This is a genomic window from Nocardia sp. NPDC058705, assembly GCF_042749305.1.
GTDB lineage: Bacteria > Actinomycetota > Actinomycetes > Mycobacteriales > Mycobacteriaceae > Nocardia.
Genome location: NZ_JBHYRN010000002.1, coordinates 425,433 through 466,408, shown reverse-complemented (window position 1 = coordinate 466,408; position 40,976 = coordinate 425,433). Strand labels below are relative to the sequence as shown.

53 protein-coding genes and 1 other RNA gene (1 of these 54 only partly in view) are annotated in these 40,976 nt (G+C 66.4%); 37 read left to right on the top strand and 17 right to left on the bottom strand.

Going from position 1 to position 40,976, the window contains the following annotated elements:
• Window positions 1–469 precede the first annotated feature (469 nt).
• Both ACFW6D_RS05445 and ACFW6D_RS05440 read right to left on the bottom strand, forming a co-directional pair.
• The gene (locus ACFW6D_RS05445; RefSeq protein WP_379325011.1) at window positions 470–1,138 is read right to left on the bottom strand and encodes a YdcF family protein; all 669 of its coding nucleotides are present in this window, start codon (window positions 1,136–1,138) and stop codon (window positions 470–472) included.
• Window positions 1,139–1,148: 10 nt separating this feature from the next.
• Complete coding sequence (locus tag ACFW6D_RS05440; RefSeq protein ID WP_379325009.1) at window positions 1,149–1,919, bottom strand: GntR family transcriptional regulator; 771 nt, start codon at window positions 1,917–1,919, stop codon at window positions 1,149–1,151.
• Window positions 1,920–2,128: 209 nt separating this feature from the next.
• On the opposite strand from ACFW6D_RS05440, the gene ACFW6D_RS05435 reads away from it, so the two are divergent.
• The 12 genes from ACFW6D_RS05435 to ACFW6D_RS05380 all read left to right on the top strand — a co-directional run bounded on the left by ACFW6D_RS05435 (window position 2,129) and on the right by ACFW6D_RS05380 (window position 9,902).
• Window positions 2,129–2,569: a hypothetical protein gene (locus ACFW6D_RS05435; RefSeq protein WP_379325007.1), complete on the top strand. Its 441-nt coding sequence runs from the start codon at window positions 2,129–2,131 to the stop codon at window positions 2,567–2,569.
• A complete protein-coding gene (locus ACFW6D_RS05430; protein WP_379325005.1) occupies window positions 2,566–2,853 on the top strand; it encodes a hypothetical protein in 288 nt (95 codons plus the stop codon). The genes ACFW6D_RS05435 and ACFW6D_RS05430 overlap by 4 nt, the downstream gene beginning before the upstream one ends.
• A 2-nt stretch (window positions 2,854–2,855) precedes the next feature.
• Window positions 2,856–3,443, top strand: a complete 588-nt coding sequence (locus tag ACFW6D_RS05425) for a DUF2637 domain-containing protein (RefSeq protein WP_379325003.1) — start codon at window positions 2,856–2,858, stop codon at window positions 3,441–3,443.
• A gap of 1 nt (window position 3,444) precedes the next feature.
• Window positions 3,445–3,756 (top strand): hypothetical protein, encoded by a 312-nt coding sequence (locus ACFW6D_RS05420; RefSeq protein WP_379325001.1) that lies wholly within the window; start codon window positions 3,445–3,447, stop codon window positions 3,754–3,756.
• Entirely contained in the window at window positions 3,756–4,028 is a 273-nt protein-coding gene (locus ACFW6D_RS05415; protein WP_379324999.1) for a hypothetical protein, read from the top strand. The genes ACFW6D_RS05420 and ACFW6D_RS05415 overlap by 1 nt, the downstream gene beginning before the upstream one ends.
• Window positions 4,028–5,344: an FtsK/SpoIIIE domain-containing protein gene (locus tag ACFW6D_RS05410; protein WP_379324997.1), complete on the top strand. Its 1,317-nt coding sequence runs from the start codon at window positions 4,028–4,030 to the stop codon at window positions 5,342–5,344. The genes ACFW6D_RS05415 and ACFW6D_RS05410 overlap by 1 nt, the downstream gene beginning before the upstream one ends.
• Window positions 5,341–5,664, top strand: coding sequence for a hypothetical protein (locus tag ACFW6D_RS05405; protein WP_379324995.1), 324 nt, complete (start codon window positions 5,341–5,343; stop codon window positions 5,662–5,664). Before ACFW6D_RS05410 ends, ACFW6D_RS05405 begins: the two co-directional genes overlap by 4 nt.
• Before the next feature lie 2 nt (window positions 5,665–5,666).
• Window positions 5,667–5,852, top strand: coding sequence for a hypothetical protein (locus ACFW6D_RS05400; protein ID WP_379324993.1), 186 nt, complete (start codon window positions 5,667–5,669; stop codon window positions 5,850–5,852).
• Between the two features lie 148 nt (window positions 5,853–6,000).
• Entirely contained in the window at window positions 6,001–6,651 is a 651-nt protein-coding gene (locus ACFW6D_RS05395) for a hypothetical protein (protein WP_379324991.1), read from the top strand.
• Between the two features lie 39 nt (window positions 6,652–6,690).
• A complete protein-coding gene (locus ACFW6D_RS05390; protein WP_379324989.1) occupies window positions 6,691–8,433 on the top strand; it encodes a replication initiator in 1,743 nt (580 codons plus the stop codon).
• 12 nt (window positions 8,434–8,445) lie between these two features.
• A complete protein-coding gene (locus ACFW6D_RS05385; protein ID WP_379324987.1) occupies window positions 8,446–8,637 on the top strand; it encodes a helix-turn-helix domain-containing protein in 192 nt (63 codons plus the stop codon).
• Window positions 8,637–9,902 (top strand): tyrosine-type recombinase/integrase, encoded by a 1,266-nt coding sequence (locus ACFW6D_RS05380; protein WP_379324985.1) that lies wholly within the window; start codon window positions 8,637–8,639, stop codon window positions 9,900–9,902. The genes ACFW6D_RS05385 and ACFW6D_RS05380 overlap by 1 nt, the downstream gene beginning before the upstream one ends.
• 93 nt (window positions 9,903–9,995) lie before the next feature.
• On the opposite strand, the gene ACFW6D_RS05375 is transcribed toward ACFW6D_RS05380, so the two are convergent.
• Both ACFW6D_RS05375 and ACFW6D_RS05370 read right to left on the bottom strand, forming a co-directional pair.
• On the bottom strand, window positions 9,996–11,210 hold the full coding sequence (locus ACFW6D_RS05375; protein WP_379324983.1) for an acyl-CoA dehydrogenase family protein: 1,215 nt from the start codon (window positions 11,208–11,210) through the stop codon (window positions 9,996–9,998).
• A gap of 30 nt (window positions 11,211–11,240) precedes the next feature.
• A complete protein-coding gene (locus tag ACFW6D_RS05370) occupies window positions 11,241–12,638 on the bottom strand; it encodes an acyl-CoA dehydrogenase family protein (protein WP_379324981.1) in 1,398 nt (465 codons plus the stop codon).
• A 126-nt stretch (window positions 12,639–12,764) separates the two neighbouring features.
• Between ACFW6D_RS05370 and ACFW6D_RS05365 the strand changes: the two genes are divergently transcribed.
• Window positions 12,765–14,171: a glycosyltransferase family 39 protein gene (locus ACFW6D_RS05365; protein WP_379324979.1), complete on the top strand. Its 1,407-nt coding sequence runs from the start codon at window positions 12,765–12,767 to the stop codon at window positions 14,169–14,171.
• Here the strand turns inward: ACFW6D_RS05365 and ACFW6D_RS05360 are convergent.
• Window positions 14,168–14,929: an alpha/beta fold hydrolase gene (locus ACFW6D_RS05360; protein WP_379324977.1), complete on the bottom strand. Its 762-nt coding sequence runs from the start codon at window positions 14,927–14,929 to the stop codon at window positions 14,168–14,170. The two genes, ACFW6D_RS05365 and ACFW6D_RS05360, sit on opposite strands and share 4 nt — an antisense overlap.
• A 60-nt stretch (window positions 14,930–14,989) precedes the next feature.
• Here ACFW6D_RS05360 and ACFW6D_RS05355 point away from each other — a divergent pair, with 60 nt between their 5' ends.
• Window positions 14,990–15,355 (top strand): MerR family transcriptional regulator, encoded by a 366-nt coding sequence (locus tag ACFW6D_RS05355; RefSeq protein ID WP_379324975.1) that lies wholly within the window; start codon window positions 14,990–14,992, stop codon window positions 15,353–15,355.
• A gap of 57 nt (window positions 15,356–15,412) precedes the next feature.
• Here ACFW6D_RS05355 and ftsX read toward each other — a convergent pair whose 3' ends face one another.
• The 6 genes from ftsX to ACFW6D_RS05325 form a co-directional block, all read right to left on the bottom strand.
• Window positions 15,413–16,315, bottom strand: coding sequence for a permease-like cell division protein FtsX (gene ftsX, locus ACFW6D_RS05350; protein WP_379324973.1), 903 nt, complete (start codon window positions 16,313–16,315; stop codon window positions 15,413–15,415).
• On the bottom strand, window positions 16,315–17,004 hold the full coding sequence (gene ftsE, locus ACFW6D_RS05345; protein ID WP_379324971.1) for a cell division ATP-binding protein FtsE: 690 nt from the start codon (window positions 17,002–17,004) through the stop codon (window positions 16,315–16,317). The genes ftsX and ftsE overlap by 1 nt, the downstream gene beginning before the upstream one ends.
• A 54-nt stretch (window positions 17,005–17,058) precedes the next feature.
• Complete coding sequence (locus ACFW6D_RS05340) at window positions 17,059–17,214, bottom strand: hypothetical protein (RefSeq protein ID WP_379236789.1); 156 nt, start codon at window positions 17,212–17,214, stop codon at window positions 17,059–17,061.
• Window positions 17,201–18,058 (bottom strand): mechanosensitive ion channel family protein, encoded by an 858-nt coding sequence (locus tag ACFW6D_RS05335; RefSeq protein ID WP_379236787.1) that lies wholly within the window; start codon window positions 18,056–18,058, stop codon window positions 17,201–17,203. The genes ACFW6D_RS05340 and ACFW6D_RS05335 overlap by 14 nt, the downstream gene beginning before the upstream one ends.
• Before the next feature lie 128 nt (window positions 18,059–18,186).
• The gene (gene prfB / locus ACFW6D_RS05330) at window positions 18,187–19,305 is read right to left on the bottom strand and encodes a peptide chain release factor 2 (protein WP_379236785.1); all 1,119 of its coding nucleotides are present in this window, start codon (window positions 19,303–19,305) and stop codon (window positions 18,187–18,189) included.
• A 44-nt stretch (window positions 19,306–19,349) separates the two neighbouring features.
• Window positions 19,350–20,207 carry a helix-turn-helix transcriptional regulator gene (locus ACFW6D_RS05325; protein ID WP_379324969.1) on the bottom strand — a complete coding sequence of 286 codons (858 nt, stop codon included), beginning with the start codon at window positions 20,205–20,207 and terminating at the stop codon, window positions 19,350–19,352.
• A gap of 141 nt (window positions 20,208–20,348) precedes the next feature.
• On the opposite strand from ACFW6D_RS05325, the gene ACFW6D_RS05320 reads away from it, so the two are divergent.
• The 8 genes from ACFW6D_RS05320 to ACFW6D_RS05285 all read left to right on the top strand — a co-directional run bounded on the left by ACFW6D_RS05320 (window position 20,349) and on the right by ACFW6D_RS05285 (window position 27,659).
• Window positions 20,349–20,927, top strand: a complete 579-nt coding sequence (locus ACFW6D_RS05320; RefSeq protein WP_379324967.1) for an NADPH-dependent FMN reductase — start codon at window positions 20,349–20,351, stop codon at window positions 20,925–20,927.
• Window positions 20,928–21,048: 121 nt separating this feature from the next.
• Entirely contained in the window at window positions 21,049–21,834 is a 786-nt protein-coding gene (gene hisN, locus ACFW6D_RS05315) for a histidinol-phosphatase (protein WP_379324965.1), read from the top strand.
• Window positions 21,835–21,929: 95 nt separating this feature from the next.
• Entirely contained in the window at window positions 21,930–23,921 is a 1,992-nt protein-coding gene (gene recQ / locus ACFW6D_RS05310; RefSeq protein WP_379324963.1) for a DNA helicase RecQ, read from the top strand.
• A gap of 84 nt (window positions 23,922–24,005) precedes the next feature.
• Window positions 24,006–24,239, top strand: a complete 234-nt coding sequence (locus ACFW6D_RS05305; RefSeq protein WP_379324961.1) for a hypothetical protein — start codon at window positions 24,006–24,008, stop codon at window positions 24,237–24,239.
• A gap of 310 nt (window positions 24,240–24,549) precedes the next feature.
• Complete coding sequence (locus tag ACFW6D_RS05300) at window positions 24,550–25,158, top strand: YdcF family protein (protein WP_379324959.1); 609 nt, start codon at window positions 24,550–24,552, stop codon at window positions 25,156–25,158.
• Window positions 25,159–25,334: 176 nt separating this feature from the next.
• Window positions 25,335–26,273, top strand: coding sequence for an acyl-ACP desaturase (locus tag ACFW6D_RS05295; RefSeq protein ID WP_379324957.1), 939 nt, complete (start codon window positions 25,335–25,337; stop codon window positions 26,271–26,273).
• 49 nt (window positions 26,274–26,322) lie between these two features.
• Window positions 26,323–26,796 (top strand): SsrA-binding protein SmpB, encoded by a 474-nt coding sequence (gene smpB, locus ACFW6D_RS05290; protein WP_379233763.1) that lies wholly within the window; start codon window positions 26,323–26,325, stop codon window positions 26,794–26,796.
• Window positions 26,796–27,659 carry an EamA family transporter gene (locus ACFW6D_RS05285; protein WP_379324955.1) on the top strand — a complete coding sequence of 288 codons (864 nt, stop codon included), beginning with the start codon at window positions 26,796–26,798 and terminating at the stop codon, window positions 27,657–27,659. The genes smpB and ACFW6D_RS05285 overlap by 1 nt, the downstream gene beginning before the upstream one ends.
• Here ACFW6D_RS05285 and ACFW6D_RS05280 read toward each other — a convergent pair.
• Window positions 27,656–28,954, bottom strand: coding sequence for an ABC transporter substrate-binding protein (locus tag ACFW6D_RS05280; protein ID WP_379324953.1), 1,299 nt, complete (start codon window positions 28,952–28,954; stop codon window positions 27,656–27,658). The two genes, ACFW6D_RS05285 and ACFW6D_RS05280, sit on opposite strands and share 4 nt — an antisense overlap.
• Before the next feature lie 224 nt (window positions 28,955–29,178).
• Here ACFW6D_RS05280 and ssrA point away from each other — a divergent pair.
• Window positions 29,179–29,551, top strand: a transfer-messenger RNA (tmRNA) gene (gene ssrA, locus ACFW6D_RS05275).
• Window positions 29,552–29,587: 36 nt separating this feature from the next.
• On the opposite strand, the gene ACFW6D_RS05270 is transcribed toward ssrA, so the two are convergent.
• Together ACFW6D_RS05270 and ACFW6D_RS05265 are read right to left on the bottom strand one after the other, a co-directional pair.
• The gene (locus ACFW6D_RS05270; RefSeq protein WP_379324951.1) at window positions 29,588–30,793 is read right to left on the bottom strand and encodes a tyrosine-type recombinase/integrase; all 1,206 of its coding nucleotides are present in this window, start codon (window positions 30,791–30,793) and stop codon (window positions 29,588–29,590) included.
• The gene (locus ACFW6D_RS05265) at window positions 30,780–31,250 is read right to left on the bottom strand and encodes a helix-turn-helix domain-containing protein (RefSeq protein ID WP_379324949.1); all 471 of its coding nucleotides are present in this window, start codon (window positions 31,248–31,250) and stop codon (window positions 30,780–30,782) included. Before ACFW6D_RS05265 ends, ACFW6D_RS05270 begins: the two co-directional genes overlap by 14 nt.
• A 124-nt stretch (window positions 31,251–31,374) precedes the next feature.
• Here ACFW6D_RS05265 and ACFW6D_RS05260 point away from each other — a divergent pair, with 124 nt between their 5' ends.
• From ACFW6D_RS05260 to ACFW6D_RS05215, 10 genes are all read left to right on the top strand, one after another.
• Window positions 31,375–31,572, top strand: coding sequence for a helix-turn-helix transcriptional regulator (locus ACFW6D_RS05260; protein WP_379324947.1), 198 nt, complete (start codon window positions 31,375–31,377; stop codon window positions 31,570–31,572).
• 98 nt (window positions 31,573–31,670) lie between these two features.
• Window positions 31,671–32,480 carry a hypothetical protein gene (locus tag ACFW6D_RS05255; RefSeq protein WP_379324945.1) on the top strand — a complete coding sequence of 270 codons (810 nt, stop codon included), beginning with the start codon at window positions 31,671–31,673 and terminating at the stop codon, window positions 32,478–32,480.
• A 99-nt stretch (window positions 32,481–32,579) separates the two neighbouring features.
• Window positions 32,580–32,969, top strand: a complete 390-nt coding sequence (locus tag ACFW6D_RS05250; RefSeq protein ID WP_379324943.1) for a hypothetical protein — start codon at window positions 32,580–32,582, stop codon at window positions 32,967–32,969.
• Window positions 32,970–32,971: 2 nt separating this feature from the next.
• Window positions 32,972–34,315 (top strand): AAA family ATPase, encoded by a 1,344-nt coding sequence (locus ACFW6D_RS05245; RefSeq protein WP_379324942.1) that lies wholly within the window; start codon window positions 32,972–32,974, stop codon window positions 34,313–34,315.
• Window positions 34,312–34,614, top strand: coding sequence for a WhiB family transcriptional regulator (locus ACFW6D_RS05240; protein WP_379324940.1), 303 nt, complete (start codon window positions 34,312–34,314; stop codon window positions 34,612–34,614). Before ACFW6D_RS05245 ends, ACFW6D_RS05240 begins: the two co-directional genes overlap by 4 nt.
• Window positions 34,611–34,766: a hypothetical protein gene (locus ACFW6D_RS05235; protein ID WP_379324938.1), complete on the top strand. Its 156-nt coding sequence runs from the start codon at window positions 34,611–34,613 to the stop codon at window positions 34,764–34,766. The genes ACFW6D_RS05240 and ACFW6D_RS05235 overlap by 4 nt, the downstream gene beginning before the upstream one ends.
• Window positions 34,763–35,086: a hypothetical protein gene (locus ACFW6D_RS05230; RefSeq protein ID WP_379324937.1), complete on the top strand. Its 324-nt coding sequence runs from the start codon at window positions 34,763–34,765 to the stop codon at window positions 35,084–35,086. Before ACFW6D_RS05235 ends, ACFW6D_RS05230 begins: the two co-directional genes overlap by 4 nt.
• Before the next feature lie 5 nt (window positions 35,087–35,091).
• Complete coding sequence (locus ACFW6D_RS05225) at window positions 35,092–35,268, top strand: hypothetical protein (RefSeq protein ID WP_379324935.1); 177 nt, start codon at window positions 35,092–35,094, stop codon at window positions 35,266–35,268.
• 3 nt (window positions 35,269–35,271) lie between these two features.
• On the top strand, window positions 35,272–35,490 hold the full coding sequence (locus ACFW6D_RS05220; protein WP_379324933.1) for a hypothetical protein: 219 nt from the start codon (window positions 35,272–35,274) through the stop codon (window positions 35,488–35,490).
• Between the two features lie 11 nt (window positions 35,491–35,501).
• Window positions 35,502–36,290: a hypothetical protein gene (locus tag ACFW6D_RS05215; protein ID WP_379324931.1), complete on the top strand. Its 789-nt coding sequence runs from the start codon at window positions 35,502–35,504 to the stop codon at window positions 36,288–36,290.
• A gap of 125 nt (window positions 36,291–36,415) precedes the next feature.
• Here ACFW6D_RS05215 and ACFW6D_RS05210 read toward each other — a convergent pair whose 3' ends face one another.
• Window positions 36,416–36,853 (bottom strand): hypothetical protein, encoded by a 438-nt coding sequence (locus ACFW6D_RS05210; RefSeq protein ID WP_379324930.1) that lies wholly within the window; start codon window positions 36,851–36,853, stop codon window positions 36,416–36,418.
• 192 nt (window positions 36,854–37,045) lie between these two features.
• Entirely contained in the window at window positions 37,046–37,312 is a 267-nt protein-coding gene (locus ACFW6D_RS05205; protein WP_379324928.1) for a hypothetical protein, read from the bottom strand.
• 179 nt (window positions 37,313–37,491) lie between these two features.
• On the opposite strand from ACFW6D_RS05205, the gene ACFW6D_RS05200 reads away from it, so the two are divergent.
• From ACFW6D_RS05200 to ACFW6D_RS05190, 3 genes are all read left to right on the top strand, one after another.
• Window positions 37,492–38,232 (top strand): multiprotein-bridging factor 1 family protein, encoded by a 741-nt coding sequence (locus ACFW6D_RS05200; RefSeq protein WP_379324927.1) that lies wholly within the window; start codon window positions 37,492–37,494, stop codon window positions 38,230–38,232.
• A gap of 301 nt (window positions 38,233–38,533) precedes the next feature.
• Window positions 38,534–39,085: a TetR/AcrR family transcriptional regulator gene (locus ACFW6D_RS05195; RefSeq protein WP_379324925.1), complete on the top strand. Its 552-nt coding sequence runs from the start codon at window positions 38,534–38,536 to the stop codon at window positions 39,083–39,085.
• A 72-nt stretch (window positions 39,086–39,157) separates the two neighbouring features.
• On the top strand, window positions 39,158–39,934 hold the full coding sequence (locus ACFW6D_RS05190) for an SDR family oxidoreductase (protein WP_379324924.1): 777 nt from the start codon (window positions 39,158–39,160) through the stop codon (window positions 39,932–39,934).
• A gap of 104 nt (window positions 39,935–40,038) precedes the next feature.
• On the opposite strand, the gene ACFW6D_RS05185 is transcribed toward ACFW6D_RS05190, so the two are convergent.
• Complete coding sequence (locus ACFW6D_RS05185; protein ID WP_379324922.1) at window positions 40,039–40,206, bottom strand: hypothetical protein; 168 nt, start codon at window positions 40,204–40,206, stop codon at window positions 40,039–40,041.
• A 52-nt stretch (window positions 40,207–40,258) separates the two neighbouring features.
• Here ACFW6D_RS05185 and ACFW6D_RS05180 point away from each other — a divergent pair, with 52 nt between their 5' ends.
• A protein-coding gene (locus ACFW6D_RS05180; protein ID WP_379324920.1) for a hypothetical protein crosses the window boundary here: on the top strand, window positions 40,259–40,976 show its 5' portion. It continues 335 nt past the right edge of the window; only the first 718 of its 1,053 coding nucleotides appear in the window; it begins with the start codon at window positions 40,259–40,261; its stop codon lies beyond the right edge, outside the window.

Here is a 40,976-nt window from a genome sequence, read left to right as displayed (position 1 = left end):
GTCGTTGGCGTTGTCGGTCGGGACCACAGCCAGTCGACCGGGCAGAGTGGCGGCAGATTCGTCATCGACTGCGGGAGGTCGATCGGGTACGGCACCCGTCGCGCCCTGCTCTGCTCGGTTGTTGCAAGAGGTAGCCAGATAGGCGGAATGGGCGTGCTGCCACTCGCCAAAGCGGTGCCGACGCGCCCAACGCTCCCGCCTGCCGGAGCGAAGCGGAGGCCGGCGGGTTGTGCGGTGCCGCGCGGCGGCGCCGCTGGGCGGCGCCAGCCGCCCCTTGACTCTATATAGCGAAATTCAGCAACCACTCCGTCGAAGTGACGGGCGCTCACCAACTCGGGGGACGCTCACCGATGTGCCTGGTCCGTGATCGCGGTTCGATCGGCTGGAACTGGTCGGCTCGGTGGTGATTGTGCTGGGTGGTGATTGTGCGGGAGCTGCGGACACCGGCCACCTGCTCGGTCGCGGTAGCTCAAGTGGGGAGTAGGCGAGATGTGTACCCGGCGTTGACAAGTCGGTCGAATGCGTCCATGACGTCATCGGGGATGTCCTGCTCGACGGCCCATCCCTCCTCGGGGTATTTCCAGATGCGCTGAGTGTCGCCGACCAGCATGTCGATCACCCGCTGTGCATCGCCGATGCTGGCTATGTAGTCGTCCAGGTCGAGGGGCAACGACGAACAGATGACGTCGACGTCCGGCCACTTCTTGCGCGCTATCGCGTAGCTGCGACGCTGCTGATATGGGCGAGAGATCAGAGTGATGGATCGAATTGAGTCCGCTAAACCGTTGTCCGCCAATAGCGTTCGTGTGAATTCGAGGTTTTCGCTCGTGTTGGTGGCTTGCGGTTCTAGGAGGATCGCTTCGGCGGGTACTCCGCGCTCGATGGCGTGTTCCCTGTAGTGCACTGCTTCACCGCGGGGAAATCGTTCGACGGTCGTCGGTGCATTGGCCCCGGTGAAGACGATGCGGGGGAACATGCCTGCGTGATAGAGGTCTGCTGCATGTGTGGCAACGCCGAGGTCGTGGCTGCCGAGTCCGATGCCGACATCGGTCGGTTTGATTTCGTGGCCGAGCTGGTTGTACTGCCACAGTGCTTCGACGTCGGGGCGAAGTGCCTGCGGGTAGCTCGCTGTCGGCATCGGGGACCTCTCAGTCGGGCAGCTTGAAGTCGTACGTCCACGAGAACCGCGAGGCCGCGTGGACACCGCGTGCGAACTCGATCAGAACATCATCGACGGTATAAGTCTGCCGGACGAGAATCATCACGGGCTCGCCAGAAGGAAGCTCCAGCTGTTGGGTCTCCTCAGGAGTCGGCATCCGCGCTGAGATCTCCTCGGTCATGTGATCGGGCTCGTAGCCCTGCAGGGTGAGAACGGCGAACCCGCCGCCTCGACCGGCTGGTCCGGCAGTTGGATCAATAAGTGGCGTTCCCTCGACATGTTCGGGGAGGTAGTAGCTGGTGAGGGTGTGTGTTGGCCGACCGGCGTCCCTGACCGTTCGGGCACGCTCGTAGACGTTGGTACCTACCGGGATTCCGTAGGCCGCAGCGATCTCGGCATCGGCCTCGATCAGCTGCACGGTGTTCGTCTGATCCGTCAGCTTCCATGGTCGGCCCGATGCTTCGCGATCTGCGACGAACGCGACCGTGTCGCCGAACTTCCACTTCCGCTTGGCGTAACGCTCGGTGCCGAGTCGTCGCATAGGGGGACGCTCGCGGACCACGGTGCCCCGACGACGGATCGGCGTAACCAAGCCTTCGCTCTCGAGTAGCCCGATCGCCTGGCGGACCGTCTTGACGTTCACGCCGTACTGCTCTGCCAGGTCGCCCTGCTTCGGCAGGTTGGTTCCCGGCTGGTACTCGCCTGCGTTGATCGCGTCCCGCAGCGTCGCTGCGAGCTCCCGATATCCGGTCGCGCCCATGGGCCCGTCCCTTCTCTTCGACTGTGAAGTCGGCTCGTCAATTAAGAGTAGCCATAAGTGTGCAGTGAGGGTCTGACACGCAATAGAAGTGGTTCTATTGACAGATATCGCCCGTTGGTGTCCAATAGAGGTGGTTCTAATGAGCAATACGACCACCTACCGAGGGCGCACCGATCGCCCCGACCACCAACACACAGGAGCTGATTTCCATGGCACTCAAGGGTTACCGATTCCCCATCGCCCACACCGAAGCCTTCCCTGAGGGCCTGGTCCTCGTCGGCCGGATCGAGCCGCTGATCAAGTACAACTCCGACCGCAACGCGGTACCGGAGCAGCGCTACGACTTCGACCCGAAGACCGGTGCCGGTACGAGCCTGCCGATGTGGAAGGCCACCGTCACCGATCCGACCGAGAGCAACGCCAAGCGTGCGAGTTTCCAGCTGATCTTCCTGGCCGAGAACGTCCCGGTGCCGTCCACGCCGGAGGTGCTGCCGGGGATGCGTCAGATCGAGCTGGAGGGGCTGATGGTCGAGCCTCGCGTGATGGGGCAGGGCGAGTTCAAGTACCAGGGCTTCAACTTCTACGCCGGTGGCATCAAGGGCGATACCTCCGGTGCCCGTAACGCCGCTGCTGAGCGCAAGGCCGCGTGATCGCCATGTCGCACATCCACATGTCAGGCAATCTCTGCGATTCGATGACGGTCGAGTACCACGCTTCTCGCGCTGACGCCGACTTCGGGTTCACGCACCCGGCGATGGTGTGGGTGAAGTTGGAAAGCGTGGCGGGGCATTCGACGGTGTTCCTCAGCATGGATCATGTTCGTCAGCTCGCCGAGGTGCTGCCGCGCTTGCTGATGGCCCACGATGCCGCCGAGCATGACAAGGCCGTAGTCAAGGCGGCTGCTGAGATCGACTCCGCGCGTCAGGCGGCGTAGCGATGGATACGGCGGATCAGAAGTCCAAAGGCGGTATGCGGTGGGCGATCTGGTCCGCCGTCCTCGTTATCGCCGGTATCGGTGCTGCGGCGTTTGTGTTGTCGTTCGCCGCACTGCAAGACCTCGCGATCATCGCGGGCACTCACCCCAAGTTGGCGTGGCTGTTCCCGGTGATCGTCGACGGCACGATCGTTCAGGCCACGATGGCGGTGATCGTACTCGGGCCGAACGCACCGGAACGGGCTTGGTTCTCGCGGGTGTTGCTGGTCGGGGCTGCGGTCTCGGTCGGTAGCAACGCCATCCACGCCTACATCACCGGCCACGGTATCGGTGGGGCGTTCATGGCCGCGATCCCACCGTTGGCGCTGCTCATCGACACCCACGGTCTAGCGCTGCTTCTCCGTGCGGCACAACGCAATTCGGTTCCCGCTGCGGTCGAACCGGACCCTTTCACTGCCGATGAGGTGCCTGCTGTCGCGGTGCCTGCCCTCTCGGTCAAACCGCTGGCACCTGTCGTGCCGGTGCAACCCATTCGCACTTCGCGACCGATGCCACCTCGGCCGGTCCCGGTTCCTTCCGGAGGCAATTGACATGTCCGACTACGTCTTCATGACCGCTGAACCACCGCTTCCCAGGGAAGTCGATGAGCTGGTGGTCCGGTACAGCTCCACCTATGACCGGGTGTGGCTCGATATCGATGGTCGCGCCCGGTTGTCGATGGTGCCGATCGAGGCCGCCGCGCTGCTCGACAAGCTCACCGCCGCGTTGAACGCCTACATCGCGACCCTGACGGCGGTGGACGCGCGACGGTATTTGACGACCCCGGACGCGGTCAGCTTGGCGAACTCGATTTTCGAGGCCATGCACGACGACTGGTCTGACCTGATGGGTTTGGGGTCGTAATGAGTGCCCGTTTCGTTCTCGGGCTCGCGCTGGTCGTGCTGCTGGGCCTGTTGCTGACCCCGGTCCTGATCCCGATGGTCCTCACTGCGGGCAACGACCACGACGACAACCTCGGTGGCGTGCCGATCAATTCGGCTGTGCCGGGGTGCTCGATGTACTGCACCGAAGCCCCTGTCTCGGTGCCCATGCCCGCCCCTGACGCGCCGGTGTGCCCGATGTTCTGCGACGAAGGCTCGGTCTCGCTGCCGATGCCCGCCCCGGAGGTGAAGTGATGGGCACGACGATTGTTTCGCTCTCGACCGTCCTGGCTGCTGGGCTGATGTTGTGGTGGCGTCACCTCGACAATCCCGCCCGCGTCCGTGTCCCTGATGCCGATCCCTTCGCCGGTGTGCCAGCGGATCTGCGTCCCGCGGCCGTGATCCTGACCAGTGGCAAGCATCTCGAAATGATGTGGGGTGCACTGGGTTTGGGCTCGACGGGCAACTGGCCGACCATCGTCGGTGGGGTCGACCTGATCCCGGCCGGTGCGGTCTTCGATGTCCAGGTCGTCGGCGGGCAGAAGCTCTCCGACTGGACAAACGACGACATCGCTGACGCGTTCGCTCAGTACCTCGGCGTCACGAAAGTCCGTGTGCGCCAATCGGGTCCGGGATTCGTGCGGATCGAGCTGCGAACGTTCGACACTCTCGCCGAGCCGGTGGTGTCGGTGCAGGAAGCGACCGGGGTGGACCTGGAAGCCGTCGATACCGGTATCCGTGAAGACGGCCGGATGTGGCTGCTGCGCGTGCTCTACGCCCACATCCTCCTGGCTGGTGCGACCGGTTCGGGTAAGGGCTCGGTGTTGTGGTCGATCATCCGCGGTATCGGTCCGGCGATCAAAGCCGGATACGTCGACGTGTGGATGGCAGACCCCAAGGGCGGCATGGAATTCGGTCGCGGGGAAAAGCTGTGGGTGAGGTTCCAGTGGACCGCTGACGGCATCCTCGAAATGCTGACCGAAGCCGTCCAGGTGATGGAAAACCGTGCCTCGACACTGCGCTCGGCCGGTATCCGCAAGCATGTTCCGACCCCGGACGCTCCGCTGATCTTGATCATCATCGATGAGGCTGCCGCCCTGTCCGCGTATGCGACTCGTGATCAGCGGCAGGAGTTCGAACGACTCCTTGGTCTGCTGCTGTCCCAAGGTCGCGCGGTCGGTCTCTCGGTCATCGCCGCGTTGCAAGACCCGTCCAAAGAGACCATGCCGTTCCGCCAGTTGTTTCCTGTCCGGATCGGGCTGCGCCTGGACGAACCCACCCAAACCACCATGGTCCACGGCCAAGGCTCCAAAGACCGCGGTGCGCTGTGCCACGAAATCCCTGACACCACTCCCGGTGTCGGCTACGTCGGTGAAGACGGCACGACCGAGTTCGTTCGGGTCCGCGCCTACTGGATCTCCGATGAGCAGGCCGACGCGATCGTCGACGCCTACGCCCCGATTCCCGCGGTCACCTCGGCCGCAGGTGATGACGATTTCGATCCTTCCACCTTCGACCCGGACTTCATCCCCGGCGAAGACGACGACAACGAGCAGGGGTGGGCGGCATGAAACGTGGACTGGTTACCGAATCCCATGTCGTCATCTACTGCGATACCTGCGGTGATGTCCTCACCGATGCCGATGGCGAATCGATCTGCTTCGACACCACCAACCAAGCCGCGGTGTTCCTGTCCGCCGATCGTTCCTGCGGCTGGGAATACGACGGCGACCGCATCACCTGCGACGCCTGCGCGGCCACCGCTGAATGCGACGCCAACGGGCACCGCTGGCCCCCGACCTGGCAACAAGCGATCTGGGCCAACTCCGGCGTCCAAGCAGCCTGCAACACCTGCGGCATCACCAAATCCGAACTCACCGAGGAGAAATGACCATGGCCCGCAAGTTCACTCGCACCGACAACCGTCTCGCCGACGTCATCGACTTCCAAACCCGCTCCCGCTGCCGATCCGAAGCCCGCGGCCTCGACCCCCTCGCCGTGGCCGTGACAGTGCTCGCCGAAACCGGTATTGCCCCGTCCTGGAATGACTACGGCTCCGATTGGGATGACGCCGCGTGACCACCCGCAAGCCACCGAAAAAGACTGTGTCACAAGTCAATCCGGTCGTCCATGCTGCCGCTGATCGAACACCGAAGCGGAAAGGGGAGACCGTTCCGACCCAGCTCGAACTGTTCCCCCTGACCTCCGTCACCCGAAGGAAGAAACGATGAGCAAGACCACCACCACAACGACCACTGCCCATGACCCGGCCGGGGAAGCCCTCGACGCCCTGCTCACGATCGCCGGTCGAATCGTGCTCGGTGCGTTCGTGATCGTGTGGTGGGCGATCCTGTTCCCGATGATCTCGGTCCCCGCCGGCCTTTCCGTCGCCGCCGGATGGTTCTACGGATGGCTGCTCGGGATCGCGGTCGCTGGTGGGTCTGTCGCGGGGATGGTGCTGTGGCGAGTAGCGAGCCCGCAGACCTTCGAGCGCTGGCTCACCCGCCGTATCCGGTCCCGGTTCCTGGCCTGGCTCCGCTACCGGCGTCGCTGGACAGCCATGACCACCGCCTGCGGCCTGGCGACCCGTGACGGTGACCGGGTGTTCATCCCGCGGCTGATCTCGGTGAAGATCGGCGAATCGCTCGACACCATCCGGGCTCGCATGTTGCCCGGTCACAGCCCGGACTCCTGGACCAACCGTGCCGATCACTTCGCCCACGGGTTCGGTGCTCAACAGGCCAAAGTCGGGTTCGCCGGTCCCGGCCTGGTCGAGATCACCTTCCGCCGGTCCGATTCCCTCGCCGCACCGGTGCTCGTGCCGTACGAGTCGATCGCCGGATTCAACAACGTCACCGACATCCGCAAAGCCGCATGACCCCCGCACCCCACCACCACGACCGAGGAAGGCCGCACCATGACTGACAACACCACCGGAACGGCCTCCCTCGGCCGTCCTGCCCACCAAACCGCTGCCGATCGGCGGGCGATGCCCTCGCTCAAAGACATCGCCGAACTCGCCGCTGAGAAGGAAGGCGTGTGCGCCCGGGTCGTTCCGATGCGTGCCGTCGACGATTCCACCGGCAAAATCTCCTATATCGGTGCACCGTGCAAATGCCGGTTCGAAGCGATCTGCCCCGCGTGCGCCAAGACCTACCGCCTGCTGCGGATGACTCAACTCCGTGAGGGGTGGTGCCTGAGTGAGGAACCGGTCGATGAGACCGTCGAGCCCACCGGGCAACAAACAGACTTGCTCAGTGCCCGAGCGCACCTGTTCGACCAGTTCCGCCAGGCCCTCGCCGACGAAGACACCGAGCTGGCCGACTCGATCCGCGCCCTGGTCGCCGAGATCGATACCGAGCTGCGTGACCTCGGCGTCAAGGGCCGATTTCCGTCGCTCGATGAGAAGCCCCGCCGTAAAGCCAAGTCGACCCGTCGCCGCCAGGACGTGCCGAACCTGCCTCGCCGCAAGGTCGAAAAACGCACCGTGGGCCAGGTGTACAACGGCTACCAGCCCTCTACCTTCCTGACGCTCACCCTCGACGGGTACGGCGCGATCAACCAGGTGTGGGACCCCAAGGCAGGCAAAGACGGTAAGGGCGCCATGGTCTCGGATGGTTCCCCGGTCGACCCCGAAACCTACGACTACACCCGCGCAGCCCGCGACGCCATCCACTTCGCCGCCCTGGTTGACCGGTGGGTGCAGAACCTTCGCCGGGCGGTCGGCTGGGATGTGCAGTACTTCGCCAGTGTCGAACCGCAAAAGCGTGGCGCTCCACACCTGCACCTGGCTATTCGCGGGTCGGTGTCGAACAAGATGCTCAAGGCCGTCACCGCGGCGACCTACCGCCAGATCTGGTGGCCCCACTTCGACCAGCCGGTCTACCACGACGGGGCGATGCCCGAATGGGACTACGTAGCCGGTACTTTCGTCGACCCCCAGACCGGTGACCCGCTGCCTTCCTGGGATGACGCCATGGCCGTGATGGACGAAGTCGACGAACTCGAACCCGCGCACGTGGTCCGGTTCGGTGTGCAGGCCAAGCCGATTCAGATCCTCGGCGGTACCGACAAGATGGAACGCCGGGTGCGGTACCTGACGAAGTACCTGACCAAGAGCGTCGCTGACCTGCTCGAACCGGACTCGCGTCGCGTCGCCGAACACTACGACCGATTGCACGCGGAAATGTGCGTGACGCCGTGCTCGCCGAAATGCGGGGTGTGGTTGCGCTACGGCATCGTCCCCAAGGGCGCCAGCGACAAGACCCAACCCGGCTACTGCAAGGGCAAAGCCCACCGCCGCGACACCCTCGCTCTGCCCGGTCGCCGCGTCCTGAACTCGAAGAAATGGACCGGCAAGACCCTGCCCGACCACAAAGCCGAACGCGCGGAATTTGTTCGGCAACAGCTTGCGGCCGTGGGCATCGTCAAACCTGACACGTCTCACGTGCGGGTGTATCCGGTCCCGCCTGGTGATCCGGACGCACCACCGCGAGAACACCTCGTGATGGCGCTGGTGGATGCCCGCTCGAAATGGCGGGTCGAGTACACGAATGCACGGATGGCGCTGGCGGACAGTCCGCCCGTCGACCAGTCAGTTTCACGTGAAACCGTTGTGCCACAACAGCTTTCGGCAACTTCACAATCCGAAGCAGCATAGGGAGGGAACACGATGGAACTGCCTAGCAACCGAATGTGGACGGCGGAGGAAGCCGCCTACTACCTCAATGTCCCGATCAAGACGCTCTACCAGTGGAAATGGAGCGGCGAGGGTCCTCCCGTGCGAAAAGTAGGTCGACACCTGCGCTACAACCCTGTTCGCCTGCGAGCCTGGGCTGACGCCGACCTGGGCGAGGCCGCCTGATGGGGCACATCGACGACCGTTGGTGGCGGCCCAAGAAGGACGAAAACGGCGACGTGATCGTCAACGGGCGCGGCAAGCCGGTGATGGAAAAGACTGAGCTGTTCGGGCGTGGAATGCGCTACCGCGCTCGGTACGTAGATCCGGATGGCGCTGAGCGCGGAAAGTCGTTCCCCGACAAGCAGAAGGGCCGCGCTGAGGACTTCCTGATCGAGGTCGAGTCGGACAAGCGCGAAGGTAAGTACATCGACCCGAAGGCGACTCGGAAGACTTTTCGGCAACAGGGTGAGAGCTGGTTCCGTGCGCAGTCGGCGGATCCGGCGAGTCGTGAAACGTTGCGGAGTCGGCTCGATTCCCGCGTCTACCCGGAGTTCGGTGACCTCCCGTTGGGGAAGGTGTTGCCGTCGACCGTTCGTGACTGGGTGAGCAAGCTCGATGAGAAGAAGTACTCGGACAACTACAAGGCTGTCCTGTTCGATATCGTCGTCGGCGTTCTGGACACGGCGGTCGACGATCGGCTGATCCGAACCAACCCATGCCATGCGAAGACGATTCGCCGACCCGTGCGAAAGAGTCCGAAAGTTATTGTCTGGCAGGATGATCGAGTCTCACTCGTTCGTTCCGGACTGGCGAAGGTCGACAAGCGCTACTCCATCGTGATCCCAATCGGTGTCGGGCTCGGTCTTCGGCAAGGTGAGCTGCTGGGGATTTCACCGGCTGACATCGACCGCGAAGCAATGACCGTGCATGTCCAGCGCCAGGTGAAATACGTCAAGGGTGTGCTGATGTTCGCGCTCCCGAAGCGGGAGAAGACCCGGTATGTGCCGCTATCTACCGCCCTGCTCGATGCGATCGACGAACACCTGAAGACCTTTCCGGCTCAAGCGGTCACATTGCCCTGGGCCGCGGCCGACGGAGAAATGGTGACGGTGTCCCTGTTGATCACCAACAGCAAGGGGGCGACGATGAGCGGCGATTTGTTCGGCAAGGTCGTGTGGAAGCCCGCGTTCGGCAAAGCTGGCCTCGAGTACGTGAACCGTGCGGACGGGATGCACTCAGGCCTGCGCCATCTCTACGCCTCGAAGTTGCTCTCGCGCGGTGTCTCGGTCAAGGAGCTCGCCGACTACCTCGGCCACGAAGATCCTGGCTTCACTCTTCGGGTGTACACGCACCTGCTGTCGTCCAGCCACGAGCGCGCCCGCCAGGCCGTCGACGAGTCGGCCCACATCTGGGAGCCTCCCTCCGAGAACGGCCTGGAAGCGGCCTGAGGGACCATGAACCCGAATCGGAAGGCCTCCGGAAACAAGAAATCCGGTGCGAGTCAGGACGTCGACTCGCACCGGATTTCGTTGTCTACCAGGTCACTTGAGTTCGGAGCTGGTCTTTCCGAGGACGCGGCGAGCCACGATCAGCTGCTGGATCTGCTGGGTGCCTTCGAAGATGTCGAGGATCTTGGAATCGCGGGCCCACTTCTCGAGCAGGGTGCGCTGGGAGTAGCCGATGGCGCCGGCCAGTTCCACGGCCTTGAGGGTGACGTCGGTGCCGGTGCGGCCTGCCTTGGCCTTCGACATCGAGGCCTCGAGGGAGTTCGGCTTCTTGTTGTCGGCCATCCAGGCGGCGCGCAGGGAGAGCAGGTAGGCCGCTTCGTAATCGGCTTCCATGCGCAGGAATTCGGCGGCTGCGGCTGACTGGTTCATCGCGGGGGTGTCGTAGGAGATCTCGACACCCGCCTCGGTGAGGACCGCGCGCAGTTCCTCGAGCGCGGCGCGGGTGACGCCGACCGACATGGCCGCCACCAGCGGGCGGGTGTTGTCGAAGGTCTGCATGACCCCGGCAAAACCCTTCTCCACGTTCACTTCCGCCGAGCCGAGGATGTTGTCGGCGGGGATCCGGCAGTCCTGCAGCAGCAGCACCGCGGTATCGGAGGCTTTGATGCCGAGCTTGTGCTCGAGTCGCGCCACCGACAGACCCGGAGCGTCACGCGGGACGACGAAGGACTTGATCGCCGCGCGACCCAGGCTCTTGTCGACCGAGGCCCACACCACGATGTGGGTGGCGCGCTCACCGGCGGTGACGAAGATCTTCTCGCCGTTGAGCACCCACTCGTCACCGTCGAGCACGGCGGTGGTGGTGACGGCGGCGGAGTCGGAACCGAAGGACGGCTCGGTGATCGCCATCGCGGCCCACACCTTGCCGAAGCGCTCCAGCTGCTCGTCGGTCGCCACCGCGGCGATCGCGGCGTTGCCGAGGCCCTGGTAGGGGATGGTGAGCAGCAGGCCGACGTCACCCCATGCGGTTTCGAGGGTGTTCATCAGCGAGGACATATTGCCGCCGTTGGCATTCGCCGACGGAACAACCGACACCTCGTCGCCACGACCGCCGGACGCGCCACCGATCTGCTGGGTGCCGGAATCGGCGAGGCCTTCGATCATGGCCGACATGGTGTCGAGCTCGACCGGGTACTCGTGCTCGGCGAGGTCGTACTTGCGGGAGATGGGGCGGAAGATCTGCGCGGCGACCTGGTGGGCCTGGTTGGCGCTCGCCTTCAGCTTCTTGGGGAGTTCGAGATTGATCATGAGGGGGCTCCTGGAAGGTGAGAAACGGGCCTAGACCAGCACGATGCCTTCGGCGACACCGACGGAACGAAGGTCGCGGTACCACCGCTCGACCGGGTGTTCCTTGGTGAAGCCGTGACCGCCGAGCAACTGCACGCCGTCCAGACCGATCTGCATGCCCTTGTCGGTGGCCAGCTTGCGCGCCAGCGCCGCCTCACGGGCGAACGACAGGCCCTGCTCGGCACGCGAAGCGCCGCGCAGCGTGACCAGGCGAAGGCCGTCAAGCTCGATCGCCATGTTGGCGACCATGAAGGCGACCGCCTGACGGTGCGAGATCGGCTCGCCGAACGCCTCACGCTCGTTCACATACGGGATCACATAGTCGAGCACGGCCTGACCGGTGCCGATGGCGAGCGAGGCCCAGCCGAGGCGGGCCAGCTGCACCGCGTCACCGTATTCGGCAGCACGGACCTTGGCATCGCCGTCGCCGAGGATGGCATCGGCGCTGACGGCCACGTTGTCCAGGATCAGTCGACCCAGACCGGCGGCGCGCAGACCCATGCTCGGATCGGCTTCCACCGACAGCCCTGCGGTGTCGGACTCGACGATGAACAGGGCGGGGCGCCCGTCGAGTTCGGCTGCCACGATGAACAATTCGGCATCGGCGGCGGCCGGGACCAGGCTCTTCACGCCGTTGAGCTTGTAGCCGCTGGGGGAGCGAACGGCCTTGGTCTGTAGCGCGAACGGATCGAACAGAGCACGCGGCTCGTTGATCACGACCGAGGCCTGCGGCACCGCATCGCCGGTGAAGGCGGGCAGGTAGGTCTGCTGCTGGGCGTCGGTGCCCCACTGCGACAGCGCGACGGTGACACCGCTCGGCGCGAGGATCGGCAGCGCCAGACCCATGTCGCCGTGCGAAAGAGCCTCGGCCACCAGCGAATTGGTGACGGCGCCGCGCTCGGAAGCCGCGCCTTCGAGCTCCTCGGGCACGTTGATCAGGGTGATGCCGAGTTCGGCGGCGCGCTCGAGCAGATCGCGCGGGGCCTTGGCGGCATTGTCGGCGTCGTAGGCCGCGGGGCGTAGGATCTCGCCCGCGAAGTCACGCACCGTCTCGACGATCATCTGCTGCTCGTCGGTCGGGGTCAGGTCGAAATAGCCCTTGGTTTTGGACTCGTTGTCGACCAGACGTTTGGGTTCACCGCCGCCCGCCACCTTCGCGAAGGTACGAGTGGCCGCGCCCAGGGTGCGGAACCCGGTCTTGGTGCCCTCGTAGGTGACTCGCTCGATCGGCTTGCGCAGGTTGTACTTGCCCGCGAGCTCCGACCCGGTAATGGTCGTCAAAGCGCGCATCGCGGCGCCCATCCAGTCCCGCTTGGGCTGGCTGAGGCCGACCGCGGACGTGTCGTTCGGACGTCGCTTCGTCGCGCTGTCTCGAGTGCTCATCATCACCTGATTTCCTCGGCTGTCGGGGTGCCTTCGACCCCACCATCTTACTCTTCGGTAAGTCTATCTTACTCCGGAGTAAGAAGCGTGGTGACCCGTCGGGAAATCGGCGGTTTCTGTCACGCTGGCAGGGTGCCCGTCATCGCGTCCGTTTTCGCGCTCGTTCTGCTGGTGAACGCGGGACGCTACGGCTATCACCGCGACGAGCTGTACTTCTCGGCCGCTGGTCGGCGGTTGGACTGGTCTTACCCTGATCAGCCGCCGTTGTCGCCGTTTCTGGCCAGACTCATGGCTGCGATCGACCCCGATTCGTTATGTGTCATGAGATTGCCCGCCATCGCGGCGGCGACGTTCGTGGTGGTGTGCGCCGGGTTGATCGCGGGGGAGGTGGGCGGTGGGCGTGGGGCGAGGGCGTTGGCGGCCGGTGCGGTGGCGAGTTCGGCCCTGATGATGGGCGTGGGGCACATGCTGGGGACGACGGTGTTCGACCTGGCGGCCTGGGTGCTGATCTGTCTGCTGGTGTTGAAACTCGGGCGGGATCGGCGATGGTGGCTGGTGATCGGGCTCGTCGTCGGCATCGGATTGCAGAACAAGGTGCTGTTGATCGTGCCGGTTCTAGTGCTGGCCGCGGCCCTCGCGGTGACCGGCTATCGAAAGCTGTTCGCCACCAAATACTTCGGGTTCGCTGCCGGTCTGGCATTGGTGCTGCAGCTGCCATATCTGTGGTGGCAGGCCGACAACGGGTGGCCGCAGTGGGAGCTGAGCAGGGCGATCGCCGGTGGTTCGTCTGGGACCTCGGATTCGCCGATCATGTTCGTGCTCTTGCAGTTCGGGCTGTTCGGGGTGCTGCTGGTGCCGCTGTGGGGGTATGGGCTGTGGCGGTTGTGGAACTCACCGTGGCGAGCGTTTCCGCTGACCTACGCGGTGCTGTTCGTGGTGTTTCTCGCGACCGGCGGCAAGGCGTATTACCTCGGCGGGATGTATCCGGTACTGCTCGCGGCAGGGGTCCTCGGATTGTGCCGGTGGCTGGGCTCGGACCGGAAACGTTGGGCGGCAGTCACTTCCGTACTCGCGCTCAACGCGATGATGTCGGCGCTGCTGTTCCTGCCCGTGCTGCCGGTCGCGTGGCTGCGCGACTCGCCCATCCTCGCGATCAACTACGACGCCGGTGAAACCATCGCCTGGCCCCGCTACGTCGAACAGATCGCCGCCGCCCACCCGCCCGGCGCCTCCATCCTCACCGCCAACTACGGCGAGGCAGGCGCGATCGAGCGCTACGGAGACTCCCTACCCACACCACACTCCGGCCACAACGCCTACTGGTGGTGGGGACCCCCGCCGGACTCGGCGACAGAGGTCCTCACCGTCGGCATCGACCACGAACGACTCACCGAACTCTGCTCGACCGTCGAGCCCGCAGGCGTACTCGACAACGGCCTCGGCATCGACAACGACGAACAGGGCGCGCCGATGTTCATCTGCCGCAATCCGATTCGGCCCTGGTCGCAAGTCTGGCCGCAGCTACGCACGCTCGGTTAGAGCCCGTGCCGGTCGAGGAAACCGGTCAGCAGCTTCTGCCACTCGTCAGGACGCTCGACCATGACCACGTGCCCGGCCTCGATTTCGGCGTACTCGGCACCGGGGATGCCCGCGGCGAGTGCCCGCGAATTGGCCGGGTCTACGAGAAGGTCGGCGGTAGTGGCGACGACGAGAGTCGGGACCGAGAGGCCGGCGAGGTCTGCGGTGGTGTCGACGGTTTCGATCAGGGCGGCCTGTTGGCGCGTGCCGCCGGGGATCGAGTCGGCGGTCTGCCGGACCATCGCGTCGACGGTCGCGGTCGGGAGCCCGTTGACGAAATCGGTGGAGAAACCGGTGAGCAAGACCAGACGGGCGAAGGATTCGTGCTCGCCCCGGTCGAGAAGGTCCTGCCAGGCCTGCACGGCCAACCGAGCTCGATTGTCGGGTGCGGCCAGCCCGGCGGTGAGCAGGAGACCGGTGACGCGTTCGGGATGACGTGCGGCAGCGCGCACGGCCACCGCGGTGCCGAGCGAGAAACCGACGATGGTGAAGGTCTCGACACCGGCGTCGACGGCGGCCGCTACGAGGGCGTCGGCGAGGTCATCGAGGGTCAACGGGGTGTCGTCGCCCGGATAGTCCGGGGCGACCACGGTGTGCCCGGCCGCGAGCGCGGGGATCACCGCGCCGAAATTGCTTTCGATCGAGCCGCCCCCGCCGTGCGCGAGGAGGATGCCGGGGCCGTTGCCGTGGATGCTGGTCTGGAGCGGAATTGTTGTCATGCGGGCGACGTTAGGGATTGACATGGGTGTGAAGGTCAAGCCGAACGTGCCGGTGATCACATGCTGATCGGCGAACTGGCGCAACGCACCGGGGTCGCCACCCGGCTGCTGCGCTACTACGAGGAGCAGGGACTGCTCCATCCGCACCGTGACAGCAACGGCTATCGCAGCTATCCCGAGTCGGCGCCCGAGACGGTCGCCCAGATCAGGGAACTGTTGGCAGGCGGTCTGAATACCGACGACATCGCCTTGCTCATGCCGTGCGCGCAGAACGACGGGCCGGTGCAGGCCTGCGAGATGTCGGTGCGGGTCATGGCTGATCGGAGCGCCGAATTGGACCGGCGGATCGCTGATCTGGACCGTCAGCGCGCTCATCTCGCCGCACAACTCGATGCGAGTCTGGCGCACGCGGGACTACGGCCATGAGTGACGCGCGCTCGTGAGTGGAGTTCACTCACGAGCGTCGGACACGAACGGGCCGTGCTATTCGCGCACGTAGTAGCGCAGGGTGAGATAGGCCGTGACGGCGGCGAAGACGATGCCGACGGGCGCGATCGTCAGGGCGACCACCGCGATGTCGTCGCCGGTGATACGCGGGAAGACATTGCTGTCGAACAGCGGTCCGAGGGCCCGATCGATCACCAGTGGACGCGCGATCACCAGTCCGAGGACCGCGAGAACCGAGCCGACGAACGCGGCCGCGACCGCTTCGAGGAGGAACGGTAGCTGGGTGTACCAGCGGGTCGCGCCGACCAGGCGCATGATGCCGACTTCCGTGCGCCGGGTGAACGCGGCGATCTGCACCATGTTCAACACCAGCAGCATCGCGGCCAGCGCCATCACCAACGCCAAGCCGAAGGCCGCGTTGCGTAACCCGTCGAACAGACTGGTCAGCCGGTCGACGAACTCCTTGTCGTTGGCCACGATCCGCACACCGGGCCGCGTCGCGAAACTGTCGTAGATGTGCTGATACTGATCGGCATCGGTCATCTTCACCCGCAACGAAGCAGGCAGCGGCGAATCGGCGATGTACTGCACCATCTCCGGCTGATCCGCGAACAGCTTCTTCGCCTCTTCCAGCGCGTCGGCGCGGTTGAGGAACTGCACGCTCTCCACGCCCGAGGTCTGCTTGAGGTCGGCGAGCAGCACCTTGCACGGGTCGGCGGCGCAGTCGGGATCGGTGTCGGAGACCGCGTCGTCGAGGTAGAAACGCACCTCGAGGCGACCGATGAAGAAGTTCTCGGTCTTGTCGGCCATCCGCACCGACAGCATGCCGCCGCCGAGCATCATCAGCGACACCGCCGTGGTCAGGATCATCGCGATGGTCATCGTGAGATTGCGGCGCAGGCCGTCGACGACCTCGGTGAACAGGAAACTCAGTCGCATTATCGACCCACCCCGTAGACGCCGGTCGCTTCGTCGCGCACGACTCTGCCCTGGTCGAGCTCGACCACCCGCCTTCGCATGGCGTCGACAATATGGTTGTCGTGGGTCGACATCAGCACCGTGGTGCCGACGCGGTTGATCCGTTCCAGCAGCGCCATGATGTCGGCGCTGGTGTCGGGGTCGAGGTTGCCGGTCGGCTCGTCGGCGAGCAGCACCAGCGGGCGGTTCACGAACGCGCGCGCGATGGCCACCCGCTGCTGCTCACCACCGGAGAGCTCCGAGGGCAACCGCTGCCCCTTCCCGCCGAGCCCGACCATGTCGAGCACCTCAGGGACCGTCCGTTCGATGAACTGACGCCGCTTGCCGATCACCTCCAGCGCGAAGGCCACGTTCTGTTCCACGGTCTTCTGCTGCAACAGCCGGAAGTCCTGGAACACGCAGCCGATCCGCTGCCGCAACTTGGGCACCTTCCGCCCTGGCAACCGGTCGACGCGGAAGTCCGCGACCCGGATCTCGCCCGACGTCGGCGCCTCTTCCTTGAGCAGCAGCCGCATGAAAGTCGACTTGCCCGAACCGGACGGGCCGATGATGAAGACGAACTCGCCTTTTTCCACATCGACGGAAACGTTGTCCAGCGCGGGCCGTGTCGAGGTCGGATACGACTTGCTCACGTTGCGCATGCTGATCACGAGGGGTCAGTGTAATCAGCTACGGGGCCGCTTCCGCCGGACCCGACGCGCCGATCAGCGCTCGGGTTCGGCATTCACCCAGGTCGGAACGGCATTGAGGAACGATGTGGAGCCGTCCGGCGTCGTCTCCGTCGGTTTGACGAACACATAGACGACGAACGTCGACAGCCACGCCGCCATCAGGATCGCTGTGGACTTACGTGGTTTCACTGATTCCCTCCTTGCGCAGGGCCGCGGCGACGCGCACGCGCAGTTCGCGGCCCACTTCGAATTGTTTGCCTGGCAATGTGCGGGCAACCATCCGGATGTTCATCACATCCATCGACAGATCCTCGACACCCATCACCGACGGCTCGTCGAGCAGCAGCGGCTTGAGCCGCCGGTCCTCGTAGGCCTTGGTGCAGACCGCGTGCAGGATCTCGTTGATCTTGGTGATATCGGCCTGTGCCGACACCGGCACGTCGATCGCGGCGCGCGCCCAGTCCTTGGACAGGTTGGTGACCTTCACGATCTGCCCGTTGGGGACGATGATCACCTCGCCGTCGGAGTTGCGCAGCGTGGTGATGCGCAGGGTCACGTCCTCGACGGTGCCCTCGGCCGGATCGGCGGAACCGGTGACCGCGATCTGCACCACGTCACCGAAGCCGTACTGGCGTTCGGTGATCAGGAAGAACCCGGCCAGGATGTCCTGGACGATGCGCTGGGCACCGAAACCGAGCGCGGCACCGAGCACCGCGGCGGGGGCGACCAGGCCCGTCACCGAGAACCCGAGCCTGCGCAGCACTTCCATGCCGACCAGCACATACACAATGGTCAGCACCACCCACGTGACCACCTGGGCCAGCGCGTGGCGGTGCTTGGCCGCTTCGGTGCGGACCAGGGCATCGCTGGTCTGGAAGGTCGAGTCGATCTTGGTGGTCACCCGGTCGCGCAGGAACGCCGCGAACCGGCCGAACAGCATCGCACCGACGATCAACAGGACGATCTCTAGCCCACTGGAACGCATCCAGTCGGCGATCTCGGGTCCGCTGTCGGCCGCGAGGACGTGGGTCATCGCGTCTCCTTCATGGACCTGCACAGGCACAGTTTCGGTTCGGTCGAACGCACACAAGAAAGGTTACAGGTCGGTCACGGCTTGTCGTCAAACGTGCTCTAGCGCACCATTTGTGAGCGAACAGCTGGCTACGCGTCGGCCTGATCGCGCATCCGCCAGCGGATACCGGACTCGATGAACCCGTCGATGTCACCGTCGAGGACGGCGGTCGGGTTGTTGACCTCGTGGTTGGTGCGCAGGTCCTTGACCATCTGGTACGGGTGCAGCACGTAGGAGCGCATCTGGTTGCCCCACGAGGCGCCCTCGTTGGTCTTGAGCGCGTCCATCGTGGCGCGCTCCTCCTGGCGCTTGCGTTCGAGCAGCTTGGCCTGCAGCACACGCATGGCCGAGATCTTGTTCTGCAGCTGCGACTTCTCGTTCTGGCAGGTCACGACGATGCCGGTGGGAATGTGGGTCAGGCGCACCGCGGAGTCGGTGGTGTTGACCGACTGGCCGCCGGGGCCCGAGGAGCGGTACACATCGACCCGGATCTCGCCCTCGGGGATCTCGATGTGGTCGGTGGTCTCCACCACGGGCAGCACCTCGACCTCGGCGAAGGAGGTCTGGCGGCGGCCCTGGTTGTCGAACGGGCTGATCCGGACCAGGCGGTGCGTGCCCATCTCGATCGAGAGCGTGCCGTAGGCGTAGGGCGCCTTCACCGCGAAGGTGGCGCTCTTGAGGCCCGCTTCCTCGGCGTAGGAGGTGTCGTAGACCTCGACGGTGAACTTGTGCCGCTCGGCCCAGCGGATGTACATGCGCATCAGCATCATCGCCCAGTCGGCGGCGTCGACGCCACCGGCGCCGGAACGGATGTTGACCAGCGCGTCGCGCTTGTCGTACTCGCCAGAGAGCAGGGTGCGCACCTCCATCGCCTCGATGTCGACGCGCAGTGCGACGCGCTCGGTATCGGCGTCGGCGGTGGCTTCGGCGGCCGCGGCGTCTTCCTCGGCTTCGGCCAGCTCGTAGAGCACCGGCAGGTCCTCGAGGCGCTGGCGCAGCTCTTCGACGCGGCGCAGTTCGCTCTGGGCGTGTGAGAGCTCGCTGGTCACCTGCTGGGCGTGGTCCTGGTTGTTCCACAGCTCGGGATCGGCGGCCTGATGCTCGAGTTCGTCGATGCGGCGGCGTAGCTCCTCGACATCGAGGACCGACTCGACCGTCTTGAGCGTGGTGTCGAGTTCGGCGAGGTCGGCGATAACGTCAGGATGCACGATTTCCTAGGCTACCGGTCGGGTCCGACACTGCGAAGCCTTGGTCAGCTTGCGATGGCGCGGAGACCGCCGGGGCGGCGTCCGACCAACTGGTCGAGGGCGTTCGCGCTGGCTTCGTCGGCGGGGAGCAGGACATAGAGGGACTGGTCGTCGTCGATGGACAGATCCAGTGATTCGTAGGCCAGGCGCAGCATGCCCGCATCGGGGTGGCTGAGGCGGTTGATCCCGCCCGACGGCGGCAGTCCCGGCAGCGTCGCGAGCCGGTCGGTGAAGGCGCTACCTGCGGTGACGGTGAGTTCGTCGATCAGGACGGCGACCATGGGGTCGGCACGGAACGGGCCCTGTTTCAGCGCGGCGACCAGCTTGTCGGCGGCGGCGTCCCAGTCCGCGTACAGCTCGCGGGCACCGGGATGGGTGAAGACGAACCGGGCCAGGTTGGCGGGTTCGCCCTGCTCGAACAGACCGCTGGGCCCCATCAGTTTCCGGTAGCCCTCGGTGCAGGCCAGGACTTCGGTGAACCGGTTGGTGATCGCGGCGGGCGCGGGTTCGAGTTGGGCGAGGATGGCCAGGATCGTCGGGCGAACCGTGCGGTTGGGCCCGTTCTCGGCGGCACCGCAACTGAAACCGGACACACCTTTACTGAGCTGGTGCAGGTGCACGCGCTCGCGCGGACTCAGCCGCAATGTCTCGGCGAGTGCGGAGAGCACCTGAGCGGAGGGGTGGCTGTCGCGGCCCTGTTCGAGCCGGATCAGGTATTCGACGCTGACGCCTGCCAACATCGCGACCTCGGCGCGGCGCAGGCCGGGGATGCGTCTGCGTTGTCCGGCGGGCAGCCCGACCTCGGCGGGGGAGACCGCTTCGCGGCGGGTCCGCAGGAACAGCCCGAGTTCGTTGTCGCTCACCTCATCGACGGTACCCAGCGCGGCGCGGCTGAGAGTGGCCGTGCCACTACCACTCTCAGCGTGGTCTCCCTACGAGGGTCACGGTCCGCGAGATTTGGTTGCACCGGCAGATCCGGCCGGTTCGACGAAGAGGAGAACATCGTGTTGAAGCTCGCGATCATCATCGGCAGTGTCCGCGAAGGCCGGTTCGGCCCCGTGGTCGCGAACTGGTTCGCGCAGCGGGTCGATGACAGATTCGAGGTCGACGTCATCGACCTCGCCGAGGCCGAGGTGCCCGCCGCACTGCCCGCGGTGCCGCCCCTGCTCGACCCCGATCCGGCGCGTCCCGCGGGCATGCTCGACCTGACCGATCGTCTGGCCACCGCCGACGCCTATGTCATCGTCACTCCCGACTACAACCGCAGCTACCCCGCAGCTCTCAAGGCCGCCATCGACTGGCACTTCACCCAATGGGACGCCAAGGCCATCGGGTTCGTCGGCTACAGCGGCGGCTCCGGCGGCCTGATGGCCATCGAACATCTGCGCCAGGTCTTCAATGAACTCAACGCCCACACGGTGCGCAATTACGTCTCGTTCCCGCGCTACTACATGCTGTTCGACGAGGACGGTCGACTGCGCGATCCCGAGCAGCCCGAAGCGGACGCCGCCGCCATGCTCGACCAGTTGCATTGGTGGACAAGCGCTCTCGTCGCGGCGAAAGCCGCCCAGGTTGTTGCCTGACCAGGCACTTCTTCGCGTTCTCGCGCATCGGGCCGACGGGGCCGAGTTCGTGCGGGCCTCGGCAACGCGGTCGGTGGCGCCGCGAACTCGAGCCCGTCGGCTCGGCGAATACACTCACCGCGTGGCTGCCTACTCCGCTGACCTGGACCTTGCCCTGCGACTGGCCGACGAGGCCGACGCGATCTCGAGCGAGCGCTTCGGCGCCGTCGACCTGAAAGTCGATTCCAAGCCCGACCTCACCCCGGTCTCGGACGCCGATCTCGCGGTGGAGCAGATGATCCGCCGCGTGCTCGCCGAGGACCGCCCCGGGGACGCCGTGCTCGGTGAGGAATTCGGTGGCGATGCCGAGTTCAGCGGCAGGCAGTGGGTGGTCGACCCGATCGACGGTACCAAGAACTTCGTCCGCGGCGTGCCGGTCTGGGCCAGCCTGATCTCCCTGCTCGAAGACGGTGTTCCGGTGGTCGGCGTGGTGAGCGCACCCGCGCTGGGCAGGCGCTGGTGGGCCGCCGCCGGTTCGGGCGCGTGGGTGCAGGTTCACCCCGGTGCGCCCAAGCCGATCTCGGTGTCCGCGGTCGCCGACCTCGGCAATGCCAGCCTGGCCTTCTCCAGCCTGTCCGGCTGGCACGAACGCGGCCTGCGCGAGAAGTTCATCGACCTCACCGATGCGGTCTGGCGGGTCCGCGGCTACGGCGATTTCTTCAACTATTGCCTGGTCGCGGAGGGTGCGGTGGACATCGCCGCCGAGCCGGAGGTCTCGCTGTGGGACCTGGCCGCCCTCGACATCCTGGTCCGCGAAGCGGGTGGCGCGTTCACCTCCCTGGACGGGCGCCCCGGCCCGCACGGCGGCGACGCCGTGGCGTCGAACGGCCTGCTCCAAGACGAGGTCCTGGCGCGTTTGCGCGGATAATTTCGAGTTATCCACATGTGGACAACTTCTGCATCCGCCGTCGTCGGCTCCGGCTGACGGGCTGCGCGCCCGGCGCTCGCTCGTAGGATGGCCCGGTGAGCAATTCCGGCGCCACAGCCCCCGATGTCGAAGACTTCCCCCACGAAGACTTCCCTCCCGACGACGCGTATCCGTCCGAGGGTGGTTATGTCTCCGAGCACGACTTCGCCGATCACGGCGACGTCCACTTCGACGACCTCGCCCCCGCCACCCCCGGCCGGGTAGCGGCTCCCGACCGTGCCGAGACCGCCGACGAGGTCCTAGGCCGCGTCTTCGGTTACGACAGTTTCCGCGGTGACCAGGCGGCCATCGTCGAACAGGTAGTCGGCGGTGGCGACGCGCTGGTGCTGATGCCGACCGGCGGCGGCAAATCCCTCTGCTACCAGGTCCCCGCCCTTGTCCGCGAGGGCGTCGGCGTCGTCGTCTCACCGCTCATCGCCCTCATGCAGGACCAGGTCGACGCGCTCAGTGCCCTCGGTGTGCGTGCCGGATTCCTCAACTCCACCCAGTCGCCGGATCAGCGGCGGACCGTGGAGGCCCAGTTCGTCTCAGGTGATCTGGACCTGCTGTATCTGGCGCCGGAACGCCTCCGACTGGAAGCCACCCTGCGGCTGCTCGACCGCGGCAAGATCGCCCTGTTCGCCATCGACGAGGCGCACTGCGTCTCGCAGTGGGGTCACGACTTCCGGCCGGACTACCTGGCGCTGTCGCTGGTGCACGAGCGCTGGCCCGATGTCCCGCGCATCGCGCTCACCGCCACCGCCACCGAGAAGACCGCCGCCGAGATCGTCGAACGCCTCGACCTCGGCGCCGCGAAACAGTTCATCTCCAGCTTCGACCGGCCCAATATCCAGTACCGGATCGAGTCGAAGAATCGCGCCGACCGCCAGTTGCTCGACTTCATCCGCGCCGAGCACTCCGGCGACGCGGGCATCGTCTACTGCCTCTCGCGCAATTCGGTGGAGAAGACCGCCGCCATGCTCAACGAGAACGGCATCCGCGCGGTGCCCTATCACGCGGGCTTGGACTTCCGGACCCGCGCCGAGAACCAGTCCAGGTTCCTGCGCGAAGACGGCCTGATCGTGGTCGCCACCATCGCCTTCGGCATGGGCATCGACAAACCCGATGTGCGCTTCGTGGCCCACCTCGACCTGCCCAAATCGGTGGAGGGCTACTACCAGGAGACCGGCCGCGCCGGTCGCGACGGTCTGCCGTCGACGGCCTGGATGGTCTACGGCCTCAATGATGTTGTGCAGCAACGCAAGATGATCGACTCCAGCGAGGGCGACGCCGCACACCGCAGACAGCTGCAACTGCACCTCGACGCCATGCTCGCCCTGTGCGAGACGGTCGGCTGCCGTCGCGCGCGGCTGCTGAACTACTTCGGCCAGACCGGTGGCACCTGCGGCAACTGCGATGTCTGCCTGAACCCGCCCGAAACCTGGGACGGCACGGTGCCCGCCCAGAAACTGCTGTCCACCGTGCTGCGACTCAAACGTGAACGCGGCCAAGCCTTCGGCGCGGGCCACCTCGTCGACATCCTGCTCGGCAAGACCAACCAGAAGATCACCCAGCACCGGCACAACGAGCTGTCGGTGTTCGGTATCGGCACCGATCTGCGCGATACCGAATGGCGCGGCGTCGTCCGGCAGTTGCTCGCGGGCGGCCTGCTCGCCGTGCAGGGCGAATACGGTGTCCTCGCCCTGACCGACGAGAGCAACGAGGTGCTGTTCGAGGGCAGGAAGGTGCCGATGCGGCGCGAGCCCGAGCGCGCCGCCCGTCCCGCGCGCACCTCGAAATCGGCCAAGGCAGCCGTCGACCTGCCCGCCGCCGATGTCGGCCTGTTCGAGCGGTTGCGAGCCTGGCGCGCCGCCACCGCGAAGGAACAGGGCGTGCCCGCCTACGTGGTGTTCCACGACGCCATCCTGCGCGAGATCGCCGCGCGCAAACCCGCCGACCTCGCCGCCCTCGGCACCGTCGCCGGTGTCGGTGAGAACAAGCTGGCCCGCTACGGCGAGGGGGTGCTGGCGACGCTCGCCGAGGAGTAAGGGCATACCCCGCCCACAGGCGTGTACACGCGCGGCGGAAACGAACCCGCACCGAATCCGACGACCCGGGGTTACTGTCGAGTCATGGCGAATGGTGAAGGCTCCGACAGCGAATCGTCGAGCAGCAGCCCGAGCGCGGGAGGCGATTCCCCGGCACCCCCGATGCCGCACCGCCATATCGATCCGGTCGTCGCGCCGACGATGCTCGGCGCGCACCACACCGCGATCCACCGTGGCAGGCCACGGTGGTCGACCATCGCGCTGATCGCCATCTTCGCCGCGGCCTTGGTTCTCTACCTCGTTGTGAGCCCGGCCTGACGTCAGCGGCTCCTTCGCTCGACCGACCGCGTTCACCACGACTTCCCATACATCGCCGCCGTATCTAGTGCCGCCTCACTGACGGTGATCGCGACGGTTCTCAGCCCTTCGATCACGCTCGCCGAGCCCTCGCTGACCAGGCCATCCGATTTTCGGAAATTTTGCGATGCCCCGCACCAGCGTCGGCTGACCTGCGCATGTGAGTTGTCGTAACCGCAGGTCAAAGGGCTACCGACCGAGGTTTCCCGGGCGCACCGTTGCCGAACGGGACCGATCACTCAGATCGGCCCGGTTCGAGGAGGCAAACGCAATGGTGCGGTGGACTTGGGGCAGGCGCGTGATGTGCGCGGCGATCGCGACAACCGGAGTGGCCTGCGCAATGGCAGCACCCGCCGGTGCCGACCTCGCCGCGCCACCGGGCATCGACTTCGCACGGGCGCTCGGCACGCCGAACCTGCCCGGCATCTACGGCCCCGACACCGCGGTGGTGGTCCTCGGCTACGGACTCACCCCGGAGGGCACGATGCGCGAGGAACTGGTCCGGCGACTGCGCGCCGGCCTGGCCCAAGCCGTTTTCGCGCCGCTGTCACCGATCATCGTCACCGGCGGCAACCCGCAGGCCGGCCTGTCGGAAGCCGACGCCATGGCCGACTGGTTGCTGGCCGCAGGCATCGATGAGAGCCGGATCATCCGCGAACCCGAGGCCGACTCGACGGTCGCCAACGCCCGCAATACCGCGGTGATGCTCGCCGACAGAGGCCTGCACTCGGTCGTCCTCGTCACCTCTGAAGACCACATGGCCCGAGCCCGAGGCGCTTTCGCCGATGCGGGCGTGCACGTCGTCGGCGATTTCACTCCCGACCGCGCCCAGTGGGATTCGGTGCCGCTGCACATCGGCCGTTTCGGACCCACGGCCTGATGATGCGCACCGCCGCCTGCGTTCCGGTCACGCCCCGATCGGCGCAGTGCGGTGGTCGAGTCCTCGTCGAGTGCGCCTGTGAACGATCATCGCAGCATGAGGACCGCATGATGAGTAGTCGCCGAAATCTCGGCAATCACCCCGCGACCCAGACGCCTGCCTCGTAACGTCGACCTATGACGCTCCACCTGTCCGACAGCGACATCCTCGCCGAGCTCGAGCCGACGGCCGAAGCCAACCTCAACGACCACCTGTCCAAGGCCAAGATGTGGCACCCCCACGACTACGTGCCATGGGACGAGGGCCGCAACTTCGCGGCCATGGGCGGCGACGACTGGGATCCCGAGCAGTCGCGGTTGAGCGAGGTCGCCAAGGCGGCGATGATCACCAACCTGCTCACCGAGGACAATCTGCCCTCCTACCACCGCGAACTCGCCGACACCTTCGGCTTCGACAACGCCTGGGGCACCTGGGTCGGCCGATGGACCGCCGAGGAGAACCGGCACGGCATCGTCCTGCGCGACTACCTCGTCGTGACCCGCGCCGTCGACCCGGTCGCCCTCGAAGAGGCCAGGATGGCGCACATGACCGCGGGCATCGCCAAGCCCGAGCCGGGTTCGCAGTTCCTCAAGGGCGTCGCCTACGTCACCCTGCAGGAACTCGCCACCCGGATCAGCCACCGCAACACCGGCGCCCTGTGCAACGACGCCGTCGCCGACCGCATGCTGGCCCGCATCGCCGCCGACGAGAACCTGCACATGATCTTCTACCGCAAGCTCTGCGCCGCGGCCCTCGACCTCACCCCCGACGCGGCCATGCAGGCCATCACCGACGTGATCCTGCGTTTCCAGATGCCCGGCCTCAACCAGCCCAACTTCCGCCGCAACGCGGTCCTGCTCGCCAAGCACGGCGTCTATGACCTGCGCCAGCACCTCGACGTCGTCCTGCGCCCGACCCTGCGCACCTGGCGCATCTTCGAGCGCACCGATTTCGGCCCCGAGGGCGAGATCGCCCGCGCCGAACTGGACGCCTACCTGGTCGACCTCGAGGCCAAGGCGGCCCGCTTCGAAGAACAGCGCGACCGCGCGCTGGCAAGGGCGGCCGCCCGGGTCTGAGGTCGGCCATGGAATAAACCGCTGGCGCCGTCACTTACAGTGGACCGTTATGAGGGAGAAAGGCCGGAAGGTCATCGCGACCAACCGCAAGGCCAGGCACAACTACACGATCCTCGACGTCTACGAGGCGGGGATCGCGCTGGTCGGCACCGAGGTGAAGAGCTTGCGTGAGGGCAAGGCCTCGCTCGTCGACGCCTTCGCGACCGTCGACCACGGCGAGGTCTGGCTGCGCGGCCTGCACATCCCGGAGTTCAGCCACGGCACCTGGACCAACCATTCGCCGCGGCGCACCCGCAAGCTGCTGCTGCACAAGCGCGAGATCGAGCACCTGGTCGGCAAGTCGCGCGAGGGCAACCAGACGCTGGTGCCGCTGTCGATGTACTTCTCCGACGGCAAGGTGAAGGTCGAGCTCGCGCTCGCCAAGGGCAAGCAGGATTACGACAAGCGTCAGGACCTGGCTCGCAAGCAGGCCGAGCGCGAAGTCACCCGTGAGGTGGGTCGGCGGGTCAAGGGCATGCGTTAGTGCTGTCCGTCGTGCTCGCGCTCGTCGCGGCGGCGGGTTACGGAGTCAGCGACTTCTTCGGCGGTATCGCGGCCCGCAGGGTCACGGCCCTGCGCGTGGTCGTGGTGTCGTATCCGTTTTCGGTGCTGCTGGTGCTGTTGATCGCGCCGCTGGTCGGCGGGCACGCGGACACCGCGTCGATGCTGTGGGGTCTGGCGGCCGGGGTGGCCGCGGGTCTGGCGGTGTGGTGGTTCTACGCGGCACTCGCCGACGGGCCGATGTCGGTGGTGTCGCCGGTCACCGCGGTGCTGGTCGCGGGCATCCCGGTGATCGCAGGCCTGTTCCTGGGCGAGCGACCGGGCGCCGTCGCGATCGCGGGCATCGCGGTGGCTCTGGTCGCGGTGGTGTTGGTCAGCCGCGAGGCGCCCGACGAGACCACCGAGGAAATCACCGGCGGCAGGCCGTTGCGCTTCACCCGCCGGGTCGCACTGCTCACCGTCGGCTCGGGGGTCGCCTTCGGTTTCACCTTCTTCTTCCTGCACGAAACCAACGCGAGCGCGGGCCTGTGGCCCCTGCTGGCCCAGCGCACCGCGGCCACCGCGGTCGTGTGGACCTGCGCGCTGGTGGCGGGCGAATTCCGGGGTCTACACGGCGAACCGCTTCGCCTCGCGCTGGCGGTCGGTGTGCTCGACGTGATCGCCAATGCCGCCCTGCTCTACGCCTTCCACGGCGCGATGCTGTCGGTGGTCAGCGTGATCGGCTCGCTCTATCCCGCCGCGACCGTGCTGTTGGCGATGGTGTTGTTGGGCGAACGGATCAGTGCCACGCAGAAGGCAGGCATGGTCCTTGCTCTCGGCGCGGTCGCCATGATCGCCGCGAACTAGAGCCGCGTGCAGGGCTCGTGCAGACCCAGCTTGCCCAACGTGGCGCCGCGATACCCGATCTCGACGGCCCTCGCGCCCATCGGTGCCTGCGCGTCCGGTTCGAAGACCGCCGACCATTCCCTGCTCAGGTCGGGCGCATCGGCGCCGGCCGGATGGATGGCGACCATGCCCTCACCGTCGGGTGCCAGATTCTCCGCTCCGCGCCGCAGACCCGGCCGGGTGAGGTCGCCGTTCTCGGCAGCGGCGGTGAGCAGCGCTTTGAGCGGGTAGGAGATCGCCCAGCCCAGCGAGTAGCCGAAGTTGGCGGGTTCGCCGGTAGTCGCCTCGCGGGCGTGCTTGGCGCCGATGCTGCCGCCGGTCCAACCGTCCACCGGGGTCATGTAGTTGTAGAGCTCGGTGAGCGCAGGCGCGGCGGGCGTCTTCAGCAGCGCCGCGTTCCAAGTGGGCACCGAGCCGAGGAAGCGTCCGGTGAAACCCGATCCCACCAGTTTGCCCACGATTTCGGCGGTTTCGGCAGGCCCGGTGGCCAACAGCACCAGTTCGGGTGCGGCGGCGAGAATCTCCCTGACCGGCCCGTCCTGATTGCCGACCTCCCTGTTGGGGCCGGTATCGATGCGGGCGACGATTGTCGCCTCGTTGGCCGCCGCCCACTTCGACGCTCCGGCCGCGTAGTCGCTGCCGTAGTTGCCGCGATTGGCGACCACGGCGATATCGCGCGGCGCGTAATGATGCTCGGCGAACCAGTCGAGGCCGGTCACCGCCTCGGTGCAGTAGGAATAGCCCGCGCTGAGCACCAGATTGTGGTCGACGCTGGGATAGTTCCAGCCCGACCACTGGGTGGCCGCGGTGGCGACCATGTCGTCGGTGTCCATCCGGTTGAGCGTCGCGATGGTCTGCGAGGTCCCGAAACTCATCGCCAAGGCCAGCACATGCGGCTCGATCGCCTCGTATTCGGTGCGATGCAGGCGCGGATCCTGCGAGGTGTTGCGCGTATAGGACGTGATGTCGACGTCGTAGCCGCCGATCCCGCCCTCCTCGTTCACCCTGTTCCAGAACGCCAGCTGACCCTCGTGCATCGACGTGCCCAGCGCGCTGAACGGCCCGTTCTCCAGATCCGAGAGCACTCCGAGATAGATGCACCCGCGATCTGTGTGCGCAGAACCCGGACACGGCGCACTGGTGACGCCCGGCGTCGCGGTGGCCTCCTCCGACGAGCAGGCCGCGGCCAGCAACAGGCTCGCGACCGCCGGGATCGCCGCGAACCGGCGCAGTCCACGCTGACTGGTGAATGCCATGGATTAACTCCTTGTTCAAGTCGCCCAGGACATTTCACAGATCCGGTGCGGCCGAACGAGAACAGTACCCGCGACGAGCGGCGCACTTACCCCGTTTCGCCGAGGTGGTCGAGAGTGGTTCGCCACAAGATCACCCCGGCTCCCGCGAACCGGCAGGAAATATCGGGATGATCCGGCGCCGCGCCAGTGTTAATATGACTAGCCCGCACGGTGCGGGCACGTACGGGGCTGAACGGTTTCGACTGCGTACGTTGATTCAGGGGAAGCGTGTCGGTGCAGGCAAGAGACCACCGTAAGCGTCGCTGCAACCAATTAAGCGCCGATTCCAATCAGCGCGAGTACGCCCTCGCTGCCTAAGTAGCCAGGTCGTCTCTGTCAGTCCGGGTTCGTCCCTCGACCCGGGTACTGGCATCAGCTAGAGGGAATTACCGTTCGGCTCGGTCGCGGAGTCGGATGGGACATCTAACAGCGACTGGGATCGTCATCCAGGCTTGTTCGCGAGACTTGGAGATCCGAGCAGAGACATAGCGAACTGCACACGGAGAAGCCCTGAAGACGCGGCGGAGGACCCGGGTTCGATTCCCGGCAGCTCCACTCGAGGCCCCTCACCTGACACACAGGTGGGGGGCTTTTTCATGCCCCGACCACCCGGAGATTGGGCGGCGTGGGCACATTTTGGGCACATCTCGCAGCAGCGGCGCGGAATCCGGCGCTCATCCGATCGGCCACGCCGTCGAGATCGTCGTCGAACAGGTGGCCGTAGTTGTCGAGCGTCATGGTGGCCGACTTGTGGCCGAGCTGGCGTTGGATCGTCTTCACGTGCGCGCCGCTGGCGATCATGAGCGACGCCGCCGTGTGCCGCAGTTGGTGAGCAGTCACGCGCGGGAACGTAGCCGGGCCCGGCTTGCCATCCTCGTCAATCGGCACCGACGCCGCGATGCACCGGCCCACCGCCTTGGTGAACCAGTGGGTTGTGGTCGGTGGCCGAATCGGTCCGCCGTCTGACGGCCGTGTCCACAGCAACCCCACCGGGTCGCGCTGCGCAGCGACGACCGGCGCCAGGAGGTCGGCCACTTCGGCGGGAATCGCCACCGATCGCAGCTCCCACGTTTTCGGTGTGCCGATCACTGTGCGGGAGTTCACCTTGGATGCCGACCGCACGATGTGAATGCGCCGCCGCCGAAGGTCAACGTCACGCGGGCGTAGTGCGGCCATCTCGCCCCAGCGCAGACCCGAGTACGCGAGCAGCATCACGATTTCGGCGCCCTTGCTGCACTCTGCGGCGAGGCCGGCCACTTGGTCGTGCGTGAGGTAGACGTGATCGACCGGTATCCGGCGGGGGAGTTGCACGCCCGCAGCCGGGTTCGCCGGTATTCGCTGCTCGTCGACTGCCTCGCCGAGGATCGAGGACAGCACGCCGTGAATATCGGCGACCGTCGACGCCGCCCGGTCTATCCCTGCGATCCAATCGCGAATCTCAGGCCGGGTAATTGAGGCGAGTTGCCTTGTGCCCCAATGTGGTTCGATGTGCACTCGCCAGATGGATTCGACGCGCTCGGACCATGATTCCTTCGTATGGACCTGCCGCGCGATCCATGCCGCGCCCATCTCGGCAACGGTGAGCCGACCCATCGACGGCGCGATGTAGTCGCCGGTCATCTTCTTCACTTCGACTGTGGCCGCGAAGTTCTCTGCGTCGACCTTGCGGCGGAATCCCCGCTTTTTCGTCTGCTTCCCATCTGGCTTGCGGTAGCGGACCATGAGCCGCTGGTGCTCGCGCTTGGTGCAGTCGTCGGGGCACGATGGCTTGCACAGCCTGTACGGCTCAATCGTCGCCATCGGCCGACACCTCGCCGCTCGTGCGCTTCGGGAACATTTCACCGAGGAAGTTGCGGAGCTCTTCACGTACCCATGCGGGGTTTGCTGCGAGCATGAACTTACCGGCGTCTGAATCGAGGGGGTTCTCCGCTCGCAACCAGTTCCAAAGTCGTTGTGCTGGAACAGATTCGACTACCCCGGTCGCGTCGACACGTTGGTTCTCGTCGGGCGCGTCTGGCATCAGGAGGGTGCTCGGACTCACGCCCAGCACAACTGCCAGAGCCATGAGATCGTCGGCGTCGACGCGCCGTGTTCCGGCTTCGACGCGCGCTAGCCCGAGGACGGGGATCGGTCGCCCCGTCGCGTCCAGTCGTCGTGAGAGTTCCGCGTACGTCAGATTCTGACCCTCGCGTAGACGCTTCACATTCGCCGCGACTGTTACGCCGGTCGTTCCGAGTTCGTTCTTCTTCCCTGCCATGTTCCGATGATGGCACATCAAAGATGATGCTTCTAGTTCATCCTTGATTATTACAGCTCGATGCTGTATCCCTTGAAGTGCATCACATCAAAGATGATGCATTCACTTCAAAGGATGGAATGCGATGACCGAACAACGGCCACTCGCCGAACCCAAGGCGATTGCCGACTTTCTCGGCACCACCCCTCAGCAGCTGGCCCAGTACCGGTACCTCGGCAAGGGGCCGAGGTACATCAAGGTCGGCAAGCGCGTGCGTTATCGCTGGTCCGACGTGGAGGCGTGGCTCACCGACAACACACGCACCACCACTGGCGCGGCGTAATGCCACTGACCCCCGACCCCCACGAAAAGGCCCTGGCCGCGGGTGCAACCGCGAACCAGGGCAACGAATCCGCCAGCTGTGAAACAGGAGATCCAGTCATGAATGCTACCCGTGAAACCCCCGCCGAACGGACCCCGATCGAGTTCCTTCTCCTCGCTCTGGTCTGCAAACTGGGGCGCATCATCGCCGCGGCTGGCCTCACCCCCGCCGAGTTCGAGCCGATCGCCGGTATCAGGCACGGTCGGCTGGTCGCCGGTCTCGCCCGCCCCGAACGTCTGACCCTGAACGTGGTGTTTCGTGTCGTACAGGCCGCAGATATCGACTGGCTCGACTTCTGGGATCGGGTCGAAGACGGGGCACGCTCTATCGCCGCGCACGTAAGCCGCGGGACGGCCTGCCGCCTCTGTGGCCGCGCGTTCGGCGTCGACAGCCTGTCTCGCCCGGATGGTTTCGGCGATCACGGCCAGTTGTTCCGCTGCTCGGACACCTGGGGGTGCTCGGTCGACGACGATCGCGACGACGAGCCCGTGATGGTGCCGCGCACCGGCGATCGGTTCGCGATCCGCACCGAGCTGCCCGACGGCAGCACGGGATACGAACCGGTGACCGTGATCAGCGTCGGGGCGAACGTGTTGGTCGACGGCGTGGAAGACACCGAATCAGTGGCCCTGTTCGAGCTTGAGCCGATCGAGCTGGCCGACCGGCCTTCGGTCGACCCCGCGTCGGTCGTGGTCCGTGCGATCGAGCAGGGCAAGCCCGCCTCCGATGTCCTCGCCGAGACGCTGGCCGACGAGGAGTACCGCCGAGCGGCGGGTGTCCTGGCGTTCGTCGAGGACCACAACCACGCCGTTGCCGAGTACGACGCGCGCCAGCTCGACGCCGCCCCGCTCGCCGAGGGGGACCGGTGATCGCCGGGGCCGCGACGTTGCTGGCGCTCGGTGGGCCGACGGCCTACCTCGTCGCCAGCGTGATCGCCTACGAACTGGCCGAGTACCGCCGGGGCGACGATGGGTGAGCGGCTGCTCGCCGATGGGTCGGGGCGCGTTCACACCGCACCGGCCCGTTGGACAGGGCAACGCATCGACGACAACCGCACCCCGTCGCAGCGCCTCGACGCCGAGCACCGCCGAGAGCGCGAACAGGCCCGCGTGGCCCTGGATCGCGCGCTACGGCGCGACGTCAAGAGCACGCACTACGTAGGCGAATTCGCACCCCTGGCCGCAATGCGGGCACTGGGGAGCATCGACGCCGCCGAGCTGTTCGACCGCACCGCCCGCGAACGTCTGGGCGAAGTGTCGCGCGCCCTCGAGTGGGACGACCCCGCCGAGATCGTCGCCCGCATCGACGAGTTGGCGCGCGTCCTACGGACCCTAATCGACCGGAAGGAGGTCGCGTAACCGTGACCACACTCCCCGCGCCTACAGCGCATTGCCGCGATCACGACCGGTTCGATCCGGTGTGCTTCTCGTGCAAGGCGTTCGCGGCCGAGCAGATCTCAGAGATTCGGCAGGCGCGGGCCGTCCCCGACGGCGGCATGGTCCCTGGCACCGAGGACCGGGATGCGGCGCGTGGTCCCCGGTCCCCGTTCCCTAGGGGCGGGGACCAGGACCACGACACCACAAACCGCCGTAACCAGCGCAAACGCACCAAATCGGGGGCTTCGCCTCTTGAGGCGGTCCCGGACCACTCCGAGCCGGTCGACTCACGCGGTCCCGGACCGGTCCCGGACCACGGGGACCAGGCACACATAGTCGACTTCGGCCGGTACTACGACGTCGCCGCGATGCTCGCCGGGGGCCTGCCCGAACCGCCGAAACCCGACTACGGAACCCGCACCGACGGCCGCGCCCTGTTCTACGCCGGTGAGGTCAACACGTTGTTCGGCGACCCCGAGTCGGGCAAAACCTGGGTTGCGTTGTCGGCAGCGCGGGAGATCCTCGGGGAGTACGGCGCCGGGCGCGTCCTGGTCATCGACATGGACCACAACGGCCCGGTTGCCACGGTCTCGCGACTGGTAGCGCTGGGAGCCGCGGTTGAGGCGCTCGGGAACCGTGAGCGATTCCTCTACGTCGAACCGGACAGCCGCCTGCACCTGGCCGCGATCGTCGCCGACATGTCGGAATGGTCGCCGAACATCGTCGTCGTCGACTCGCTCGGGGAACTGATGCCGCTGTTCGGCTCGTCGTCGAACTCTGCCGACGAATACACCCACGTGAATTCGGCCGTGCTCAAGCCGTTGAGCAAGACCGGCGCCGCGGTGCTGGTAATCGACCACCTCGCCAAGGGTGACGCCTCGAGAAAGCTCGGACAGAGCGGCACCACTGCCAAGCGCCGCGCGATAGGCGGTGTGGCACTACGGGTTACGGTGCAAGACGCATTCGCCCCCGGCTCGGGTGGATCGGCGTGTCTGACAGTGAACAAGGACCGTCACGGTGGTGTTCGCCAGCACTGCCCGCCGGGCCGCGAGCCTGTCGCCGGGCGATTCGAGCTCAAGCCGACCAGCACCGAGGGACTGCTCGAATCGTTCATCCACGCACCCGACACCACCGATCGCCCGCCGAGTTTCACCATTAGTGGCGAACCGTCCGACAGTCTCGCCGACGACGTGGCCGAGCTGGACAAACTCGACCCGCCGCCGCAGTCCAAGCGGGATGTACAGGACCGGATGAGTTGGGGCGGAACTCGTGCCAGCCGTGCACTCGGGGCGTGGCGGCGTGAGCGTGACGACGAGGGCGACGCATGACCGGGCAGTGGCCCAAGATCGGCGCCGCGCTCGTCGGCCTCGTCGACGAGCGGCTCGACGGGGCCGCGTGCAAGGGCATGGCGCCCTGGTTCGACGTCGACCCCGATGTCGATGAGGAGGAGGACGACACCGCCTACCGGATCGCCGCCGCGGCCCGAGTGTGCGCTCGCTGCCCCGTCACGGCCGCGTGTGAGGTCGCAGTGGCCGAGCAGACGCGCCCGGTTGGTGTGTGGGCAGGCAAGCCGCACGGGGGCGCCGCCCGCGGTCGTGGTCGACCGCGCAAGGACGGTGCGGCGTGATTCGCGACGAGGACGGCCCGCCGTTCCCCGACTGGCCGGATTACGGACCGTGCCCGATCACCGAAGCGATTGCCGAGCACCGCGAGCACCGCGAGCAGCTCGCACCGGCGCGAGGGCGTTGGCCGGCCACCGAGCAGGAGCCCGAACGGTGAGCGGTCTCGTCGGTGGCCTGCTGCTCGACGGTGACGATCTGCACACCGTCTCCCGGCTGCTCGTCATGGCCGAGCAAGCGCGCCGTCGCAACGGTCTACCGCCGACGGACAGGCTCGTCCGCCTGCGCGCCCTGGTCGACAACGCCCTCGCCGAGCAAGGGACACAGCGCGGACGGGCAAGCGCCGCACCTACCTACCGTCAGGTGACGACAGCCGAATACGCCCGACTCACCGGCTGCACCGAGCGCACCGCCCGCCGTCACGCCAGACAGCGCGGCGCGTGGGACCGGGGCCGCTGGTGGATCCCGATCAAGGAGTAACCGACATGGCCGACGATCCCCGCACCGCAACCCTGGACTACCTGACCGCGCTCGAGCCCGACGAACTCGTCGACGTGCTGCGCGAACTGTTCACCGGCACACCGCCCGCCGACGACGAGCCCGCCGACGACGACGAATCGGTCGAGCGCGAGACCGCCCGGCGCCTGTTCAACAGGAAATAGCCGATGTCCAGCGCGGACCGCGAGATGCGAACAGCGGTGCGGGAGTTGTTCGGTGAGCCAACAGATGCCCAACCCGAACCGGCGCCGCGGCACAACGTCGCATCGCGTGAGGGATTGACCGTTTCCCCGCCCGTGCCTTCCGGCGATGCCGCCAACCGCGCCGCAGCGCGCGCCCTGTTCAACCCCGACAGCGCCGATTGGCATGTCTACAACAGCCTTTGAGGAGAACCGCCGTGGAATTCAGTCTCGCACTACAGCAGACCCGCCAGCACTTCCGGCACCTCGGTCTCACCGTGCCGTCCGCCCTGGACAAGGAAATGGCCGAGGCCGACAAGATCCTCGAGCGGATGAGTAGCCAGCGCTACGACGCCGGGGCACTCGCCGGTCTGGTGTGGGATGCGCTCGTCGCCGGGCGTGACCCCGTGGCAGACAAGAACGTCGCCGCCCAACTGAACCGAGACCTGTTGTGGAAACAGAACCTCGGGCCCCAGCTACAGGGCCGCGCCGAGCAGATGCGCGGCGATGTCTTCCGCCGTCACGGGCCCGCCATCCTCGCCGCCATGTTCGATGTCGTCACTGCGGCCGACAAGACCCTCGCGACCGCGTACGCGAAGATCCCGAGTCTCAACGTCGTAGACCCGAGCACGGTGACGCAGGTTCCCGCCGCAAGCGCGACCACCTGGGCGCTCGCACGCGAGGCGACCGCGCATCTCGACCGCGTGCTGCAGGTGTGGCTTCAAGTAGTCACCGCCTGTCGTCTCGCACCCCCGCCAGCCGGTGACGGGAGGTCGGGAAGCAATACGGCGCTGATCTTCGCCGACCTCGACGCGCAGGAACTCGACGCACTGACGCCGGTCACCAATACGGGAGGTCTCGGGTCGCCGTGGACTGTGGCACTGGCGCACTCGGGGCACCGCCTCGACTACGCGGCCGATCCGGCCGTGTTCATCGAGCGCACGCGCAACGTCGAGCGGCAACGCGCCGAGGCTGTCCGCGAGCGAGCCGAGGCTAGCCGAAAATAACCCTGACCTGCATACCGTCAGTGCTTGGGGGTGGCCCGGTGACCCCTCCCTGGGCCACCTCAGCACCCCCAGGCATAGACGGTTACCCCCTACGGCATTTTTTCCACAACGGACCGGGACACCGGTCAGCCGCACAACCCGACCACCATCCCCAAGATCGCCACGACAGCACCACCCAGAGCGGCTCGCCGCTCCCACTTTGTCGAGTCCAGGATCTCGCGTCTTAGGGTCTTGATCTGACCGGCGACGTCTAGTTCTGCGATCGCTGATCGAATCAGATCGTCGGTTCCCGCCACGTCATTCGAGATTCGTTGTAGATCACCCCGAAGACCGTCGATCGGGTCTTCATCGGATTTCAGTACCCACGCGTGATCCGTGGCCGAAAACTCGTCCGTGCCATGCTTGACTACAGGCTCGTCTGGCGATGAATTTGCCTGGCGTTGGAGCCCGTCTGCCCACTCACCGAAAGCTGACCAGCCCTCCCCGAGCCCACTTGTTAGTCCGACAGTCGCTATGACAGCGCCGACCAGTTGGAGAACATCACCCAAGGTGTCTGCGTCCATGGGCGAACTTTAGTTCGCGTGTTGGCCTGATCGACCGAGCCGCGCGAATGACCGCCGACTGGCTATCCGGCGTCTGACTTCACCTGTCCGAGCGTCCTATGTCAGGATCGCTTGGCTCACTCTCGACGGCCGCGAGGACCGCCGCCACATCGGCGTCCAGCTCTGCCAGCTCCCGCGCGGTCTGCTCGTCGCTCACAGCGACCCGTTCGCCGGGCGCGGCACGATCTGCCCCGCCTGTACGAGCAGGTTCCACGCCGACGCCTTGCGCGGACATAGCCACCGCTCACACGCGCGGTGCGTCTGCATGACGGTGTGCGCCTGGTCCTCGGTGAGCATCTCCCGCGGCGCACTGTGATCGAGCACCGGCGAGGGCTGGCACTGCTGCTCTGCCTCCTGCGCCAACCGTGCGGCAATGTCATGCACCGTCAACTGTGGCGGGATCGCCTTCTGTCCCCACATGATTCGTCCCCTGCTACTCGGGTTGGGTGCTCCCTGGCGCCGGGGCTATCGCCGCGGCCCGACGCCGGGAGCAATGCCAACACTGCCGCTCGCTGATGTGTTCGCGCGACGACGGCGGGGGCGTCAATCGGCACCTATTCGGGGCGACATTCCGGCGTCATTCGGGTTACCGTTGCACCATGCGGACCAACCCCAACACGGCACTCCGCGCCGCACGTACGGCCCGGATCATGAGCCAAGACGACCTCGCCCGCGCGCTGCGCGCCGCCGGATGCACCAGCGCCACCAAACGCCTTGTGCAGCGGTGGGAGTCCGGCGAGACCACCCAACCCCGGCCGAGCCACGCCCGCGCCCTCGAGCGGGTAATGGGCCTACCCATCGAAACGCTCGGGTTCGGCACCGTGCGCGCCGGATACGGCATCGGCGGGGAGTTCGACCAGAGCCACGAAGTCGAGTCACCGATCGGCGTTATGCCGGCCAACCCCGCGGCGTCGACCCCGGCCCGGACCGTCGGGGATTTCTCGGGGGTGTGGCTCTCGCGCTACGAGTATTACTCGAGCGGGCGGGACTCATCGTTCACCGTCGCGCACTACGCCGTCATGCTGCAGCACGGGAGCCAGGTCACCGTCCGCAGCTTGCCCGGCTCGTCGCCCTCGACGATCGAGCTCGACCTCACCCTCGACAGCAACGTCGCCACGGGCACCTGGGCCGAGCGCACCGCGGTGGAGGGCTACTACCACGGTGCTCGCTACCACGGCGCCCTCCAGCTGCTCGCCGATCCGACCGGCAATCGGCTGGCGGGCAAGTGGCTCGGGTTCGGCAAGGACTTCGAGATCAACTCTGGCCCGTGGGAGCTGGTCCTACAGAACCCGAGCACCAGTAAGGCCACGATCGAGGCCTACCAGCGGCCCCCGGCCTAGACCGGCGTGCCCACATTTTGCCCACAACCTGCCGGGTTTTCGGGTGATGTCGGATGATCGGTTGTTATGAATTTCCGCAGGTAGAAGCCCGATTAATACCTCTGCCAGCGGTCCAATCCGGGTTCGATTCCCGGCAGCTCCACTCGAGGCCCCTCACCTGACACCCAGGTGAGGGGCTTTTTCATACCCGACAAGGGTCGCGCTCGGTGCGCAAGCTGCTGACCATCACGCGATCGTCGGTTTTGTAACTGTGAATCCAGTATGTAGGCTTCAGGATGTGGCGCGAAGCAAGGGGTTCGACATGGATCGGGCCGTGGACCAGGCGATGGAAGTCTTCTGGGTCAACGGCTACGCGGGCACCACGCCGAAGCGGCTCACCACTGAGTTGGGGATCGGCAGCGGCAGCCTCTATAACGCGTTCGACAGCAAGCAGGCGCTGTTCGAGCGGGCGTTGCGGCGTTACTACGAGCGGGAGTCCGTGCGACTGATTCAGGTGCTCGACGGGCCGGGGTCGCCGCGCGAACGGCTGCGGGCAGCGGTCGATCTGGTGGTCGAGGCGGCGCGATCGGATGACGGGCGCGGGTGTATGGCAGCCAATGCCGCGATCGAGTTCGGGGGTCGGGATCAGGTGGTCGAACATCTCGTGCGCCGGATCTTCGAACGGCAGGAGGCGGCGTTCCGTAGCACCATCGAGGAAGGGCGGCGGTCCGGCGAGATCGCCGCCGATGTCGATGCCGTGGCCGTGGCCGGGCTGTTCCTCGCGACGATCAACGGCATTCGGGTGCTCGCGAAGGCCGATCGGAATTCGCCCCGGCTGGACAGTATGGCCGCAGCGGCGCTGCGGACCCTCTGACGTGTCCCTGATGCGGACCCAAGCGTGTCGCCATGCCCATATTTTGTATCTGTAGTTCAAGAAAGGAACATCATGGATCTGCAACTTTCGGGGAAGACGGCCGTGGTCACCGGTGCCAGCAAGGGGATCGGGCTCGAAGTCGCGCGGTCGCTCGCGGCCGAGGGTGTGCGCGTCATCGCGGCTGCGCGGTCTGCGGGCACGAGCAGTGACCTGGCCGAACTCGGCGTGACCGCGGTGTCGCTCGACCTCACCGATCCGCGCAGCGCCGCCCGGCTCGCCGAATTCGGCGATGTGGACATCCTGGTCAACAACCTGGGTGGCGTGGCGCCGGCCAGCATGGCGGCCGCGGGCTTCCTTGCCGTCGACGACGCCGCGTGGCAGCAGACCTGTGACCTCAACCTGTTCGCCACGGTCCGCGTAACCCGAGCGCTGCTGCCCGGCCTCCTGCGACGGTCCGGCGTGATCGTCAACGTGTCCTCGATCGGCGCTCGCGCCGCCTTCCCTCCGGTCGACTACGGGACCGCCAAAGCCGCCCTCACCAACCTGACCAAGGCTCTCGCCGAGGAATTCGGCCCACAAGGTCTGCGCGCCATGACAGTCAGTCCGGGACCCACCCGCACCGAGAACTGGGGTGACCCGACCGGCTACGCGGGTCGGCTCGCCGCCGCGGTGGGTGAGAACCTCGCCGAGTTCCTGGCCAAGGTCCCCGAACGGATGGGAATCACCACCGGTCGGCTCACCGAACCGTCCGAGACTGCAGCCCTGATCACGTTCCTGGCCTCGCCGCGCGCGGGCAACCTCACCGGCGCCGACTACTTGGCCGACGGTGGCGTGATCAAGACCGTGTGACCCTGTCTACCGAGTGCGCGACGACGTCCTGGCTCTGAAAGTTGGATGGCGGCGGGACGTACCGTCGTGGCCGGTGCAGGTCATGGGCAGAGGTATCGCACCTGTTATTGCTCGGCCCGGAACTGGTTGAGTCTGCCGATGGCTTGCGCTTTGGTCATCGGCTCGATCTCCTCCGGCGTGAGGCCGACCAGCCGCACCAATTTCTCGACCACGTCGGGCCCGGAACGGAAAGCGGTGCTGGCGAGGCGACGGGGAACCGCTGCCGAGCCCACCGGCGAGACCCTGGTGCAGGGTCGCGCGACCCGGCCACGTAGAACTGAGCGAATGACGCGGTATGCATACGACTCGGGGGCGGGAACGCTGGTCGCCACCTGGGGGACCGGTCGGGGTGACGTCGCCGAGACGATCGCCGAGGTGCCGGGGGGCGAGCACGGGGTGGAGTTGGCGGCGGCGCTGGCGAGTTTGGCGCGGTTCCAGTGGCGGACCTATACGCATCCGGCGACCGCGGCCGGGGATCCCGATGTGGAGAACGGGGAGGCGTGGCGGCGGGCCGAGGAGCGTAATCGGTTCGCGAAGGTCGAGGCCGCGCTGCGTACGCCCAATCTGCCCGATGACGAGGGGTGCATGCTGGTCTTCTACAGCCCCATCGAGGAATCCGCACACCACGTGGGCCGCGTGCTCCACGCCATCGGCGACGCGAACCTGGTGGACCGGGTGGTGAACGAGGTGCTCACCGAGCAGGCGGCGATCACGGCCGCCGAACTGGGCGATCTGGCCGGTCGGGCGAGGCAGGCGGTCGAACTCACCCGCCCGGAGATCTCGCCGGTGCAGGTGCACGCGGCGGACACTTTGCTGCGCGCCAACCCGCTGGGCACGATCGACCTGTTCACCGAACTCGACCCCGCCGCCGCCTCGGTCGCCGCCGCGCACTGGCTGCGGGCCGCGGCGACAGTGGCAGGCGAGGTCACCGGCCTCGAACCGGTGGACGTGGTCGCCGAGGCAGACGACATCGAAGCGCTCCAGGTCGAGACCCCGACCGTGG

Bases quoted from the DNA above. Each gene is read 5' to 3' on its own strand.
- ACFW6D_RS05200 (WP_379324927.1), top strand. From the start codon at position 37,492: ATGCGGACCAACCCCAACACGGCACTCCGCGCCGCACGTACGGCCCGG.
- smpB (WP_379233763.1), top strand. From the start codon at position 26,323: ATGAGGGAGAAAGGCCGGAAGGTCATCGCGACCAACCGCAAGGCCAGG.
- ACFW6D_RS05300 (WP_379324959.1), top strand. From the start codon at position 24,550: ATGGTGCGGTGGACTTGGGGCAGGCGCGTGATGTGCGCGGCGATCGCG.
- ACFW6D_RS05435 (WP_379325007.1), top strand. From the start codon at position 2,129: ATGGCACTCAAGGGTTACCGATTCCCCATCGCCCACACCGAAGCCTTC.
- ACFW6D_RS05250 (WP_379324943.1), top strand. From the start codon at position 32,580: ATGGGTGAGCGGCTGCTCGCCGATGGGTCGGGGCGCGTTCACACCGCA.
- ACFW6D_RS05400 (WP_379324993.1), top strand. From the start codon at position 5,667: ATGGCCCGCAAGTTCACTCGCACCGACAACCGTCTCGCCGACGTCATC.
- ACFW6D_RS05260 (WP_379324947.1), top strand. From the start codon at position 31,375: ATGACCGAACAACGGCCACTCGCCGAACCCAAGGCGATTGCCGACTTT.
- ACFW6D_RS05305 (WP_379324961.1), top strand. From the start codon at position 24,006: ATGGCGAATGGTGAAGGCTCCGACAGCGAATCGTCGAGCAGCAGCCCG.
- ACFW6D_RS05265 (WP_379324949.1), bottom strand. From the start codon at position 31,250: ATGGCAGGGAAGAAGAACGAACTCGGAACGACCGGCGTAACAGTCGCG.
- ACFW6D_RS05445 (WP_379325011.1), bottom strand. From the start codon at position 1,138: ATGCCGACAGCGAGCTACCCGCAGGCACTTCGCCCCGACGTCGAAGCA.
- ACFW6D_RS05390 (WP_379324989.1), top strand. From the start codon at position 6,691: ATGACTGACAACACCACCGGAACGGCCTCCCTCGGCCGTCCTGCCCAC.
- ACFW6D_RS05195 (WP_379324925.1), top strand. From the start codon at position 38,534: ATGGATCGGGCCGTGGACCAGGCGATGGAAGTCTTCTGGGTCAACGGC.
- ACFW6D_RS05375 (WP_379324983.1), bottom strand. From the start codon at position 11,210: ATGATCAATCTCGAACTCCCCAAGAAGCTGAAGGCGAGCGCCAACCAG.
- ACFW6D_RS05255 (WP_379324945.1), top strand. From the start codon at position 31,671: ATGAATGCTACCCGTGAAACCCCCGCCGAACGGACCCCGATCGAGTTC.
- ACFW6D_RS05205 (WP_379324928.1), bottom strand. From the start codon at position 37,312: ATGTGGGGACAGAAGGCGATCCCGCCACAGTTGACGGTGCATGACATT.
- ACFW6D_RS05425 (WP_379325003.1), top strand. From the start codon at position 2,856: ATGGATACGGCGGATCAGAAGTCCAAAGGCGGTATGCGGTGGGCGATC.
- ACFW6D_RS05440 (WP_379325009.1), bottom strand. From the start codon at position 1,919: ATGGGCGCGACCGGATATCGGGAGCTCGCAGCGACGCTGCGGGACGCG.
- ACFW6D_RS05220 (WP_379324933.1), top strand. From the start codon at position 35,272: ATGTCCAGCGCGGACCGCGAGATGCGAACAGCGGTGCGGGAGTTGTTC.
- ACFW6D_RS05385 (WP_379324987.1), top strand. From the start codon at position 8,446: ATGGAACTGCCTAGCAACCGAATGTGGACGGCGGAGGAAGCCGCCTAC.
- ACFW6D_RS05210 (WP_379324930.1), bottom strand. From the start codon at position 36,853: ATGGACGCAGACACCTTGGGTGATGTTCTCCAACTGGTCGGCGCTGTC.
- ACFW6D_RS05380 (WP_379324985.1), top strand. From the start codon at position 8,637: ATGGGGCACATCGACGACCGTTGGTGGCGGCCCAAGAAGGACGAAAAC.
- ACFW6D_RS05355 (WP_379324975.1), top strand. From the start codon at position 14,990: ATGCTGATCGGCGAACTGGCGCAACGCACCGGGGTCGCCACCCGGCTG.
- ACFW6D_RS05405 (WP_379324995.1), top strand. From the start codon at position 5,341: ATGAAACGTGGACTGGTTACCGAATCCCATGTCGTCATCTACTGCGAT.
- ACFW6D_RS05360 (WP_379324977.1), bottom strand. From the start codon at position 14,929: ATGACAACAATTCCGCTCCAGACCAGCATCCACGGCAACGGCCCCGGC.
- ACFW6D_RS05270 (WP_379324951.1), bottom strand. From the start codon at position 30,793: ATGGCGACGATTGAGCCGTACAGGCTGTGCAAGCCATCGTGCCCCGAC.
- ACFW6D_RS05420 (WP_379325001.1), top strand. From the start codon at position 3,445: ATGTCCGACTACGTCTTCATGACCGCTGAACCACCGCTTCCCAGGGAA.
- ACFW6D_RS05225 (WP_379324935.1), top strand. From the start codon at position 35,092: ATGGCCGACGATCCCCGCACCGCAACCCTGGACTACCTGACCGCGCTC.
- ACFW6D_RS05395 (WP_379324991.1), top strand. From the start codon at position 6,001: ATGAGCAAGACCACCACCACAACGACCACTGCCCATGACCCGGCCGGG.
- ACFW6D_RS05240 (WP_379324940.1), top strand. From the start codon at position 34,312: ATGACCGGGCAGTGGCCCAAGATCGGCGCCGCGCTCGTCGGCCTCGTC.
- ftsX (WP_379324973.1), bottom strand. From the start codon at position 16,315: ATGCGACTGAGTTTCCTGTTCACCGAGGTCGTCGACGGCCTGCGCCGC.
- ACFW6D_RS05410 (WP_379324997.1), top strand. From the start codon at position 4,028: ATGGGCACGACGATTGTTTCGCTCTCGACCGTCCTGGCTGCTGGGCTG.
- ACFW6D_RS05335 (WP_379236787.1), bottom strand. From the start codon at position 18,058: ATGACCCACGTCCTCGCGGCCGACAGCGGACCCGAGATCGCCGACTGG.
- ACFW6D_RS05190 (WP_379324924.1), top strand. From the start codon at position 39,158: ATGGATCTGCAACTTTCGGGGAAGACGGCCGTGGTCACCGGTGCCAGC.
- ACFW6D_RS05295 (WP_379324957.1), top strand. From the start codon at position 25,335: ATGACGCTCCACCTGTCCGACAGCGACATCCTCGCCGAGCTCGAGCCG.
- ACFW6D_RS05280 (WP_379324953.1), bottom strand. From the start codon at position 28,954: ATGGCATTCACCAGTCAGCGTGGACTGCGCCGGTTCGCGGCGATCCCG.
- ACFW6D_RS05415 (WP_379324999.1), top strand. From the start codon at position 3,756: ATGAGTGCCCGTTTCGTTCTCGGGCTCGCGCTGGTCGTGCTGCTGGGC.